Origin of the sequence: Halomonas sp. DP5N14-9 (genome assembly GCF_019802175.1) — a bacterium.
GTDB classification, from domain to species: domain Bacteria; phylum Pseudomonadota; class Gammaproteobacteria; order Pseudomonadales; family Halomonadaceae; genus Halomonas; species Halomonas litopenaei.
The window spans coordinates 344516-400872 of sequence record NZ_JAHVHR010000035.1 but is presented as its reverse complement, the minus strand read 5'-3'; the positions used below and the strand labels follow the sequence as shown (position 1 = coordinate 400872).

Here is a 56357-nt window from a genome sequence, read left to right as displayed (position 1 = left end):
TGGGGCTTCGGCTACGCTCTGATCGGTACCCTGTCGGCCTCCTGCCTGACCTGGTGGGTCGGTCGCAAGCTTGGCCGCGATGCGTTGTTGCGCTACGGGGGAAAGCGCTTGAACGGCCTGTCACGCTACCTGTCGGGACGCGGCATCCGCACCATGACGCTGGTCAACCTGCTGCCGCTGGCCCCCTTTACCCTGACCAACATGATGGCCGGGGCCTTCCATCTGCGCTTTCGCGACTACCTGATCGGTTCCACCCTGGGCATCGCCCCGGGCCTGGCCGGGGTCACCCTGCTCGGCAGCCAGTTGGGCGAGTTGATCACCGCTGACAGTCGCAGCGAGATCTTCTATGCGCTGGGTGGCCTGGCGCTGGGTGTCGGCCTGCTGGTCGGACTCAAGCGCTGGGCCGACGGGAGAAAGGCCGATCGGGGATCATCCAGACAAGTGGAAAGCAAGTAGCACCGCCACGGCTGACCTACTGCGTCACGTGCACGAACTCGACTCGGTTTCGACCATTGGTCTTGGCCTTGTACATCGCCTGATCGGCCTGGTTGACCAGGCTGTCGAGGTCGGTCCCATCGCTGTCGATCAGCAACGCACCGATACTGGCGGTGACGCGTATCACGCTGTCGGCGACGGGTATCTCCAGCTCGGACAGGGCAAGGTTGAAACGCTCGAGGGCAGACATCAAGGCGGGCTTGTCGACGCCCGCCATGACCACGCAGAACTCCTCTCCCCCCATGCGGGCGATAAGGTCCGACTTGCGAAAGCTTGCGTCGAGCGCCTTGGCCACGGCGACCAGCACCCGGTCTCCGGATTCATGGCCGTAGGTATCGTTGATCGACTTGAAGTGATCGAGATCGACCAGCGCGACGCCCAGCGCTCCCTTGCCGCGCTGCCAGCGCTTGGCCAGGGTGGCAAAACGGGTAGCAAAGGCGCGACGATTGCATACCCCGGTCAGGGGGTCGGTCTCGGACAGCACTTCCATCTCTTCGATCTGATGATGGATGCGTATGCTGGCGGCGACCCAGTGGGCCATGGCCTGCAGGCGCTCACGATCTTCATCGGTGAAGGCATTCGGGCTTTCGTGGGCGATGTTCATGGTGCCCACGCAGCGACTGCCGCTGATCATCGGGACATCGAGACAGCACCCCAGCCCCTTGGCACTGAGCATCTGGCAGTCGAGATCGGGACTCCCGTCAAAACGCTCGGCGTACTCCGCCTGGCGAGTGCGATAGACACGTCCGACCATGGTGCCGTAGATCGGCACAGGCTGATCCATCGGGATGGCGTTGTTACCTTCCATGGCGATCAGGGTCAGCTCGGTCTCGGACTGCGCCAGAGTGATGGAAGCGCGGTTGGCGCCAAACACCGTACTTGACCAGCGTGCCACCGTATCCAGCACGTCCTGGAGCGATTCGGCCGCGGACAGCTCATGCACGAAGCGTATCGGTAACTCGATGGTCAGATCCGCGCGCAGGGACACGGCGTCGTCATCACGCTGCGCCGACGATGATCGCTTGCTGTCCTGCCGTGTCTGTTCCAACGTCATACCCTCACCGAGCGCTGGTCGCTCTATCCAACCGAAGAAACGAAGCCTTTGGAGATTCTATCGTGCTCTCCTGGGGAAGCACGAGTCACATGAGCATAAAATGAATAAACGCACTATTCGGAAAATCTTGTGCGTTTAAACCTAGGTGTCTCGAATCACCAAGCGGCGTCACCTCGACGGCAGTTCGGGTTCGTCTTCGTGTTGGCCGGGCCACCAGGATGGCCGCTCCTCACGCCACTCTTCACGCCACTCCTCCTGGACCAGGTGGCGTAGCACCCTCCCTCGGTAGCGTAGCATCTGCCACTCCGCGCCCAGTCGGCTGCGTACACGCTCCCAGCCGCCGTCATCGGCGTGGGTGAAGGGGCCGCCGCGGGCGATCGCCAGGCGGTAGACCCGCAGGCAGCGCTCGGCGCAGCGAGCCTCGTCGTAGGCCTGGGCAGTGCTCAGGGCGGCCTCGTGCAGGGCCGGCCAGTATCGTGCGTCGGTACATTCGGCCAGGGCCAGGGCGAAGGCCTGCTCATCCTCATGCGCCAGCAGCCGTCCATTCTCCCCATTTCGCACGACTTCGCGAACGCCAGGGGCATCGAGGGCCACCACCGGCAGCCCCGCTGCCATTGCTTCGGCCACCACCATGCCCTGGGTCTCGCTGTGTGATGCAAAGGCAAAGACGTCCATGGCGTGGTAGGCGTCGATCAGCGCCTGCCCGTGCAGGCAGCCGGTAAAACAGACACGCTCGCTCACCCCATGACGATCGGCGGCCGCTTCCACCGCTTCTCGGGCATCACCGTCGCCTACCACCAGCCACCAGGCCTCGGCATCCTCGACCAGCGCCTGGCACACCGCGCCCGCCAGAAATGCCAGATTCTTCTCCTTGGCCAGCCGACCGAGATGCCCGATCACCCGGGCATCTGCGGGAATCGCGAAGTGATCCCGCCAGCGATCACGCTTGCCCGTCGCAAAGCGTGAAGTGTCCACTCCGCTGGGCACCACCGTCATGTCCGGGTTGCCGGCGCGCTGGACCAGCAGTTGCTTGACGCTCTCGCTGGGAGCAATCACCTCGTCGCACAGCCAGGTGTACTGGGTCGCCAGCGCCACCGCAAAGCGCTGCATCCGCGAGGAATCCCCCGGCACGTAGTGGGTGTAGTGCTCGTACAGCGTGTGGTGGGTGAACACCAGCGGCAGGCCATAGGTTTCCGCCGCACGTGCCGCGGTGTCGCCCAGCAGGAAGGGATGGTGGGAATGCACGATGTCCGGCTCGAAGGCCTCGATGGCGTCGAACAGTTGTCCGGGAATCGGCACCGGCAGCGAGAAGTCGCTGCCATTGAAGTGCTGCACCGCGACGACACGCACCGCGTCCGACTCGTGTTGCGGCTGCCCTTCCAGCCGAGGCGCCACCACCAGTACACGATGCCCCGCCCGCTGCAACTGGTGCTTCAGGCGCTGCACGGACTCGCTGACACCACCGACGATCGGCGCATAGGTGTTGGTGAACATCAGCACATTCACGGTGGCAGCAGTCTCCTGAAACAGATCATGGGCCGCACCCCGGCGACGCAAATCCCGGGGTGCGATGCAGACGAAGGCCGGATGGCGCCCTCCCTCTCAATTCTATGCTCTGACGAGCGCCTACGCCCGTAAACAATAGCGCCCGTTCAGCGACCACGATCATACCGACTCGATCGGTTCAGCCCCAGTCCGTCTGGAACAAAGTGCCGAGGCCTGACCTCTTGCCGACAAAGTTGTCACGATGGCCCAGGCGCTACTTCGCCCGCCAGCCAGCGCCATAGCCGTTCGCTTTCGACGCTGCCCGGTTCGTTGTGCGGCCGACATAACCAGAATCCTTCGCGAGAGGGCACCTCGATGTCGAACGGGGTAACCAGACCCTGGGGATCTTCCAGCAGGCAGCGGTGCACCAGCGCCACCCCCGCCCCTTGCCTGGCCAGCGCCATCACCATGGACAGGTTGTCGCAGATCAGACTGTGACAGTGGCTCGACAGGTCCTTGCACCCGGCGTGCTCGAGCCAGGCTGGCCAACCGACCGCGAAGCCCGCCGCGTGGAGCAGGGTCTGCCCGGCCAGGGCATCCGGCGAGACGAGCCGCTCTGCCAGCGGCGGCGTACAGACCGGCAACAACGACGACGCCCCCAGGGAGATCGACTCCATGCCGCGCCACTCCCCCTGGCCGTAGCGCAGTTCGATATCGGCCCCTTCGGCACCGAAATCCGAACTCCAGACGGCGCTGACCACACGCACGGTCACCTCGGGGTGGGTAAAGTGAAATCGTGCCAGACGAGGCGCCAGCCATTGGCTCTGAAGCGCCGGAGTGGTGCGCAGCGTCACCGAACGATCCGGGGTCACGCCGAACACCTCCAGGGTGCCCTCATCGAGCCGCGCAAAGGCTTCCTGGACGCTCGGCAACCAGGCCTGGCCCGCCGGCGTCAGCGTCAGGCTGCGCGGGTGGCGCACGAACAGCGGTTGCCCCAGGCGGTCCTCCAGTAGCCGAATACGTTGACTGATGGCGGCCTGGGTTACCGACAGTTCCTGGCCCGCTGCGGTAAAGCTCAGGGTTCTTGCCGAGGCCTCGAAGGCCTGCAGCCAATGCAGAGGAGGAAGTCGGTGCATGTCGTTTCGCGCTCTGTGGTTTCTGGCCCTGTGGTTTCGCGACCATGAAAAAGCCAGTCATAAGCTCAGCTTGGCCTCAGGCGTCATATTAGTCGTTTGTCGCCATCGCCTCGAGCCCCCACCATCGGCGTCAAACCTCGTCATCTACTTCGTCAACACTCGTCACCCTGGAGCCGATCCATGAGCACCGCCTCGTTGACCTCGACCGCTGGCGTCGACCACATCGATATGCACGAACTGGCCCCCTGGCCCCAGCACCTGACGCTGACCGACGTGGTTGCTGAAGGCTTGCGTCTCTCGCTGGTCTGGAACAACGGCGACCGAGGACAATTTCCTCTGTTGTGGCTGCACGATCACTGCGCCTGTGATCAGTGCCGCCACCCGCTGACCCGGGAACGCCTGGTCACACCGATGGCCGCCGTTCCAGGGCTCGACGAGGCCCGCATCGAGCACGGTCAGCTCCACCTTGACTGGCAGGACGGACACCACAGCCGCTTCGCCGCCGGCTGGCTGCACCAGCGTCGCCCCGGCGAGGCCGCCATCGACAGCCTGCCGCGGCCTGTCGCCTGGCAGACACCGTTTTCCCCCCAGCATGTGCGGCATGCCGATCTGGTAGCCGGTGGCAACGGCGAAAAAGCCTGGATCACGGCGTTGCTGCGCGACGGCCTGGTGCTGCTCGACGAGGGGCCGCTGGAACTCGAGGAGGTCAGTCGCCTGGCACGGCGCATTGGCCCGCTCAAGGCCACCAACTTCGGGGCTCGCTTCGACGTCATTTCAAAGCCCAACCCCAACAACGCGGCCTACACCTCGATTGCCCTGGCGCTGCACACGGACCTGCCAAACTGGCGCCAACCGCCGGACATGCAGTTGCTGTATTGCCTGAAGAACGATGCCGAAGGCGGCGGCTCGATCTTCGCCGACGGCATCCAGGTCGCCGAGGCGCTGCGCGCGGCCAACCCCGATCACTTTCAGCTTCTGGCCGAGACCGCCATCGACTTTCGTTTCCAGGACGAGGAACACGATATCGGCGTCCGCGAGCCGGTCATCGACGTCGGCACGGATGGGCGCATCCGCGAGATTCGCTTCAACAACTGGATTCGTGACACCCTGCACCTGCCTGCCGACCTGATCACCCCCTGGTACGAGGCCTACCACCACTTCTGGACCCTGCTGCATGCACCACAGCATCAGATTGCCCTCGACCTGCGTCCCGGGCAGATGGTGGCCTTCGACAACCGCCGGGTACTGCATGGACGTGAGGCCTTCGATCCCTCCACCGGGGAGCGTCACCTCCAGGGCACCTACCTGGACCGCGACATGCTGGAATCCCGGCTGCGAGTGCTGGCACGCAAGGGCTGACGGGGCCGGCAGTCGTTCAATCGAGTGACGGGATCCTGGCCGCCAGGCGCCGAGCGAGGAAGTCGACCAGCGCACGCAAGCGCGCGGGGACGTGCCGGCGCTGGGCGTAGACCGCGAAGAAGTCGGCACGCACCCCCTCCCAGCCCGGCAGCAGGCTGACAAGGCGCCCCTCCTTCAATTCATCGTGAACGTCCCACCAGGAGCGCAGCATCACCCCGTGACCATCGAGCGCCAGTCGCTTGATGACCTCACCGTCATTGCTGGTAAGACGCCCGCCGACCTTGACCGACGTCTCGACACCGTCGGCGTCGACGAATCGCCACAGCGCAAAATCGCTGTCATTCTCCCGCAGTACCAGACAGGCGTGGCGCTGCAGCGCCTGGGGAGTCTCGGCCCGACCACAGCGCTCGATATAGTCGGGAGAGGCGCAGGCAACACGTCGGCTGGCCACCAGACGGCGGGCCACCAGGCGCGAGTCGGGGGGCTCGCCAATACGGATGCCCAGATCCACGCCCTCCACCAATGGTGCGGGAAAGTTGGAGAGTTCCAGTGACGCCTCGATGCCCGGATGCAAGGCACAGAACTCGGACAGCAAGGGCGCCACATGGCGGCGACCGAAACCAAACGTCGCGTTGAGCCGCAGCGGTCCCGCCAGCGCCTCGCGATCCTCGCCCAGGCTCTCTTCCAGTTCGGCCAGCTCATCCAGTAGCGCGACTCCCCTTGCCAGGTAACGCTCACCTTCGGCGGTCAGGGTAAGCCGCCGGGTGGTGCGCGTGGCGAGTTCCACCCCGAGCCGCGCCTCCAGCTGCTTCAGACGCTTGCTGACCGCCGACAGCGACAGTCCCAGCTCGCGTGCGGTGGCGGTCAGATTGCCGGCCTGGGCCAGTTGACGAAAGAACGCCAGATCATCGAGTGATGCCACCCTTTTCTCCACTTGAGGTCAACAATGAATTGCCATCGAGCCCCATTATCGCCTCTCTGTAAAGAGCTAGACTGACCTTACACCTTGCCGCCGCCACCCTTCACACCAAGCACAATCGTGGCCGCTGCGCGAGGCACCCTCTACACGCCAGCAGACAGGATCAAGGAGCTTTCATGGCCCATCGCATCGCCATCATCGCCGGTGACGGTATCGGCACCGAAGTCATGCCCGAGGGCGTGCGCGCCCTCGAGGCTGCCGCCAAGCGCTTCGCTATCGACCTGGATACCCAGACCTTCGACTTCGCCTGCTGCGACTACTACCTCGAGCACGGCAAGATGCTGCCGGACGACTGGCGCGAGACGCTGATCGACTTCGATGCGATCTTCTACGGCGCCATCGGCTGGCCCGAAAAGGTACCGGATCACATCTCGCTGTGGGGCTCGCTGCTCAAGTTCCGCCGCGAGTTCGACCAGTACGTCAACCTGCGCCCCTGCCGCCTGCTGCCGGGTATCAAGAGCCCGCTGGCCGGTCGCGAGCCCGGCGACATCGACTTCTACGTGGTCCGCGAGAACACCGAAGGCGAATACTCGAGCGTCGGTGGCACCATGTTCGAGGGCACCGACCGGGAGGTGGTGATCCAGGAAACGGTGATGACCCGCCACGGCGTCGACCGGGTGCTCAAGTACGCCTTCGACCTGGCCCAGAGCCGCCCGCGCAAGAAGCTGACCTCGGCCACCAAGTCCAACGGCATCGCTATCACCATGCCCTGGTGGGACAGCCGTGTGGCCGAGATGGCCAAGCAGTACGGCGACGTCGAGGTGGACAAGTTCCACATCGATATCCTGACCGCCAACTTCGTCATGCATCCGGACTGGTTCGACGTGGTGGTGGCCTCCAACCTGTTCGGCGATATTCTTTCCGACCTGGGGCCCGCCTGCACCGGCACCATCGGCGTGGCGCCCTCGGCCAACATCAATCCCGAAGGCACCTTCCCAAGCCTGTTCGAGCCGGTTCACGGCAGCGCCCCGGATATCGCCGGCAAGGGCATCGCCAACCCCATCGGCCAGATCTGGTCCGGCGCCATGATGCTCGAACACCTGGGTCACAAGGACGCCGGTGACGCCATCCTGGCCGCCATCGAGGCGGTGCTGGAAGACGGCGACAGCGAAGTGCTGACCCCGGACCTGGGCGGCAACGGCACCACCGAGCGTCTGGGCGCCGCGATCAGCGAGCGTATCGCCCAGGGCTGAGCCTGAACCTGAGCCTGAAACAGCGCCCACCCGCCCGGTATCGATCGCTACCGGGCGGATAGCGTCCCGCTAACGCCGCCACACCCCCTGGACCACCCTAACCCGGTCGTCGCCGAGGTTATCGAGCAGGTTACGGCCCATCTCCACGAAGACCTCACCAAAGATCAGCGCAGGACCGGGCAAGCGGGGACGAATGGGAGGACGGTCAGCAGGCCCTGACGCCTGAGGTGACGACTCTCCCCCCTCCTGCCTGGGCGGCTGCGCCTGGTCCGTGTTGGTGCCACCATGGGCTCGGCGGTCAGCCCCGCCCTGCTCGCGACGCCGGTGATGGCTACGCCAGGCCAGCGCCTCGGCGCTGACATCCTCCAGTGCCTGGCGCTGAAACCCGGCGGCCTGGAGGTGTTGCTCGAGATCCTTCAGGGACAACAGTCGGCTATGCTCGGGCGTTCTCGCCCAGGGCACCGGCAGCGATAACGGCGCAGGATTGTCGCCTCGAACCACCTCGTGGAGCAGCAACCTGCCGCCCGGAGCGAGCACCCTGCGACACTCGCTCAACACAGCGGCGAGGTCCGGCATATTGAGCAGGGCATGCTGGCACCACACCGCCTCGACACTGGCATCCCCCAGCGGCAACTCGGCACCATCGGCGCACACGAAACGGGTAGTGTCCTCCAGTCCACAGGCCCGACTCAGCCAGGTCGCGACCTCGATGAAGCCCGGCGTGATATCCACCCCCACCACTTCGTAGCCAAGCTCACGGGCCAGCAGACGACTGGCGCCGCCGGTACCGCAGCCCAGATCGAGCAGGCGCGCTGCGCCGCTGGAACCCGTGCCCGCACCCGCGAACGCGTCCAAGCGAGGACCGTCCCCCTTGTTCGGGGGCTGGCCGGCATCCCTCCCCGCCAGGGCCATCAATCGCCGGCTGGCCGCCCTGCCCCCCAGATGCAGTTGATCGATACCGGCCATCTCGTCATGACTCAGATGGTCGGGGTCGCATCCCGCCTCGACAAAGGCACGTTCGAGCCGAGCCAGCAGGCTTCCTTTGGCATCATAGTGCTGGCCCAGCTGGCTACCTGCCGTTCCCTGCGCGGCCTCTCCTGGTGCCCCCTTTAGCGTCATGCGGCGCTCCTTGCACGTTTATGGCTGCTCGATCTCAAGCAGGAAGCCCTCTTGGACAACAGCAGCAAAAAAGACATACACTTCTTGTACGAAAATTATGCAACACATCCAGCGGTGACTCGTCTTCCACCCGCCTGCCACCCTTCAGGAGCCCTCATGGACACGCAAGGACGCCGGCCTTCGTCGGCCCCGGCTCGAAAGCCGACGCGCCTCTCCACCCTGCTCGCAGCCGTTGGCGCCCCGCTGGCGCTGTCGGCCTGCACAGGCCTGCCCTCTGGCACCCAGCCCATCGAGGACTTCGCCCTGGAGGACTATCTGGGTCGCTGGTACGAGATTGCGCGCTTCGATCACAGCTTCGAGGAAGGGCTCGACTGCGTCACCGCCGACTACGCCACCCGGGATGACGGTGGCGTCCAGGTGATCAACCGTGGCGTCGACCTGTCCAAGGGCGAGCCCGACGTGGCCGAAGGCAAGGCCTACCTGCTGGAGGAAGACAACGTCGGCCGCCTGAAGGTGAGCTTCTTCGGCCCCTTCTATGCAAGCTACAACATTCTGGCGCTGGATGACGCCGGACAATGGTCGCTGGTCACCGGACCGGACCGCGACTATCTGTGGATCCTAGCCAGAAGTCCCCAGCTCGACGATGCGACCTACCGCTCGCTGGTCCAGCGCGCACAGGATCTGGACTACCCGGTCGAGGAGCTGATAGAGGTCGAACAGGGCGAGGAGTGCGAGCCCTATCGCCAGGGCTGAGCAATAATCAGGCGCTGCCACAGGCCGCCTGACCTCGTCAGAATGTATAACATACAGACCAGTGAACACCTCATACGCTGAAAGGGCGACCACCTCGGTCGCCCTTTCACTGCATGGAGGTCAAGCAATGTCACTGGGAAGACGAGAGTTTCTTGCCGCCACTGCGGCCATCGGCGCCACCGCTGCGGCGCCGTCGCTATTTGCCCATGCCGCCACGCCCGAGCGTTATCCGATCGACGCCTGGCAGGTGGTGGATGATCGTTTCAAGCAGTACATGCTGTTCAACGCCCCGCTGGAACGGGAATGGACGGGCGGACTCTGGCTCGAGGGGCCTGCCTGGAACGCCGTGGGTCGCTACGCCGTGTTCAGCGACATCCCCAGGGCCCGGCAGATGCGCTGGGACGAGGCCAGCGGCCAGGTCAGCGTGCTGCGTGATCATATCGGCCATTCCAACGGCAACGCTTTCGACGATCGTGGTCGCCTGGTCGCCTGCGAACACTCACCGGCCCAGGTGGTTCGCTACGAGTGGGACGGCAGTCGCCATGTGCTGACCAGCACCTTCGACGGCAAGCCACTCAATGCCCCCAACGATCTGGTCACCCTGCCCGGCGGCGCCATCATCTTCACCGACCCCGGCTACGGCGCGCACTCCGACTACGAGGGCAAGCAGCGCTCGCTCGAACTCGAGACCGCCATCTACTACTGGGAGGACGGCATGCAGGAGCCGACCCGTCTGACCACAGAGCTCTACAAGCCCAATGGTATCGCCCTGGGGCCGGACGGCAGCTCGCTGTATGTCACCGATACCGCCCCTTCGCACCATCCCGATCAGCCCGCTACCATCACGCGATTCACCTTCAGCGCCGAGAACAGGACGCTGGCTGGTGCCGAGAGGTTGGTGGAAAGCACCAGCGAGGGCTATGACGGCATGTGCTGTGATGAGGACGGCAACCTCTGGGTCGGCACCTCAGGGGGCGAGGGCAAGGATGGGGTCAGCGTGTTTGCTCCGGATGGCACCCTGATCGGTCGCGTCCTGCTGCCGGAAGTCTGCGCCAACGTCTGCTTCGTCGGAGAAAAGCGCAACCGCCTGCTGATGGCCGCCAGTCAATCGCTGTATACCCTCTATACCGGCGCTCGCGGTCTCTAGGCGCCTGCCGCTGTGGCCGTTCATCTCCGGCCCGGCGGCGAATGCTGTCGGGCCTTTCATTATCGCACCCCCGGTTTTCACCAGATCGACGCTCGCTCTTGCGAGGTCCCGCGCTGCCTAAGAAGGTGAAGCGGCATCCGCGCCTCCAGCGATGATCGAATGCCCGGCCATCGGCCGCTGACAGGCCACGCCCTGCCCTGTTTCCGTTCGCCCCCGCTCGGCTGGCGAGTCGGCCCGGAGGGTCGCTAGTGGGTAGGTAGTGGGCCAGCTCTGGGCCGATAAGAGGCAACGGGGCCCTCCTGGGGGCTCGCTATGATGCGGCGACAAGAATTCGATAAATGCCTTGGCAACAAGAAGACTCCCGATGACGTTTGTTCTGACACCCGACTCAGGTTCCCTTTGTTCCTCGCCTCTGGCGGGAGGTCGCCATGCTGGCTGAGTGGCTGACGGCAAGTCTTGAGGCCGATGCGTCGTCCCCCGACCGGCCGATCAAGGGCCGGGAAGGCTCGCTAAAAGGCGGCCGCTATCGGATCGAGGGGCCGGGCCTGCTGCGCCTGATCCCGGACACCGTCGGCACAGATGCACGCGCCTGCGTGCTGTCCGTCGGCATCCACGGCAACGAGACCGCGCCGATCGAGCTGCTGGGTGATTGCCTGGCGCGCCTGGAGGCAGGGCTTGCCTCTGTCGGTGCTCCGGTGCTGGTGATCCTCGGCAACCTCGAGGCGATTCGTCGCAACACCCGCTTCGTCGAGACCAACCTCAATCGACTGTTCCGGCGGGAACTCGACCAGCCAGGTGACGAGGCCGACCGCGCGCGTGAGCTGATGGCCGCGGTGGATGCCTTCTTCGCCGACCACAGCCAGCTGCCAAGGCTGCACTACGACCTGCACACCGCGATCCGCGACAGCCACTACCCACGCTTCGTGGTGGATCCTTTCGCCGAGACTCGTACCGATAGCGAGCAGTGGCACTGGATGGCCGGCGCGGGCATCCAGGCGGCGCTCAAGCAGCATCAGCATAGCTGGACCTTCTCCCACTACAGCAAGCACTACCACGGCGCCCAGGCGTTTACCCTGGAACTCGGCAAGGCGTTGCCGTTCGGCCACAATGATCTCGAGCCGCTTAAACCCATGGGCCGGCTGATTCAGTCGCTGATCGCCGGACAATTGCCCGAGTCGGGCGAGATTCAGCAGCTGGATGGCTTTGCGGTGGCTGTCGAAGTGTTCCGTGAAAGCGAGGACTTCGCGCTGTGCTTTGCCGATGACATTCCCAACTTCACCGAGTTCGCCCCCGGTACCGTGGTGGCGCGTGACGCCCAGGCCGGCGATACCCGTATCGGTGACGAGCCGCTCAAGGTGGTGTTCCCCAACGCCAGGGTAGAACTCGGCGCTCGAGCGGCGCTGCTGGTGCGCCCGGTGAGGCTGACATCAGCGTGAGACCGCACCTCTTTTACTTACAATAAATATATACATAACAACAACCTGGAGATAGACGCATGACAACTCCCGCCCCTATACTCGACGAAGGTCTATACCCCCTCGGATCAGCTTCGTCTGCTGCGCCGTTCCAAGCCTGTTAGAATCCCCCGTTTTTTTCGCGCCAGCCCGCGCCATCCGGCCGGCCCACCCGGCACGGCCGATTCTATCTGGAGCCCGATTCATGGCTGATACACCAATTCCGCTGGAAGTGCGCAATATCAAGAAGCGCTTTGGCAACACCGAAGTGCTCAAGGGGCTGTCTCTCGAGGCCCGCAAGGGGGACGTCATCACCCTGATCGGCGCCTCCGGCTCCGGCAAGAGCACCTTCCTGCGCTGCATGAACCTGCTTGAACAGCCCAACGAGGGCGAGCTGTTTGTCCACGGCGAACAGATCCGCTTCAAGGAAACCAAGCACGGCCGCGAGCCTGCCGACTGGAACCAGGTGGTACAGATGCGCGCCAAGCTGTCGATGGTGTTCCAGAGCTTCAACCTCTGGGCCCACATGACGCTTTTGGAGAACGTCATCGAAGCGCCTGTCCACGTGCTCAAGAAGTCGAAGAAGGAGGCCATCGAACACGCCCGCGCCCTGCTAAAGCGGGTCGGCCTGGCCGAACGCGCCGACTACTATCCTGCCCAGCTTTCCGGTGGCCAGCAGCAGCGTGGCGCCATCGCCCGGGCACTCGCCATGGACCCGGAGGTCATGCTGTTCGACGAGCCGACCTCGGCGCTGGACCCGGAGCTTGTCGGCGACGTGCTCAAGGTCATGCGTGACCTGGCCGAAGAAGGTCGCACCATGATCGTGGTAACCCACGAAATGGCCTTCGCCCGCGACGTCTCCAGTCAGGTGATCTACCTGCACCAGGGTCAGGTCGAGGAAGCGGGTCCGCCCGACCAGGTGCTGGGCAACCCCAGCTCCGAGCGACTCAAGCAATTCCTTGCACCCAAGCGCTGAGGCGGCCAGGAGAGACCCATGATTGACCTTCACGGTTACGGGCCACGCCTTCTCGAGGGGGCGCTGGTCACCATCGAACTGGCGGTGCTGTCACTGATCCTGGCCATCGGGCTTGGCCTTGTCACCGCCAGCGCCAAGATGTCGCGCAACTGGGTGGCCCACCGCCTGGGCACCCTCTATACCACCATCATCCGCGGCGTACCGGACCTGGTGCTGATGATGCTGCTGTTCTTCGGCGGCCAGATCGGCATCAACATGGTCACCGACTGGCTGTACGCCCGCTTCGGTATCGACATCTTCATCAACGTCAACGAGTTCGTCGCCGGCGTCCTGACCATCGGCCTGATCTTCGGTGCCTATATGGGCGAGACCTTCCGTGGCGCCTTTCTGGCGGTGGACAGCGGCCAGATCGAGGCAGGCCGCGCCTACGGCATGAGCCACGCCCTGGTGTTCCGCCGTATTCGCTTCCCGCAGATGATGCGCCATGCCCTGCCGGGCCTGTCCAACAACTGGATGGTGCTGTTGAAGACCACCGCCCTGGTCTCGGTGATCGGCCTGTCCGACATGGTGCGGGTCGCCGCGGAGGCCTCCAAGGCCACCCGCGAGCCCTTCCTGTTCATGATCATCGTGGCGGTCATCTATCTGCTGATCGCCAGCGTCTCGGAGTGGTTCTTCGCCAGACTGCAGAAGCGCTACGACGTCGGCTTCGGAGGGCATGACTGATGGATTCCCTGCTTGCCTCAATCGAAGCACTGCTGGCCGACAACACCATCTTCACCCTCGACACCCTGTCGTACTACGGTGAGGGCCTGACCACCACGGTCCAGCTGGTGTTCCTGTCATTGATCGTCGGCCTGATCGCCGCGGTGCCACTGGCCATCGGCCGGGGTTCCAAGCGCCGCTGGATCAAGATGCCGATCTTCTTCTACACCTATGTATTCCGCGGCACGCCGCTGCTGGTGCAGCTCTACCTGATCTACTACGGCGTGGTGTTCGTCGAGGGCATCCAGGACACCTGGCTATGGGTACTGCTGGAGAAGCCGTTCTTCCCGGCGCTGGTGGCGTTCTCGTTGAACACCGCGGCCTACACCACCGAGATCTTCCATGGTGCGATCAAGGCCACCCCGCGTGGCGAGATCGAGGCGGCCAGGGCCTACGGCATGCGCTACTCGCTGATGATGCGCCGCATCGTGCTGCCCAGCGCCTTCCGCCGGGCGCTGCCGGCCTACGGCAACGAGGTGATCTTCATGCTCCACGCCAGCGCCATCGCCAGCGTCGTGACCATCATGGACCTGACCGGTGCGGCTCGCTTCGTCTATGCCCGCTACTACGCGCCCTTCGACGCCTTCCTGTTCGTGGCGGCGATCTACCTGTGCCTGACCTTCGCCATCCTGTACCTGTTCCGCTATCTGGAAAAGCGCCTGCTGGCCCACTTGAAGCCGGCCTCCGGTTAAGCCGTCGTGACGCCGGAGGCCACCGCCTCCGGCGCCGTCGCGCTATCGTCAAACAAGCGTTGGGAACTGGCGTTTCATTTCTGCCGCCCTGCCCTTCCTGAGAGGGCCCCGATTCGCTAAGGTGATGGTATGCGTCCACAAGACGCCCTCCCATCGCATCAACACCCGCTTATCAATAACAAGGGTTTACCTATATGACACTGCGCAAGCTCTTTACCGCTGGCCTGATCGGCACCGCGGTTCTCGCTTCTACCGCCCAGGCCGAGGTTCGTGACATCCGCATCGGCGTCGATGTGCCCTACGAGCCGATGGAATACCGCACCCCCGACGGCGAGCTGACCGGCTTCGACATCGATCTGGGTAACGCTCTTTGTGCTGAAGTCGGCATCCAGTGCGAGTGGGTGGTTCAGGGCTGGGACGGCATCATCCCCGGCCTGATGGCGCGCAAGTACGACGCCATCATGTCCTCCATGACCATCAACGACGAGCGTCGTGAGCAGGTGCTGTTCTCCGACCCCTACTTCACCCCGCCGTCCGCCTGGTTCGCCCCGACCGACCTGGAGATGGGCAACCCTGACGTCGAGTCCCTCGAGGGTCTGACCATCGGCGTGCAGCGTGGCACCCTCCAGGACAACTACGTCACCGACCTGTACGGCGACGTGGCCGATGTCAGCCGCTACGCCACCGCCGACGACCTGGTGCTGGACATGGACTCCGGCCGCGTCGACATCGGCTTCCTCGACTATCCGGTCGGCAAGTCGACCCTGCTGGACAGCGAGGCAGGCGACTACAAGGTGGTCGGTGAGCAGATCACCGAGCCCAAGGAGTACTTCGGTGACGGCTTCGGCATCGCCTTCCGTCAGCGTGACGAGGACCTGGCCAAGGCCTTCAACGAGGCGCTCGCCACCCTGAAGGACAACGGCACCTACGAAGAGATTCATGCCAAGTACTTTGCTGAATAAGTCTTTGCCGAATAAGCTTTCGCTGAATAAGTATCTTGCTGAAAAACCAAGTCCTGCTCGAGCCAACGCCTCGAGCAGGCACCGCACCGGACCCTCTCGGGTCCGGTGTCACCACCGGCACTCGCTGGAACACTTGCTGGCAATCTTGCTGTAGCACTCGCTAGAACACTCGCTAGAACACTCGATAGCACCTTGACGCGACAGGACATCTTCGTGCCCCTGACCTGGCTCCCCATCTTCGCAGAGTCCCTTCCCCGGCCGCCCTGGCTGGATGGCTTTGCCCTGAGCGAATGGTTCGACGAATAGCGTCCCCTGCGCATACTCCAATGCCTTGAAAGTTCTGCTTGTTCGCCCTCCCCTGGCGACATTGCCCTGTGTGTAGGCAGCTCCCTGCTGATGCATCGTTGCAGGGGTCCTACTCTGTGGTTATTCACTCTTGTCCAAGGAAATCCCCATGAATCGTTCTCCCCTGCTGCTGGCCTCCGCCCTGTCCGCGCTGATGATCGGCGCAGGCCCATCACTCGCCGACGAGCCGCTTCGCCTGGCCGTCGATGTGCCCTACGAACCCTTCGAGTACAAGACCGCCGACGGTACCCTGACCGGCTTCGAGATCGACCTGGGCAACGCCGTCTGCGAGCGCCTCGAGATCCAGTGCACCTGGGTCGAGCAGCCCTGGGACGGCATGATCCCGGCGCTGATGGCGCGCAAGTTCGACGCCATCATGTCGTCCATGGCGATCACCGAGGAACGCAGCCGCCAGGTGCTGTTTTCCGAGCCCTACTACACCACCCCGAGCGCCTGGATCACGCCGCGCGGCCGCGACATCGACATCGCCGACAAGGCCAGCCTCGAAGGCCTGAGCGTCGGCGTGCAGCGCGCCACCCTGCAGGATCGCTACGTCACCGACCTGTACGGCGATGTGCTCGAAGTACGCCGCTACGCCAGTGCCGACGACGTGGTCGCCGACCTGCGTGCCGGCCGCCTGGACCTGACCTTCATGGACTACCCGATCGCCGAGGCGATGATCGACATCGATACCGAGCAGAGCGACTTCGTGCGCATCAGCGACTTCATCAAGGAGCCCGAGACCTACTTCGGCCAGGGCGTCGGCGTGGCCTTCCGCAAGCGCGACCGTGAACTCGCCGAGCGTTTCAACGAGGCCCTGGCCGAGCTCAAGTCAGACGGCACCTACGACGAGATCATGAACGAGTACTTCAGCTACGACGTCAAACTGTGAACGTTGCCCTTTATCGTTCAGGCCGGCCTGCCCCAGGGCCGGCCCTGTCTCGGGAGCCGCCATGCTGACCCTTCTGAAGAATGCCCGCCTCTACGCCCCTGCCGCGATGGGCCTGAAGCACCTGCTGATCACCGACCGCCGCATCGCGGCGGTGCTGGAGCCCGAGGCCAGCGTCGATGAACACTTTCCCGGCCTCGAGGTACACGACCTCGAGGGCCGGCGGGTCATCCCTGGCCTGGTCGATCCGCTGGTGCACATTACCGGCGGTGGTGGCGAAGGCGGCTTTGGCACCCGCACCCCCGAGCTCCGCCTCGAGGATGCCATCGCCTCCGGCGTCACCACCCTGGTGGGGGCGCTCGGCACCGACGCTCTGACCCGCACGCCGGCCAACCTGCTCGGCAAGGTACGCGAGCTCGCCGCCGGCGGCCTGAGCTGCTACGCCTACACCGGCTCCTACCAGCTGCCGCCGGTGACCCTGACCGGCTCGGTGGCCGAGGATATCGTCCATATCCCCGAGTTCATCGGCGTCGGTGAGGTCGCCATCAGCGACCATCGCGGCTCCCAGCCCAGCGCCCATGAGCTTGCTCGGCTGGCCTCCGAGAGCCGCACCGCAGGAATGCTCGCCGGCAAGTCCGGGATCGTCTTCATCCACACCGGCGACGCCGAAGGTGGCCTGGAGATCCTGCGTGAGGTAGCACGCACCACGGCCTTGCCCATCGCCCAGTTCATGCCGACCCACATCAACCGCACCGCTGCGCTGTTCGAGGATGGCCTGCGCTTCGCCCGGGACGGCGGGCGGATCGACTTCACCACCAGCACCACGGCGGAGCTTCTGGCCGACGGCGAGGTGCCGGCCTCAGAGGCCGCCGCCAGGGCGCTCAAGGCCCGCGTCGACCCTTCGCGCATCAGCCTGTCCTCCGACGCCAACGCTTCCCTGCCCCGCTTTGACGCCGAGGGGCGATTCGTCGGCCTCGAGGCTGGCCGCCTGGACAGCCTGTTCGAGGTACTGGGCGAGTGCGTCAACGACCACGGCATCGCCCTGGAGGTCGCCGTGGGCCTCGCCAGCACCCACGCCGCAGACGCCCTCGGGCTCAAGCGCAAGGGACGTCTGGCGGTCGGTCAGGACGCCGACCTGCTGGTGCTCGGCGACGATGACTGGGCCATCGACCAGGTCTGGGCGCTGGGCCAATGCCTGCATCGGCGTGACACGAATCGTTAGGCGTGTAAGGATCTCTCCATCACCACGACTGATTACGGTCCCGCAAGCTGGCGTGTAACCTTGAGGGCAAGCCATCGCGCCGAGCCTGCGTCTCCCCCACCCACGAGGAGAGCCCATGAAAACCTATGAAAAGTCACCCGAGGCCATCGCCCGACTGAACCGCGAGCAGTATCGGGTCACCCAGGAAAGCGGCACCGAGCGTCCCGGCACCGGGGAGCACCTGCACAACCAGGAGCCCGGCATCTACGTGGACATCGTCTCTGGCGAGCCGCTGTTCGCCTCGTCGGACAAGTACGAGTCCGGCTGTGGCTGGCCCAGCTTCACTAAGCCGATCGAGCCGGCCTACGTCAACGAGCTGGTGGATTCGTCCCATGGCATGATCCGCACCGAGGTGCGCTCATCCCACGGTGACAGCCACTTGGGTCACGTCTTCAACGACGGCCCCAGGGACAAGGGCGGCATGCGCTACTGCATCAACTCGGCGTCGCTCAGGTTCATCCATCGCGATGACATGGAAGCCGAGGGCTACGGCGAATATCTGAATCAAGTCGAGGAGGTCTGAACATGGCACAACAACGCGCAGTTCTCGCAGGCGGGTGCTTCTGGGGCATGCAGGATCTGATTCGCCAGTTGCCAGGGGTCGAGTACACCCGGGTCGGCTACACCGGTGGCGACGTGCAGAACGCCACCTATCGTAACCACGGCACCCACGCCGAGGGTATCGAGATCCTGTTCGATCCCGACGTGATCAGCTATCGCAAGCTGCTGGAGTACTTCTTCCAGATCCATGATCCGACCACGCCCAATCGTCAGGGCAACGACCGTGGCATGTCCTACCGCTCGGCCATCTACTACGTGGATGAAGAGCAGAAGCGTGAAGCGCTCGACACCATCGCCGACGTGGAAGCCTCGGGTCTGTGGCCCGGCAAGGTGGTCACCGAGGTCGAGCCGGTGGGGGATTTCTGGGAGGCCGAACCCGAGCACCAGGACTACCTGCAGCGCATTCCCCACGGCTACACCTGCCACTTCCCGCGCAAGGACTGGGTACTGCCCAGGCGCACCGAAGAGGCCTGATGCGCGTCGTCTGACAACGTCAACCAGGCCATCGCATCACGGCACCCACCAGCGCCGCCCCTCGGGGCGGCGCTGTCGTGTCCGGCTCCTGGTGTCCTGTCCGGGCTCTCTGCAAGGGGAGACGCGGGCTTGCGCCAGCCGGGCTCAACGCCGCGGATGGACGCCACCGACGTGGGCATGCTCCAGCGTCTCGGGGGGATCGACCGGCTGGGACAGTTCATTGAGGATGCCGCACTCGCCGACCTTGCCCTGACCTGCGCAGCGACGACGCAGGCCTTCCAGTTCGACCTTGAGCCTGGAGAGCTGAGCGATCCTCTGCTCGACGTGCCCCAGGTGCGCCTCGATCAGGGCGTCGGCCTCATCGCAGGGCTGCTCGGGATCGTCCTGACAGACCAGCAGCGCGCGGATCTCGTCCAGCGTCATGTCCAGGGCGCGGCAGTGACGGATAAAGTCCAGGCGCTCGGCGTGGGCCTCACGATAGAGTCGATAGTTGCCCTCGCTGCGCGCAGGCTCGGGCAGCAGTCCTTCGCGCTCGTAGTAGCGCACCGTCTCCACCTTGACCCCGCTGCGTCTTGCCAGCTCGCCGATCTTCATGGGTTTTCCTCTCGCCAAACGTCCGTCCATTCTGGCCAGGCATCGACTGTCTCATGCCAGCCCTTGACCCTATAGTGACTACAGGGTGTCAACTCTGACTCAGAGACCCGAGTGGAGTTCCCAGGATGGTAGATTCCCCCAAGATGGCAGATTCCCCCAAGATGGCAGATTCCCCTGAAGAGCGCAGCGCGAAAAGTACGAGCAAGGCCGGCTGCTGCGCCTCCAGTGCCACGCCCCGCACTGAAACCAAGACCGAAACTAGAGACGAAACAACAAGCGAAACCAGGCCGGCGGGAACCAGTACCTGCTGCGGGGCAGCCGAGACTGCCGACACCCCACAGAGCAGCGAAGCGTCCCCTTCGGCCAGTCGTCTTGCGCTGACCATCGACGAGATGTGCTGCCCCACCGAAGAAGGCGTGCTCAGAAAGGCGCTGGCCGATCTTCCCGGGGTCGAGGCACTGAGCTTCCAGCTGATGCAGCGTCGTCTGGTCGTCCATCACCACGGTGTCGATCGAGACGCCCTGACCGCCCGTGTCCGCGACACCGGCATGACGCCTCGCTTCGAGGATGACCAAGGCGCCGACGCCGCCGATGATTCCCGCAGCACCACGACGACGCCCTGGGGGCGCCTCGCGCTGGCCGGCATTCTGGCCCTGGGCGCCGAGGCCATCGGCTGGCTAGGGCTGACCGCTGGCTGGCTTACGCCGCTGCTGGCCATCGTCGCCATCGCCCTGGTCGGCATTCCCACCTGGAAAAAGGGCCTTGTGGCGCTGCGCCACGGCACCCTCAACATCAATGCGCTGATGAGCGTGGCGGTAACCGGCGCCATGCTGATCGGCCACTGGGCCGAGGCGGCCATGGTGATCGTGCTGTTCACCCTGGCCGAGCACCTCGAGGCCGGGTCGCTTGCACGCGCGCGCCAGGCCATCTCAGGACTGCTCGACCTGGCCCCACCCAGGGCACGGGTGCTTGATGAAGGAGAGTCTGGCAGCGGCGAGTGGCGCGAGATCGACGCTGACGACGTCGCCATCGGTGATCTGGTCAGGGTACACGCCGGCGAGCGTCTGGCGCTGGACGGCGAGATCGTGCGCGGTGACCCTAGCCTGGATGAGGCGCCGATCACCGGCGAGAGCCTGCCGCGTGATCGCTCCCTCGGCGAGAGCGTCTACGCCGGCTCCATCAACCTGGCCGGCGACTTCGACTACCGCGTCACCCGGCGGGCCAATGACACCACCCTGGCGCGCATCATCCACGCGGTGGAAGAAGCCCAGTCCCGTCGTGCGCCTACGCAGCGCATCATCGATCGCTTCGCGGCCATCTACACCCCGGTGGTGTTCGTGCTGGCCGGGCTGGTCGCGCTGGGCTGGCCACTGCTCGGCCTCGGCCCCTGGCTCGACGGGGTCTACCGCGCCCTGGTGCTGCTGGTCATCGCCTGCCCCTGCGCGCTGGTGATCTCCACCCCGGTAACGGTGGTCAGCGGCCTCGGTGCCGCCGCACGCCAGGGTATCCTGATCAAGGGCGGGGTCTTTCTCGAGCAGGCCACCCGACTCACCCACCTGGCGCTGGACAAGACCGGCACCCTGACCGAGGGCAAGCCACGGCTGGTGCGCTCAGCTGCGCTCGGTGACAGCAGCGACGCCGAGGGACAGCGCCTGGCCCTCGCCCTGGCGGAGCGCTCCAACCATCCGGTGTCCCGCGCCCTGGTGCAGGGGCTGGGCTCTCAGCCTACGGTGTCACTGGAAGGTGTCGAGGAGCGCGGCGGTCGTGGTCTGGTGGCAAGCGAGGCCGATAGCGGTGCGAGGGTGTGGCTCGGCAACGCCCGCCTGGCCGGCGAGATGGGGGTCAGCCAGGCCCAGCTGACCAGTAGTGACGCCGACAACGACGACGCCGGTATCGTCTGGCTGGGGCGCGACGATCGGCTGCTGGCCTACTTCGCGGTCAGGGACGCCCTGCGCAGCACCAGCCGCCAAGCCATCAAGCGCCTGCATCGCCAGGGGGTGAGCGTCAGCATGCTCAGCGGCGACGCCCAGGCCAGGGTCGATGCCATCGCTCGTGAGGCCGGCATCGACGAGGCCTACGGTGAGCTGTTGCCGGAGGACAAGCTGTCGCGCCTGGACGCGCTGTCCCGCCGCGGTGTGTGCGCCATGGTCGGCGACGGTATCAACGACGCCCCGGCGCTGGCCCGGGCCGACATCGGCATCGCCATGGGCGCGGCAGGCAGCGACGTGGCCATCGAAACCGCCGATATCGCGCTGATGAACGACGACCCGGCCAGCCTGCCACGGCTGATCGACCTGGCCCGCCGCACCCGCCGCCTGCTGGTGCAGAACATCGCCCTGGCGCTCGGCATCAAGGCGGTGTTCCTGGCCCTGGCGCTGACCGGCCACGCCACCCTGTGGATGGCGGTGTTCGCCGACCTGGGCTCGAGCCTGCTGGTCGTGGGCAACGGACTGAGGATACTCAGACAGCGGTTTGATTGAAGCGCAGTCTCCACTTTGCCATCACGCCGTCGTCGATGCGTCCGGCTAGCGAGGCCTGGCCTGGCGTGTCCGCCAGCTATTTGGCGGCCAGACCTCAATCGCTACCATGTTCTCGAATATACTGTTTCAGGGCCTGGTCGATGCGGCGCTGCCAGCCATCGCCGCCCTGCTTGAAGTGGTCAATGACGTCCCGAGACAGACGGATCGACGTCTTCACCTTAGTCGGCGTTCGTTGCGCCCCCCGCTGCCCGATGGCCCGCTTGAGGTTTGCAGGCAACACCTCATCCATGGGGCGCATACGTTCGATATCCTCATCGGTGAGTTCCCGGACCTCACCTGTCCTGTCCGTGAGTCGCCTTGTCATAGCGCCGCACCTCCCGAGCGTTGGCCTTTCTCAAGCTGATGACGCGAATTCCACCTTCAATCGGCGTGAAACACACCACGTGGACCCGCTGACCGATCATCCCGATGGCAACAAACCGACGCTCCGGGTAATCGTTGCGCTAGTCCTCGGTCAGTAGCGCCCCTTCCCAATCGAAAAGAGACACCTCGCTGAAGGGCAGGCCGCGCTCTCTGGCATTCCAAGCGCTCTTCCCCGTATCGAAGTCGATGATCATGCTTTAAATGTATGGACAAAAAAGGACAAGAAGGTTCGTTCACCCACAACGCACTCGTTGCCGAAACTAATGCTTGCCAGGTGCCTTGGCTGCCACCACCAAATAATGGCCTCCATCTTGCGTCTCGTCACCCCTCCCTGACCGCCATCGCCTCGCGCATGAAACGCAGTATCCACTCGGCCATCACGCCGTCGTCGATACGTCCGGCCAGCGAGGCCTGGCCCTGGCGTACCCGTTCTTCCCCGACCAGGCCCTGGCGCAGGTGCATCAGGTCGCGGGAGTAGTCGGGGCGAAACTCGGGGTGGCCCTGGACGCCGAGAAAGCAGCGGCCGACGCGGATCAGGTAGTGGGGGCAGAAGCCGCTGCCGCCCAGGGTCGAGGCGCCTTCGGGCAGCGTCTCGACCTGATCCTGGTGGCTGACCAGCAGGTCGAGGTCATGCTGCCAGGGGGTCATCCAGGGCTCGCGCTCGCCGACCCGATTGTTGGAAAGCCCCACGCCCCAGCCCTTGGGACTCTTGATCACCTCGCCGCCCAACGCCTTGACGATCAACTGATGACCGAAGCACACCCCCACCAGCGGCTTCTCGGCGCGATAGAGCGCGCGCACGAAGTCCTCAAGCCGGGCGATCCAGGCGTGGCCGTCGTTGACCCCGAACTTCGAGCCGGTGGTCAGCCAGGCGTCCACTGCCTCGACGTCATCGGGAATCTCGCCGTCCAGGCAACGGTAGACCTGCCACTCGAGGCTGACCCCCAGGGAAAAGGCCGCCGGCGCCAGCAGCGCCTCGAACATGGCCGGATAGTTGCCGTGGGCGTCGATCAGCTCCGGCGCCACGTCGTCGCACTGCAGTAGACCGATTCGCATGATGTTCTCCATCACCAGTACTCCCTTGACGCTGGCCGGCCACCTTGCCAGAGACGACCCGGGCGCCGCCAGGGCTAAGTCATCGGGCGGGGCCGGGCGCTATACCAACGCGATACCAAGCGCTATAGCCGGCCCTGCTGGGCCGCCAGGAAGATGCGTTGATAATCCTCGGCCGTAAAGGCGATGGGATTGCTGGCCGCGGACGGGTCGACCACCGCCATTTCGCCGATCTTCACCGCCTCGGCGTCATCGATGCCGATGGCCGCCAGGTCGTGGGGGATCGCGAGCCGCTCGCGCAGCTCGAGCACCCAGTCGATGGCACTTGAGGTGCCCGGCTGGCGAATATCGAGATAGCGACACAGGCGCACCATGGGCTCACCGATGACGCGCTCGTTGGCCTTGAGCACATAGGGCATCAGGATGGCGTTCAAGGTGCCATGGTGGGCGTCGTACAGCGCCCCCAGTGGATGGGCCAGGGCATGCATGGCGCCGAGCCCCCGCTGGAAGGCGGTGGCGCCCATGCTCGATGCCACCAGCATGTTGAGCCGGGCCTCAAGGTCGTCGCCGTGGGCGTAGGCCCGGGGCAGATAGTCGCGGACCCGGCGCATGCCCTCCACCGCGATGCCCTCGGCCATGGGGTGATAGCCCGGCGCGCACCAGGCCTCCAGACAGTGGGACAGGGCATCCATACCGGTAGCGGCGGTAACCGCAGGGGGCAGGCCCACGGTCAGGGTCGGGTCCAGGATCACCCGAACCGGCACCATGCCGGGGTGGAAGATGATGCGCTTGACCCGCTCGGCCTCGTCGGTGATCACCGAGGCGCGTCCCACCTCCGAGCCGGTACCGGCGGTGGTCGGCACCGCCACCAGCGGCACGATGGCGTCGCCGTCGGCGTTCTTCCAGTTGTCGCCGACGTCCTCCAGCGACCACAGCGACAGGCCGTCGCGCTGATTGGCCATCAGCGCCACCGCCTTGGCCGCGTCGAGTCCGGAGCCTCCGCCGAAGGCGATCACGCCGTCGTGTTCCCCCTGGCGGAAGGCGTCGACGCCGGCGATGACGTTGGCACCGGTGGGATTGCCCTTGATCTCGGCAAACAGCCCCGCCCTGAGTCCTTCGCCGGCGCAGTGATCGAGCACTTCGCGCACCATCGGCAGCGCCGCGAGCCCCGGATCGGTGATCAACAACGGCGCCGTCATGCCAAGCTCTCGGCACTGCGCCGGCAGATCACGAATTCGACCGGCGCCGGTGAGGATGGCCGAGGGGTAGTTCCAGCTGGTGGTGTAGCGGCTGATATCGCTCATGGTTGCCTCAGGCGTGTTTCAGATGGAAAGACTTGGGCCGGGTCAGGCTGTCGAAGCCGAGCCGCGACAGCGAGCAGCCGCGCCCCGAATGCTTGACGCCGGTCCAGGCCAGCTCCGGGTCCAGATAGTCGCAGCGATTGACGAAGGCGGTGCCCACCTGAAGCCGCGCGGCCAGCGCTTCGCCGGCGACCAGGTCGCGGGTGAAGATCGCCCCGGTCAGGCCGAACTCGGAGTCATCCATCAAGGCGATGGCCTCGTCGTCGCCCTCCACCGCCATCACCCCGACCACCGGGCCGAAGCTCTCCTCGCGCATCACCGCCATGCTGTGGTCGACCCCGGTCAACAGCTGTGGCGCCAGATAGGCGCTGCCGGGGCGCGACAGCGGATAGTCGCCGGGGTCGATCCAGGCGCGGGCGCCGGCGGCCACCGCGGCCTCCACCTGGCCCCGCACGAAGTCGGCGGCGGCGGGCTTGACCACCGGTCCAAGGCTGGTAGACGGGTCGCAGGGGTTGCCGAGCCTGAGCTGCTTGAGCCAGGCCACCGCCCGTTCGACGAAGTCATCGAAGATGGCGCGCTCGACGTAGATCCGCTCGATGCCACAGCAGCTCTGGCCCGAGTTGAAGAAGGCGCCATCCATCACCCCTTCCACCGCGCTGTCCAGGTCGACGTCGGCGCGCACATAGGCGGCGTCCTTGCCGCCGAGTTCCAGCGCCGTGGCGATAAAGCGCCCGGCGGTGGCGGCTTCGACGGTGCGACCACCGCCCACCGAGCCGGTGAAGGACACATGGTCGATGCGAGGGTCCCCCATCAGGGTCTCGGTGGCCTGGTGGCTCAGGTGCAGGTACTGGAACACCCCCTCGGGGATACCCGCCTCTCGGGCGGCCTCGACCATGCGCTCGGCACACAGCGGGGTCTGGGCGGAGTGCTTGAGGATCACCGCATTGCCGGCGAGGATCGCCGGCACCACGGCGTTCACCGCGGTCATGTAGGGGAAGTTCCAGGGCGCGACGATCAGCGAGACGCCCAGCGGTTCGCGGCGAATATAGCGGGTAAAGCCGGGCTTGTCGGCCAGGCGCAGGGGCGAGAGCGCCTCAGGCGCCATGGCGATCATCGCCCGGGCGCGCTCCTCGAAGCCGCCGATTTCCCCGCCGCCCTGAGAAATGGGCCGGCCCATCTGCCAGCACAGCTCCTCGGCGTGCTGATCGCGCCGGGCGACGAAGGCGTCCACCATCGCACTGCACAGGCGGCAGCGCTCGGCGACGTCACGTTCGCGCCAGTCCTGCTGGGCCTCGACCGCGCGGGCCAGGGCCGTTTCGATCTCGGCCGCGCCGGCCTGCTCGCGCTCCACGTACACCGAGCCGTCCACCGGCGATATCGTCTGTTGAATGGCCATGCAGTTCTCTCGTCTGTCGGTTGGCGGGATGCCGGGATGCCGGGCATCCGCGTCAGATGATCTCGATGCCGTTCTATCGTCCGTCGATCGGCATGATGCCGGGCATCCGCGTCAGATGATCTCGAAGTAGCGATCGAGCTCCCAGTCAGTGATATGCCGGCGGAATTCGCGTTCCTCCCACTCCCGGGTGGCGGCAAAGTGCTCGACGAAGTCGTCGCCGAAGAGCCCGCGCGCAGGCGTCGATGCCTTGAGCCGCTGTGCCGCCTCCCACAGGGTTCGCGGCAGCGCCTGGTGCTCGGGGTGATCGAGTTCGTAGGCGTTGCCGGTGACCGCGGTATCGGGCTCGAGCCCCTGCTCGATACCATAAAGGCCGGCACCGATGGCGGCGGCCAGCGCCAGGTAGGGATTGGCGTCGGCGCTGCCGAGCCGGTATTCGACCCGCTGGGACTTGGCGCTGCCGGGGATCACGCGCAGGGCGGTGGTGCGATTCTCGACGCCCCAGGTGGCGTCCGTCGGCGCCCAGAAGCCGGGAATCAGCCGGGTGTAGCTGTTGATGGTGGGGGCGAACATGGCCAGAAACTCCGGCATCAGCCGCTGCTGGCCGGCGACGAAGTGACGCTGGATGGCGCTCATGGAGTGCTCGGCGTCGGCGTCGTAGAAGGCCGACTCGCCGCTCTCGAGGTGCTTCATCGACAGGTGGATATGGCCGCTCTGGCCGGGATAGTCCGGCGACCACTTGGCCATGAAGGTGGCCATCAGGCCGCGTCGCTGGGCCCACACCTTGGTGAAGGTCTTGAACAGCGCCGCCTTGTCGCCGGCGGCCAGCGCCTCGTCGACGCCGATGGCGGCCTCGAGCACGCCTGGCCCGGTCTCGGTGTGCAGCCCCTCGATGGGGAAGTCCATGCGCTGGGACAGCTCCAGCAGCTCGTGGTAGAGCTCGGCATGTACCGAACTCCTGAGCATGGAGTAGCCCATCATGTCCGGGGTCAGCGGGCGCAGGTTGCGAAAGCCCTTCTCGCGCACCGATTCCGGCGTCTCCTGGAACATGAAGAATTCATACTCCAGCGAGCCGTGTACCGAGAAGCCCATCTCGGCGGCCCGGCCCAGCACTCGCCGCAGCAGGCCACGCGGACAGATCGCCTCGGCCCGCTCGGTGAATTCGGCCATGAACAGCAGCATGTCGCCTTCAAAGGGTACCTCGCGACAGCTCTCCGGCAGCACGCGCAACTGGGCGTCGGGATAGCCGGTGTGCCAGCCGGTGTAGCGCGTGTTGTCGTACAGCTCGTCCTTGCTGTCCCAGCCCAGCACCACGTCGCAGAAGGCGAAGCCGCCGTCGAGGGCGGCAAAGAACTTGTCGCGGTGCATGTACTTGCCGACCATCACCCCGTCCAGATCGAGGAAACCGATCTTGACGTGGGAGAGGTTGCGCGCCTCGACCACCCGGCGGGCGTCATCCGCCGTGCGCACGTCCCTGGGATTGAGTCCTGACATCGATCACCCTCCTCATGGGCGAAGGAACAAGGGCGAAGAAACAAAGGGCCGACCTTGATTGCCGAGCCGGCCCGCAACGCCCGATATCTACCGAGAGTGTCAGCTGTAGCGGTAGGGAGGTCCCGCCTGCTGCATGGTCTGACGATAGTCCTTGAGGATCTGCACCACCTTGGCGTTGCGCTCGCTCTGGCCTGCGATCTCGTCCCAGAAGCTCAGCGCCTCGTCCTCGATAGTCTGCCACTCGCTTTCCGGGATCGAGGTCAGCTCCAGCTTGCCGCCCTGGGTGCGGTAGTGGGCCTCGCCCCACCAGTACCAGTGCTGACGATAGTAGTGAGAGCTGTCCATGCACATTCTGAACAGCGTCTTCAGGTGATCCGGCAGCTCGTTCCAGCGCTCGCTGTTGGCGAAGTAGGAGCCGGCCCAGGCGCCGGAAATATTGTTGGTCAGGTAGTAGCTGGAGACGTCCGCCCAGCCCACGGTGTAGGCCTCGGTGATGCCGGCCCAGGCGATGCCGTCGAGTTCACGAGTCTGCATGGCGACCTCGATGTCCTCCCAGGGCAGGGTCACCGGCACCACCCCGAAGCGGGTCAGGAAGCGCCCGGCGGTGGGGAAGGTGAAGACCCGTTTGCCCTCCAGGTCCTTGATGCTGCGGATCGGCTCCCGGGTGACAAAGTTGCAGGGGTCCCAGCTGCCGGAGCCGAGCCAGGTCACTCCCTCGATCTCGCCGTAGGCCTCCTCCCAGATTTCCTTGAGGCCGTAGTGGTTGAACAGGGTCGGCACGTCCAGGCTATAGCGCGAGGCGAACGGGAAGTAGCCGCCGAACACCGAGACATCGACCGGGGCGTTGATCGAGTCGTCGTCGCTCTGCACCGCGTCGATGGTGCCCCGCTGCATCGCTCGGAACAGCTCGCCGGTGGGCACCAGCTGGTCGGAGAAGTACAGCTCGATCTCCATCTCGCCGTTGGCGGCCTTGTTGAAGGCCTCGATGGAGGGCTTGATCACGTGCTCCGCCAGGGCTGGCCCTGCGTAGGTCTGCAGTCGCCAGCGGATCGGTGTCTTCGACTGGGCGTGGACGTAGGGGGCGGCCAGGGTGCCCGCCCCCACGGTGGCGGCGGTGGCGACACCGGCCTTCTTGAGGAAGTCGCGACGATTGGTCATCCGTTCTCTCCCGTTTTCGTTGTTGTTGCCTGACGTTGCGTCCGTAAAGGACGCCTGTGGTCGTCTTCTCCTGCCTTCTTTAAAGCTCCTTGCTTCACATCCCTGCCTGCCGGGCCAAGACCGCGACAGTCCTGCCTCAGTAGTCCCTGAACAGACCCGGCAGCCATAGCGCCAGCTCGGGAAATGCGGTGATCAGCGCAAGCCCCGCCAGCATGATGGCGACGAATGGCCAGACGCTGCGGTAGATGTCGCCGAGACTGATCTCCGGCGGGGCCATGGCGCGCATCAGAAAGAGGTTGTAGCCAAACGGTGGGGTCATGTAGGCGATCTGCACGGTGATGGTGTAGAGCACTCCGTACCAGATCGGGTCGAAGCCCAGGGTGATCACCAGCGGCACGTACAGCGGCGCCACGATCACCAGCATGGCGGTGTCGTCGAGGAACATGCCGAGCAGAATGTAGGACAGCTGCATCATCACCAGGATCTGCCAGGGGGTGAGGCCGAACTGGTCGAGGAATACTGACTCGATGGCGCGCACCGCGCCGAGACCGTCGAACACCGCGCCAAAGCACAGCGCCGCCAGGATGATCCACATGAACATGCAGGTGATGCCGAGCGAGCGGCGCACCGTGGTTTCGATTACCGCCAGCGTCAGACGGCGCTTGAACGCCGCCGCCAGGGTCGCCGACAGCGCCCCCACCGCGGCGCTCTCGACCAGGCTGGTGACGCCCATCACGAACAGCCCGGTCATGAAGAAGAAGATTGCCAGCGGCATGATGCCCGCGCGCAGAAGCTTCAGCTTGTCGGCGGTGGACAGGTTGCGCTCCTCCGGCGGCAGCGCCGGCCCCAGGCTCGGCTGCAGGCGACAACGCACCACGATGTAGATGACGAACATCGCAGCCAGGATCAACCCGGGGATGGCGCCGGCAAGCCACAGCTGGCTGACCGGCTGTCGCGCGATCATGCCGTAGAGCACCAGCACCACGCTGGGCGGCACCAGGATGCCAAGCGAGCTTCCGGCCTGGATCACCCCAGTGACCATGATCTTGTCGTAGCCCCGGCGCAGCAGTTCCGGCAGGGCGATGGTGGCACCGATGGCCATGCCGGCCACACTCAGTCCATTCATCGCCGAGACCACCACCATCAGGCCGATGGTACCGACGGCGAGCCCGCCCTTGAGCCCGCCCATCCATACGTGGAACATCTCGTAGAGTTCGGAGGCGATGCCCGACTCCGAGAGCATGTAACCCATGAAGATGAACAAAGGCAGGGTCAACAGCGGATACCAGTTCATCAACTGGATGGCAGCGCTGAACGGCATCTCCATGCCGCCATCGCCCCACAGCAAGAGCGCCGCCGCCGCGCCGACGAAGCCGATGACGCCGAACACCCGCTGTCCGGTCAACAGCAGCAACATCATCGAAGAGAACATCGTCAGCGCGATCATTTCATAGCTCATCGATCGCCCTCCGTCCCTGGCTCTGGCTTAGAAACAGCAACATCATCGACGCTCTCGACAAGGGCAGCATAAGCGCGATCATTTCATAGCTCATCGATCGCCCTCCGTCCCTGGCTCTGGCTCTGGCTCTGGCTTAGAAACAGCAACATCATCGACGCTCTCGACAAGAGCAGCGTAAGCGCGATCATTTCATAGCTCATCGATCGCCCTCCCCGTCCTTCCGGTCCTGCTCTTCCCTGCCGTCCTTATCCCCCTCGGTCTGCTCGAGCGGGTGTCCTCTCAGCACGGCGATATCCTTGAACAGGGTCGAGAGGCACTGGGCTAGCATCAGCGCTACCCCCAGGGTCATGATGATCTTGATCGGCGCCAGCGGCGGCGCCCAGGAGCTGTAGTTGGTCTCGCCGTACTTGATCGCGTAGCTGGTGCTGGAGATGCCGCCGGCCAGCAGGGTGGCGAGGAACACCAGCAACAGCAGCATGGTCAGGACGTCGCTCATGGCCTTGGCCCGTGGCGATAGTCGGGTATAGAAGAGGTCCATGCGCACATGGTCGTCGAGCTGCATGGAGTAGGCGCCGCCCAGCAGAAAGTAGGCGACCATCAGGAACTGAGAGACCTCGACGCCCCAGATCAACGGCCGATCAAACAGGGTGCGCGAGAGCGAGGCGTAGAGCAGGACCCCGATCATCACGAAGATCAGGTACATGACGATACGACCGATACGCCGATTGAATCGGTCCACGTAGCGGACGTAGAGACGAATGGCTGCCGGCATGGGCGCTCCCGGACACAAGAGGAATCTCCTGAGTCTTGGCCCAGCCTGGCCGGACGTGCCAGTTGCATCGACTTCAACGACGTGATGACTATCGAAGCTTTCGATACTGCTCAAGCAAAGTGCAGAGAAAAGCAGCCACTGCACCGAAACCGGCCATGCAACTGGCCATCGCCGGGAAGATTCTCAGACGGAAGTGACGATCTGCTCCTCGACCCAGGGCAGCTCCTCGGTGAGCGTGGCACGAAAGTCGCCGTCCAGCAGGCGGCGGGCGTCCCGCGCCAGCTGCCCAGGCAAGCCACCGAGTTCGTCGCGCCTGGCGACCAGCGTCAACGAGCGCTTGAGCGGCGCCAGCGGCAGCGCTTCGATACGCACCCTGAGCTGATCGAGCCCCGCCTGATACAGGCACAGCGGGGTCGTCACGGTAAAGCCGACGCCGTCGCTCACCGCCTTGAGCAAGGCGCAGGTGTTGTCCAGGTGCAGCCGCGCCGGCAGCTCCACACCGGCCAGGCGCAGGTGGCGCTCGATACTCTGGCCGATCAGCGACTGTGGCACGTAGCGCACGAAGTCGAGCTGACGCGATAGCCAGCGCAGATTGTCAGCAGGCCCCGTCCAACTCGCCGGCAACACCAGCACAAAGGGCTCGTCCAGCACCCTGTGACGCTCCAGGCCGTCGTAGTTTTCCAGCCGATCGTCGGAGATGATCACGTCCACATGCCGCGTCAGCAACGAGTGGCCGTGCATGTGCGAAAGCCCGGTGGTCAGGGTGTAGTCACGGGTGTGGCGGCGGATGACATCGATCAGCGGCTTGCCCACGGCGGTGGCCAGCGAATCCACCAGCGCCAGGCGCATCTGATGCAATTGACCGAAGGCGCCGGTGATCAGTTCGCGGCGGGTATCCCGGGCCTCGCCCAGCAGACGGCGGGCACGGTCATAAAAGAAGCGCCCGGCGCTGGTGGGCTCCAGCGGCCGCGAGCGGCGCTCGAACAGCGCCAGCCCCAGGCTCTCTTCGAGGGTCGCCAGGCAATGCGACACCGACGACTGGGTCAGGCCGAGCGCCTCGGCGGCGGCGCTCTGGCTACCGCGTTCCAGGGTCTCGACGAAGATTTCCATACTGCGCAGGTCGAAGCCGAAGCCATTCTTCATGGCGTCTCCTCGGTGGTGATGTTGTTATTGTCTCGGCGCTGTTGTCGGCTCTTGCAGGGGCTGTCGCAGAGATCCTTGACCCGGTGCTGATCCTGGTCGGTGTCGAAGCTCTACTCTGACTCCTGCGGAACTTGTCGGCCCGGCACAAGTCTACCCTGGCAAGCCGAACAACAGGGAAGTCCGATGACCTACGTCGCCAGCGCCAGCTACCACGAACGACCGTCCTCCCACTGGACCGGCTGGGGCCAGTGGATCGCGCTTGTCACCATGACCCTGGACCACCTGGCACGCTACCTGGCCACCGACGCCTGGCACCTTGGCTGGGTCGATTCGAGCGTGGGCCGTATCGCCTTTCCACTGTTCGCCGGCATGGTCGCCTGGCACGGGCTGTTCAATACCCGTGATCCGCTGCGCTACGCGCGCCGGGTGATGATCATCGGTCTGCTGGCCCAGTTACCCTACCAACTGATGCCCCGCGAGGCGCTGTTTCAGCTCAACATCTGCTTTACCCTGGCGCTCGGGCTGATGGCCGGACACTGGCTTGAGCAACTGACCCGGCGACAGGAGGCCGGAGAGCTGGGCCATGTACGCCTGGCGCTGGAGACCCTCGGCGTGGCAACCGGCTGGTACTTTGCCGGCTTCTGGGTCGAATACGGCCACCATGGCCTGTTGCTGGTGCCGTTTTTCATGCTTGGCATGGGCCAGCTCCATCGTACCGACGACGCCCTGCTCTCGCGCCTGCTGGCGGTGGTCGGCTGCCTGCCGCTGCTGCTGGTGGCAGGCATGATGAACAGCTCCGACATGGCCAAGTCGGTGACCGTGGCCACGGTCCTGGCGGTGCTGCTGCTGGCCGCTGGTGCTCACCGGCTATGCCGCGCGCCCGGCATCGTCATGCCGCGGCGGATGTGGCTCGCGTGGTATCCCGCCCACTTCGCGGTGATCGCCGCCATCCTGCTGTGGACCGGCAACGCCCAGATAATGTGAACCCACCAAGGTGGCTCGCCTGCTCTTGATACCCCCAGGCCCACTTCGCGGTGATCGCCGCCATCCTGCTGTGGACCGGCAACGCCCAGATAATGTGAACCCGAAAGCGCGGTGATCGCCGCCATTCTGCTGTGGACCGGCAACGCTCAGATAATGTAACGGCACCGGCAACGGTCAAAGAACCCGCCAAGGTGGCTCGCCTGCTCTTGATACCCCCAGGCCCACTTCGCGGTGATCGCCGCCATCCTGCTGTGGACCGGCAACGTCCAGATCCTCTAGGCGTCCTGCACCGGCTGCGCGAAGCGGCTTCTCTGTTCCATCAAGAAGACCTTGAAGGCCTGCCAGGCCGGGCTGCGGTAGCGGTCCGGATGCCACACCAGCGAGAAGTGGCGGGTCAGCGGCAGGTCATGTGACAGCGCCAGCAACTCCCCTCGCTCGAGCTCTCCCCGCACGCTCAGGTGCGACAGGCAACCCAGTCCCAGGCCCGCCGCCACAGCCTGCTTGATCGCCTCGTGCTGCCCCAGCTCCATGCGTACCTTGAGCCTCGGCACCCGGGGCAGCACCGCCGCCTCGAGCACCTCCCGGCTGCCGGAGCCGATCTCGCGCAGGATCCACGACTGCTCGACCAGATCAGCGTCCTCGACCCGGCCCTTGGCCACCAGCGGATGTCCGGGCGCGCAGACAATCACCATATGATCTTCGCACCACACTTCGCTGGCGAGTCCCGGCTCGTGACAGCGCCCCTCGATCATCCCCAGGTCGGCGTCGAAGCGCTGTACCTCGGAGATCACCTCGCCGGTATTGCGAAGCCTCAGGCGCAGGTCGACCCCCGGATGCAGTCCGCCGAACTCCCCGGCCAGCGGCGGCAACAGATAGGTGCCGATGGTGGCGCTGGCGGAGATCGCCAGGCTGCCGTGGAGCTCGTCTCCCGGTTCCTCGGCGGCGGCGATCAGCTCGCCCAGATCATCCAGCAGCTGTTCGGCGCGCGGCAGCAGTCGATGGCCCATGTCGTTCAGGCCAAGCCGCCGTCCCGGGCGTTCGAACAGGGTGACACCAAGTTGACGCTCCAGGTCCGCCAGCGCCTGGCTGGTCGCCGACTGGGACAGGCTCAGTTGTCTGGCCGCGGCGCTGACGGTTCCCAGCCGGGCCACCGCCACGAAGACCTCGAGCTGGCGCAGGGTGATATGGGAGCGGGTGGGACTGTCTGGCGAGAAACTCATCACGGTGCTCGACGGTTGCAGGGAAGATGGCGGGGAAACGACAACGGCTCCTATATCGGCTCAGCTTATAACAGGTTTCGTTATTACACGATAATCATCTGGCATATCCACGCCTAGAATCTCCCTATCGAACCGACGCCTCAGGCTCCACCCAGACGAGCCGGTAGCGGCGATACCCTGACACGAAGAGGAGATCCGCTCATGTGGCAAGGACTTGCGCTATGCGCACTATTGACGCTGGCCGGGCAGGCCATCAGCCGACTGCCCGGTATCGCCGACGCAGGCGTGAGTCCGCTGGTGTTCGCCCTGCTGCTGGGCATCGTGGTCGGCAATCTGCCGCTCAAGCGCACCGTCGAGGGCGCCCAGCCGGGGCTCGCCTTCGCTACCCGCTGGCTGCTGCGCGGCGGCATCGTGCTGTTCGGCCTGTCGCTGACCTTCGCTCAGGTGGTCGGACTCGGGCCCAAGGTGCTGCTGCTGGACGCGCTGATCATCACCGCGGTACTGCTGGTCGGCTACCAGATCGGCACCCGGGGGCTCGGCATGGATCGCGAGACCACCCTGCTGACCAGTGCCGGCAGCGCCATCTGCGGCGCCGCTGCGGTGCTCGCCACCGAGTCGACCATTCGCTCGAAGCCGGCAGCGGCGTCCATGGCGGTGGCCACGGTGGTGCTGTTCGGCTCCCTGGCCATGCTGACCTACCCGCTGCTGTATCCGTGGCTGGGCATGGACGAGGGACTGTTCGGGGTCTATATCGGCGCTACCGTGCATGAGGTGGCCCAGGTGGTCGCCGCCGGCGACGCCGTCGGCCCGGATGCCCTGGCCAACGCGGTCATCGTCAAGCTGGTGCGGGTGATGCTGCTGGTGCCCTTCCTGCTGGTGGTCGGCCAATGGTGGCTGCGTCAGCCGACCCAGGAAGGCGCCGAGGCCGGCGCTCAGGGCGCACACAAGGCCAAGCTGGTGATCCCCTGGTTTGCCCTCGGCTTTATCGCCATGGTCGGCGTCAACAGCGTCGTCACCCTGCCCGCGCCGCTGCACTCGGGTCTGGTGCTGGCCGGCCAGATCGCCCTGACCATGGCCATGGCCGCGCTTGGCATCAACACCCGGATGTCTCGCCTCAAGGCGCTCGGCGTGAAGCCCTTTCTGCTCGCCCTGATCCTGTTTGTGCTGCTGGTGGTTGGTGGCGGGATGGCCAGTGCCCTGCTGATGGGCTGACCGGATCGATGGACCGGGCAGGAACCCGATACACAGCGAAGAAGGCGGCCTTGCGGCCGCCTTCTTGCGTGGTGCTGATCCACTATTGAGCAGCGAGAGACTTGCTCCCTCGACATGCCCCCTGCTACAGGGAGAATTCCTCGCCGTCGTAGGACGTCTGTACCTCGATGCTTCCTTCGACGATCTCGGCGGCGAGGCGATCGAGTTCGGCGACGATGTCGTCCTCGACCCAGGGCGCCAGCGACAGACGCACCGCCTCCGGGTTCTCCAGGCCGATACGCACCACCTCACCCGAGCTCCAGCTGCCCTGCTTGACCGCCTCGGCAGCTACAAAACCTGCCATGGACACGTTGGCGATGGCGGAGCCGGCGAACACCTCCGGGTAGTCCTCATGCCACTCGCGCACATTGCCGAACTGCCAAACGCCTTCGGCCTCGTGCATCGCGTCGATGGCCCCTTGGCGACCCGCATTCAACATGGTGAAGATGATATCGGCACCGGCCTCGATCTGGGCGCTGGCCACGTCATGGGCCAGTGACACATCGTCCTGATCGCCGGCGAAGATGGTGAGGAAGTCGGCGTCCGGCCGGGTATGCTGCAGACCGTGGTAGAAGCCCCCGCGACCCTTGAGACCCGGAGTGACGCGAATCCCCGAGATATGGCCCACCACGCCGCTTTGAGTCAGCAGACCCGCCGCTGCACCGGCGAGCCAGGCGGACTGCTCCTGAAGGACTTCATAGCTCGACACATTGTCGCCGGTGACATCCCCCTGGGTGACGGAGAACAGCACCTCGGGATAGTCCGCGGCCACCGTCATCACCGCCTCGGAATTCTGACCGCCGTGGGCGATGATCAGGTCCGGCCCGGCATCCGCCAATCGCCGCAGGGCGGCCTCAAGCGCGTCGGGCTCCGGCGCTTATCCCATCCTCGTAGCTGATCCCGGCGCCAAGTTCGGCCTCGATGCGCTCGAGTCCACGGTAACCCGCCTCCATGAAGCCGCCGTCATCCTTCTGCCCCGGCAATAGCATGGCCACCTCGAAGGCATCCGCCACGGCCAGGGAAGGCGAAAGCGAGAGACCACACAGCGCCGCCATGTATCCAACTTTACGAATCATCGAACACCTCATTACTTATTTTTGTATACAGAGCGCATCAACTACTCTAGCGCCGCGGTGGCGTCATCGCCACCCCGAAACAACGACGGGCCCCGTGTTGGGGCCCGTCGTGGAGGGAGCGAAACAGCGCCTGGCTCAGTCTTCGAAGCTGAAGCGCACTTCGGGGGCGTCCGGCACCAGGGCGGCGCATTCGCGCACCCGCTTGAGCAGGCTCGCGTGATCGTCGGCGACCAGGTTGATGTGACCAAGCTTGCGACCGGCGCGCTCGCTCTTGTCGTAGCGATGCAGGTGGGCGTCGCGCATGGCCAGCACCTGGCTCGGCTCGGGCTCGCGTCCGATCACGTTGACCATGCAGGTCGGCGCCCGGGCACTGGTGTCCCCGAGCGGCAGGCCCTGGATGGCACGCAGATGATTTTCGAACTGGCTGGTCACCGCACCATCCATGGTCCAGTGGCCGGAGTTGTGCACTCGCGGTGCCATCTCGTTGGCCAGCAGGCTGCCGTCGGCGCACTGGAACAGCTCCAGGGTCAGCACACCGACATAGTCCAGCTCATCCAGCAGCGCCCGGATGTATTCATCGGCGGTGTGCTGGACGCTATCGTCGAGATCCGGCATCGGCGCCAGCGAGTAACGCAGGATGCCATCGACATGGACGTTTTCCGCCATGGGATAGAACACCACCTCACCGTCGCGTCCGCGCACGGCGATGATCGACACCTCGCGCACGAAGTCGACGAAGGACTCGACGATCAACCGCGGGTGATTGATGCGCTTCCAGGCATCGGCAGCTTCCGCCGGGTCCTTCAGCACCGCCTGCCCCTTGCCGTCATAGCCCTCGGTGATCGACTTGGCCACCACCGGCGTGCCCAGCTCACGAGCGGCGGCTTCCAGCGACTCGGCGCTGTCCACCAGGCGATAGGCCGGCGTCGGAATACCCAGTCGATCGAACAGCGCCTTCTCCTCGGCACGATTCTGACACACCCGGATCGCCTCACTGCCGGGGTAGACCGGTTTCTCGGCTTCGATCGCCTGGACCAACGACACCGGCAGGTGCTCAAACTCGTAGGTGACCAGGTCGACGTCTTCGAGGAAGCTCTGGACGTGCTTCTGGTCGGTGTCGATCATCACCTCGCCGATCCCGGCGCTGGGGTGGCCGGTGGTATCGAGAAAGCGGAACCGGTTGGCCAGCGGATAGCCGGCCAGCGCCAGCATACGGCCGAGCTGTCCGGCCCCGAGAACGCCAATCTTCATGACTTGCTCCTGTTTTCCTGCGGGTACACGACGCCGTTCAGCCCTGGCGAGACTCGGGCGGACGAGGATCGGGATTGTCGAGCACGGTCTGGGTCTGCTCGGCGCGGAAGGCCTCGACGGCCTCGCGAACCTGGCTGTCCCCGAGCCCCACGATCTGGGCTGCCAGCAGGCCAGCATTGGTAGCGCCGGCCTTGCCGATGGCCAGGGTGCCGACGGCGACGCCGCCCGGCATCTGGGCGATCGACAGCAGTGAATCCAGCCCCTTGAGCGCCTTGGACTCCACCGGCACGCCGAGCACCGGCAGCGCGGTCTGGGAGGCGACCATGCCGGGCAGGTGCGCTGCACCGCCGGCCCCGGCGATGATCACCTGAATACCACGCTCGGCGGCACCCTTGGCGTAGTCGAACAGCAGATCCGGGGTGCGGTGGGCGGAGACCACCTGGGTCTCGTAGCTCACGCCGAGGCGCTCGAGCATGGTCACGGCGTGTTCCATGACCGGCCAGTCGGACTTGGAACCCATGATCACGCCGACCCGGGGCGCTGGGGAAGTGGATGACATCGGCAACTCCTCGAAGAAACGACGGCGCCGCGGCAAAGAAATCGCCACGACAAGGGAACAATCGGGAAGCGGCATAGTCTAGCAGAGCCGGGGGAGCAGTACCTCTCCCTATGCGGAGACGTCGCCAGCCAGCGACAGCGCCTTTCACCCTGACTGCGCATTGGCCTGCTAGGGTAACGCTGCTGTCGCGGCCATCGCCGACACTCCACGCCGCCTGACAGGACGACCCGCTCACCCAAGGAGAGAGCCATGAAACCGACCCTGCTGCTTATTGCCGCCCTGACCTCCGGCCTGGCGCTGGCCGGTTGCGATGAGGGACAGAGCACCGCCAGCACCGCGCAGGAGGGCTCGAACGCCAGCCAGCAGAGCACCACCGAACAGGCACAGAACATGACGCTTGACGGTACCCTGAGCTTCGCCGAGGCCGGCCAGAGCCTGCCCGACAACGCCGAGGTCACGGTGTTGCTCAACGACGTTGCCCTCGCCGACGCCCCGGCCCGGACCATCGCCGAAACCACGGTGACCATCGAGCGCCAGGCACCGACCGACTTCTCGCTGAGCTACGCAAGCGACGCGGTGAACCCGCGCCACACCCACAGCCTGCGTGGCGAGATCCGCAACGACGAAGGTCAGTTGGTGTGGACCAGTACCGAAGCCACTCCGGTGGAAGTCGGTGCCGACGCCGACCAGCCGCCGGTGTCGGTGGTGCTGCGCCCGGTGGGTGCCGACGGCAATGCCCAGAGCGACAGCATGCAGAAGGCCCAGGAGGCGCTGCTGTCCAGCGGTGATGAACCCACCGCCGCCGAGAAGCAGGCCGTGGAAGAGGCCGACGCCGTGGCCGAACAGGCCGCCGGCATGCAGGAGCCCAGCCAGGGCGCCGCCGCGGCGAGCGGCGAAAATGCCGACACCGGTGCCAATACCGAGACGTCGTCCAGCCAGCCGCAGTAAGCGAGCGCCCTCGACGGACCGGCTCCTCCCGATACGACAACGCCGTGCCCAAGGGCACGGCGTTGTCGCTGCTGGCGGCTGCCCTGGCGCCGCTACGCTGTTGCCGGCGAGCGGCGGGCCTGCCAGAAGTTGAGGCTGATGATCGCCAGCATGACGGCGGCACCGGCGACGTCGAACACCAGCGACGGCAGGAACACCCCGACGATCGCCGGCAGCAGCAGCACGCGCTGCCAGATCGCCATGCGGGTGAACAGATAGCCTTCCAGGGTGGCGGCGAAGGCGCCCAACGCCAGAAGCCCGGTGAAGCCCTTCCAGATCAGCAGCCAGACCGGCCCGCCGACGATGATCTCGGGGTTGTAGACCATGAACAGCGGCACCAGGTAGAGGCCCTTGGCAAACTTCCACGACTGGAAGCTGGTCTCCATGGGCTTGGCCCCGGCGATGGCGGCCCCGGCGAAGCCGGCCAGCGCGATCGGCGGCGTCACGTTGGAGTCCTGGGAATACCAGAACACCACCAGGTGGGCGATCAGCAACGGCACCCCGAACTCATTGGCCAGCGCCGGCCCCACCAGCACGATCAGCACGATATAGCTGGCCGTCACCGGCAGCCCCATGCCCAGCACGAGACTCGCCAGCAGCACCATGATCAGCGCCAGCAGCAGGTTACCGCCCGAGAAAGCCAGCATCATGGCCGAGAACTTGAGGCCGAGACCGGTCAGCCCCACTACCCCGACGATGATCCCTGCCACCGCACAGGCCATGGTCACCGCCACGGCGTTGCGCGCACCGAGTTCGAGGCCTTCAATCAGCTTGAGCAGACCGTTGCGACAGGCCAGCCCCAGACGCTCGGCGGTCACCGGCTGCCCCTCGCCTGGCGCCACGAACAAGAACCACACCGCAAAACGCAGCACCGCCACCAGCAGCATGCAGACGATGGCGTAGTAGCCCACTCGCATCGGCGACATGTTCATCATCAACAGCCACACCAGCACCGCCAGCGGCAGCAGGAAGTGCCAGCCGTGCTTGAGCACGTCGCTCATCTGCGGCAGCTCGTCCTTGGCCATGCCCTGCATGCCCTCCTTGAGGGCGATGATATGCACGAACAGATAGACGGTGGCGAAGTACATGAAGGCCGGCAGGATGCTGACCTTGACCACCTCGAGATACGGCAGCCGGGTGTACTCGGCGATCAGGAAGGCACCGGCCCCCATCAGCGGAGGCATGATCTGGCCACCGGTCGACGCCGCCGCCTCGATGCCACCGGCCTGGTGGGGCTTGTAGCCCAGGCGCTTCATCAGCGGGATGGTAAAGGCGCCGGTGGTGACCACGTTGGCGATGGCGCTGCCGGAGATCGAGCCCATGCCGGCGGAAGCGATGACCGCGGCCTTGGCGGGCCCGCCACGCTGGCGTCCGGTGGCGGCGTAGGCCAGATCGATAAAGAACTTGCCCGCCCCGGTGATCTCGAGAAAGGCACCGAACAACACAAAGATGAAGATATAGGTCGCGGCCACCCCCATGGGCAGGCCGAAGATGCCTTCCTGCCCCAGGTAAAGCTGGCCCACCAGGCGATCAAGATTGTAGCCGCGATGCTCGAGGATGCCAGGCAGGAACTGGCCGAGCCAGGGTAGCTCGCCACGGGGCCCGGCAAAGGCGTAGAGGATGGCGATCAGGCCGATGATGGTCATGCCCAGACCCACCGCGCGACGGCTGGCCTCCAGCACCGTGATGGTGGCGATGATGCCGACGGTGATGTCGGTCTGGCTCCAGAAACCGGCGCGATTGATGATCTCGTCCAGAAACAGCGCCATGTAGCCGCCGGTGATCATCGCTCCGGTAAAGAACACAAGGTCGATCGCCCCACCCAGCACGCCCCTGTCACGCTTGGGACCGAACACCGGAAACATCAGGAACGCCAGCATCATCACCAGCGCAAGGTGGATGCTGCGCTGATAGAACAGCCCCAGCGGCTGAATCCCCGCCGAGTAGAGCTGGAACAGCGACAGGCCGACCGCCACCAGGGTGATCAGCCATAGTATGGTCTTGGGGTGGTTGGCCTGGCTGCCAGGCACCACCGGTGAAGCTGCCGTTTCGCTCATTGTCGTGATTCTCGTCAGGCCTTGCCGGCGCTTGGCCGGTCGGCATAATTCGGAATGCAGTCGCAGGTCGCCGGCCCTCGAGGGGCCGAAGTGCCCACGCGGTTGGTGGCGTTATTCGATAGCCTGGGCCAACGACAGGCTAGTCGCGCCGCTCGAGTCCAACGCTGACCAAACGCCCCGCCGCCAGATCGCTCAGGCTGATGGGCGTGGAGGCCGCCGGCACGGCCAGGGAGTCCCCGTCCGGACAGTCGGCCCGAGCCTTGATCAACGTCTCCAGGGTCGGCTCACCACGGCTGACCAGGCGATGATCGACGCGCTTGGCGCCGACCCTCAGCCGATAGCGATTGCCGGGGACGGGCTCGTCGATGCCCTCGATCCAGTAGCCGCCCTGACCGTCGCTGACCTGGCGTCCGCGCCCGGGCACGTGGTCGAGGCCCGCGGCAAAGTCCGGCAGGTGACTGCGTTCAAGCACCATGGCACCGCCGAGGTTGCGATAGCAGTCGAGCACCTCGAAGCCTTCTACCGAGTGGTTCCAGGCCAGGCACCAGCCGGCACCATCGGGCATCGGCAGTTCCACCAGAGCTGCACCCTCGGCGTCGCGCACGCTCAAGGTAAATAGAGCATCGCAGTCGGCATCACTTGCCTGGCCAGCGCCCGCCACAGTCATCAGCGTGACCAGCCCAAGCGCAGGCAGGGCGAGCCCGGAGGCCCGCCCTGCCATGAATCGACGCCCCGCCATCAGGGACGCTGCTTGTCCTGCACCTCGGCACCGACTTCCTCGTAGTAGCGCAGTGCGCCCGGGTGGAAGGCGATGGGTGTGGAGTTCACCGAGAACTCGACGGTGGTGTCATTGGCCGCCGGATGGATGGCGATCAGCTCGTCGGTCTGCTCGAACAGGGTCTTGGTGATCTGGTAGGCCAGCTCCTCGTCCATCTCGCTGCTGGCGATCAGCACGTTGGGTACGCCAAGGGTCTGCACCGCTTCTTCCATGCCTTCGTAGAGACCGGCCTTGAGCTCATAGGGTGCAAACACCGGTTCGTCCTTGCGCGCCTTGGCGACTTCCTCGTCGCTGAGGCCGATCAGCCGAACATCGCTGGTGGTGGCCAGATTCAGAATCGAGCTGGTGGGCGGTCCCACGCTCCAGAAACCGGCATCGATATCGCCATCACGCAGGGCGTCGGCGGTCTCGTTGAAGTTCAAGCGACGCGGGTCGAAGTCGTCGTAGCTGATGCCGTTGGCTTCGAGGATGGCGCGGGCGTTGAGCTCGGTGCCGCTGCCGGGCGCACCCACGGACACGACCTTGCCTTCCAGGTCCTCCAGCGAGTCGATGTCGGAGTCGGCCATGGTCACGATCTGCACCGCATTGGGATAGATGGAGGCGATGGCGCGAATGTTCTCGAGCTTGCGCCCCTCGAAGTCACCGGTACCGGTAGCGCCCTGGTGGACGGTGTCGGCCAGCGCCAGCGCCAGATCGGAGTCACCACGCCAGACCAGTCCCATGTTCTCCACCGAGGCGCCGGTCACTTCAGCCACGGCGTCGTAGCCGTCGACGTGCTTCTTGATCAGCTCGGCCAGGCCTCCACCGTAGGGGTAGTAGGTGCCGCCGGTTCCACCGGTGGCGATCGACAGCTGGCTCTGGGCCACGGCGCTGTGGCTGGCAACCAGCAGGGATGCCGTCAGGGCAAGGGTCAGTGCTCGCATGGTCTTCCTCCGTTCCTCGTGGGAACCGCTTAGAATTTATTGTGCGGAATTGAAGTGTCGATACAGCAATCGCCTAGGCAAGCTAGCAAGAGCCGGCCTCGCTTGCCACTGCAGACATTTCGACGTTTTTTATCTTTGTCTGCAATTCTCACAAGGTCTTAGAGACACTGGCCCGCCATCCTGCCCGTCGAACCCCCGAAGGGCGCGCTTCTCAGGGAGCTGGCGTCGCGCCGGCTTTTCACGCCTCAGCGTTGACTGTCGACCTGCTCGCGTACCTTGGCGACGATATGGGCACCGATCGGCAACGCCGAGGTCGCCGCCGGCGATGGCGCATTGCCTACGTTGATGGTGCGCGGCGTGTTGACGAACAGGAAGTCGTCAACCAGCTTGCCGTCTCGTGTCACCGCCTGGGCACGCACCCCGGCCGGGTAGGGCTTCAGGTCATCGAGGGTGAGACTCGGGCAGTACTTGCGCACCTCTTCCAGATAGCCACGCCGTGACAGCGAGTTCTTCATCTCGCGCATGCCAGGGCCCAGATGACGCCACAGCACCTTGAGAATACCCGGATGGCTGACCATGCCGACCAGATCCGCTGCCGAGACATCACGCTTGCGATAGCCCTCGCGGGCCAGTGCCAGCACGGCGTTGGGCCCCACCGTCACGCTGCCATCGATCATGCGGGTAAGGTGGACGCCGAGAAACGGCATGCTGGGGTCCGGAATGGGGTAGATCAGATGATTGACGATGGCATTGCGGTGCTCGGGCAACTGAAAGTACTCCCCGCGGAAGGGACAGATGGTGAAGCTCGGGGTCTGCCCCAGCATGCGCACCACCCGGTCGGCCATCAGCCCCGAGCAACTTACCAGGTAGCGACTGCTGAAGGTCTCGGTGGTGGTGGTCACCACCACTTCCTGGCGACGTTCGTCGAGCCCGGTGACCTCCCGTGAGTAGCGGATCTCGCCACCGCGTCGCTCGAACTCGGCGGCCATGGCGCGAGTGACCTCGGCATAGTCGACAATACCGCTGGACGGCACGAAGATGCCGCCGACGCCGGTGATGTTGGGCTCACGCTCTGCAAGGGCACCGGCGTCGAGCCATTCACGCTCGAGCCCATTGGCTTCGGTGCGTTCCCACAGGGCCTTCATCCGCCCCAACTCCACCTCGTTGGTGGCGACCAGCAGCTTGCCGCAGCTGTCGTAGGCGATGCCGTGGGTCTCGCAGAACGCCTTGGTGGCACGGTTGCCTTCCAGACAGAAGCGCGCCTTGAGGCTGCCCGGTGTGTAGTAGACCCCGGCGTGTATCACGCCACTGTTGTGACCGGTCTGATGGCGAGCCGGACCGTCCTCCTTTTCCAGCAACAGCATGCGCTTTTCAGGATAGGCGTCCTTGAGCTGCATGGCGGTGGACATGCCCAGAATGCCACCGCCGATGATGATGAAGTCGTACATGGGGGTCTCGTTGTCCTTGGTCTTGCCCCGCCGCCGGGACGGGACCGGATACATCGTGGGCAGCCGGGTATCGCGGGGCCCATCACCCTAGAGTACCGCGTCGGGCCGTGCCCCGCTGCACCCCTCTTCCCCGGAGGACACCTCAACCCTGGCGCGCTCGCAGGGTGCTGCCACAGGTGAAGACACCGCGCTGGCGCATCAGCTCGCGCCTGAGCTGCGGGTGAGCCTCGAACTTGTCGCGACCGTGCAGCCAGAAGTGGTTGTTGATCAGCAGGAAGCTGCCGACCGGGTTGGGCAGGGAAATGACGCCGTCGCTCGACTCCAGCGAGTCGGACAGCTCGCAAAGCCAGTTGCCCTCCTCCAGATCACGTGGCTGGACGAACTGATCGATGTAGGCCATCACCGGGCGGCCATCACGGTCGACGTCGAATACCGGGTGAAAGACGTCGCGCACCACCTTCTTGCTGGGCGGAGCCGACCAGCGCATCTCACTGAACGCCAGCGGGTGACGGCAGAACCGCTCCAGCTCGTGCCAGTCGTCCAGATGGAGCAGCCGCGAGTTGCCGCCTTCCATGTGCTGCTCGTCGATCTTCATCATCAGCACGTAGTCGGTGACCTGTTCGACGAAGGTGCCGTCGTTGTGAAGCTCCATCACCCGATGCGGCGCCCGCAGATAGCTGTCGGAGGAGTCGACATTCTCGACCACGAAGCGGGCATAGTACTGACCACTCATGGCATCGAAGTTGGATCGTCCGATCAGGTGGGCAACGGCGGTGGCAAACTTGACCATGTCCTCGGCCTGCTCGACCCGGTCCAGCCCTTCCGGCACGACCTGCAGTGCTCCCTGGCGACGGTCCAGCAGGATATTCGCCAGCCGCGGCCTGAGCGTCCCCTCGCACAGCTCATCGAGTATTCCCGCGACACGAAAACGCAGCATCGACTTGTACTCCAGCGCCTGAATCGGCCATTCGGCACAGGCGTCGAGGAAGGCAGCGACGACCGACCGCTCGACACGCAGCTCCTGCAGACGCTCGGAAGAGGTCGACGGGACCAGGGTGAACCCGCGTGGATCGCGTGCGCCAGGGGCGGTGGTCTGATCATCACGATCCTGAAGCTGGGCAGAGGCAAGGATGGACATGGCAGGGCTCCGTATTGTTTTGACGTTTTGTAAAAATATCTACATTTTCATTTTTGGTCAACAAAAAACCGGCTGCCGCCGGGTGCTGATTTTCGGAACAAGGTCCAGAGTTCTTGAAGCGTCCGCCGGCCGGCAAAGCCGCCGACCGGCGTTGCGGTCAAGGCGTCAGGTGCCTTCCAGCTCACGACGCATCTGTCGCTGGCTGTAGGCCGTGCCATAGCGGCGGCGGGACCACAGGTACAGGCAAAGCCCGGCGCCCATCCAGCCGGCGAACAGTCCCCACTCGATGGGTGACAGCGCCGAGGGGCTGCCGGGCAGGTAGAGCCCGATCAGTCCCAGCGACAGCACCACCGCCAGCCAACCGACCAGGCGAGGATGGCTGACCTTGAACGGCCTTTCGAGTTCCGGCTCCTTGCGCCGAAGCACCAGAAACGAAATGGATACGAACAGGTAGGCGATGACGATGCCGAGACCACCGGCCACCACCAGCCACACCATGGCCTGGCGGCCCAGCAGAGGCGCCAGGCTCGACAAGGCTCCCATCAACAGGATGGCGTTGACCGGCGTCCTGTGACGAGGATGCAGCTTGGCCAGAAAGGCCGGCAGCATGCCGCAGTGGGCCAGTGCATAGATGGCGCGAGAGCCACCGACGTAGAAGGCGTTCCAGCTGGTCAGGATGCCGGCGATACCCGCCAGTACCATCAGGTTGGCCGCCCAGGGGGTATTGAACACCGCCCCCATGGCGTCAGGTACCGCCAGGGAGCTGTTCTCGAGCTCCGCCTTGGGCAGCATCAATGCCGTTCCCAGCACGATGAAGGCGTACCAGAACACCGCCAGGACCACCGACAGCATCAAAACCCGACCGATCTCGCGAAACGGCAGGTCGATCTCTTCCGCCGCCTGCGGGATGACGTCGAAGCCGACAAACAGGAAGGGAACCATGATCAGCACCATGGTGATCCCGCCCAGCACACCCTCTTCGGTGTTGAACAACGGTGTCAACGAAGCACTGGTACCCTCGAACAGTGCGCCGGTGATGAACATCACACCGACGGCCAGAATCAGCAGCGTCACCACCTTCTGCACCAGCGCCGCGGTGCGCACGCCAACATAGTTGATGGCCATCATGACCACCGAGCCGGCCACACCGACGGCAACCCAGGTGGCCTTGACGTCCCAGCCCGCCGGGGTCCACAGGTGACCGACGGCGTAGCCGGGGAACAGATGCTCGACCACGGTGGGCAGCGCTACCGCCTCGAAGGCCACCACGCTGAGATAACCCAGCACGATCGCCCAGGTACACAGGAAGGAGGCAAAATGGCCCAGGGCACGGTAGCTGTAGACGTGCTCACCACCGACCTGGGGCATCGCCGAAGCGAGCTCAGAGTAGGTCAGCCCCACCAGCACGATCACCATGCCGCCCAGCACGAATGCCAGTATGGCGCCAAGGCTTCCTGCCGAGGTGATGAAGCCCCCCGTCAATACGATCCAGCCCCAGCCGACCATGGCACCGAAGGCCAGCGCCAGGACGTCCTTGCGGGCCAGCACTCGGCTCAGCTGGGCTCCGCCATTGCTGTTATTGTCCATGAGATAAACCTCTCGCCGCAGTGGTGCGTTCCCGCAGAACAGTGATTGTTGACCGGGGACAGGACGCACCGTTGAATTTATCAATCGCGCGTGCAACTTATCATGAGGATGTTTGCCGTCCGCAGCCTTCGTTTATACCTCTTTGGTCTAAGTTTGTAGGGCCTGCAGATGGCGCCATCGCCGTTAGCCGCAGTCTCCCGCGGCGTCTGCGGAATGAGGAGTTTTCGTCGCTGCGCCACGCCCAGAACGGACACCAAATTGGACTGGCAAGAGGGCAAAAAAGGTTGCATGCTGTAGGGGTCGAAAACGCCCATTGGAGTACCATGAGCACCGCAGATTCCTTGTCTCGAGCAGACGCTTCCGAACCGCCTCCTCGACGATGCCCTGACCTCGATGTCAGGGACCTGGAACAGCGCACACGACTGATGCGCATTGTTACGCGGCTTATCGCCGTATCTGATCTCGGAAGCCGCGAGATCGCACGCCGCGCGGGTCTCCCCATGCAGAAGATCAGTGATCTGCTGTCGGGACGACTGGAACACTTCACCTGCGACGAGCTGCAGGCCATTCGCCGCATCATCGACGATGGCCATCTGTCACTCTCCTGATTGGCCCGTGCTGGACGGCGCCCCGGAAGGCAATGCTGCCAGGGCGCCGCGTCTTGTTGGCGCGAGCCATTGCCCCACCCTTCCCCTTTATCTTCATGCCATGAGGAATCATCGATGCGCCGTCTGCTAGCGGCTTGTCTGCTATGTGTGTCTGCAAGCGCCCTGGCCGATGGCCAGGCCACCCTGGTCGATGGCAGTGGCGACCCCGAGAGCGCCGTCACCGCACGCTGGATCGGTGATCAACTGCGCCTGGACTTTCCCCGCCACGCGGCCAAGGGCTATCTGCTGTTGAGAGACGGCAAGGGCCACGTTGTCACCAACTTCGGTGGTCAGACGGTGGTGCTGGGCATCCGCGATGTTCAATCCATCGCCGGGCAACTCGGTGGCCAGGACCTGTCCGACCTCGGCAGTTACCAGGCCCAGCAGGTGCTGTCGCTGGAGCCTGTCGGCACGCGGGAAAGCGTCGCCGGCATCGAGGGCGAGGTCTATCGTCTTGACTGGATTACCCAGGAGGGCGATCGCCGAGAGGATGAACTGGTACTCAGCCAGCGACCGGAGGTCATCGAACTTTTACGGGTCGTCGACCGCTATCAGAGCATTCTGTCGGGGCAACCGGACCCGGTGGCGGCAAGGCTCGAGCAACAGGGGCTCGGACTTCTGCGTTTTGGCGACAAGTTTCAGGTGGCCAGCCTGACGGCGACGTCGCCCGATCCTGCCCTGCTGGCATTGCCGTCCCAGAGTGGCAACGTTGGTGAGCTGTTGCGTTCGGTCATTCAATAGACTTAGGGCCAGGCGCCAACTTTCCCCCTCTCCAGCACTAGATCCACAGCATACCTAGGATGGTGTACTTGATCGCGCACCGCGTGGAATAGGTGTGTGTCAATTGCGTGTAAAACCGCGAAAATGCGATGCAGGAGTCTCCAATCCACGATATATCTTGAAGGTAGCCTTCAAGACATGGTGCGGCCGCACGGCTCGATGTCGTTCCGCAGTGGTCGCACCCATCCAGTGAGAGTTGCCATGAGGCCAATCGACAAGTCCCTGCTGGAACAGATGCACATCAGCGAGGTCGAGATCCAGCGTCGCAAGGAATTCCTGAGCCTCGACGAAGCCGACCTGGCCGATCTGGCAGCGCTCAAACCCCTCATCAACGAGCATATCGAGATCATCGTCGAAGAGTTCTACGAGCGGCAGACCGAGATCGACGAGATCAGCCTGCTGATCGGCGACTCCGAGACCCTGCAGCGACTGCGCTCGGCCCAGCGCCAGTACGTCCTCGACATCTTCACCGGCTACTACGACGCGGAATACGTCAACAGTCGGCTGCGCATCGGTCTGGTGCACAAGCGTATCGGCGTCGAACCCAAGCTGTTTCTGGCCGCCATGCGCACGCTCAAGGAAATCCTGTTTCGCGTCATCGACGAGAACCTCGAGGACGTGCAGGCGACCAAGTCGGCGAAGAACAACCTCGACAAATTGATGTACTTCGATATCACCCTGGTCTTCGATACCTATATCGATACCCTGCTCAACGAGGTCCACAGCGCCAAGCGCCGGATGGAGCTCTACGCTCGCAACCTGGAAGAGAAGACCAAGGAGCTGGCCGCCTACGCAGAAAAGGACGCCCTCACCGGGCTGTTCAACAAGCGAGGCATGAGCGAGGCCCTGAACAGGGAGATCCGCATGGCCGAGCGACGTCACTCGCTGGTCAGCCTGATCTACTGCGATATCGATGACTTCAAGCAGATCAACGATACCCACGGCCACCACAAGGGTGATGAAATCCTCGTCACCTTCGGCCAGATCATGCGTGAAACGGTCCGCAGCAGCGACATCTGCTGCCGCCTCGGGGGGGATGAATTCTGCTGTATCCTGCCAGACTGTGACGCCAAGAGCGCCAAGACCATCGGCAGCAAGATTGAACTGGCCTTCCAGAGCAAGTACCCGAACTTCTCGATCAGCCTGGGCGTCGCCGAGACCGGGGATCGAGACTACCTGCGCGAGGAAGAACTGCTGCGCGCCGCCGACGCCATGATGTATCGCAACAAGGAAGCCAGAAAGCGCAGTGCCGCAGAGGCCGCCTCGAAGACCTCAGCCAGGACGTTGCCAGCCCCCGCCCAGGCAGCAGAGAAGACAACCAGCTCAACGGCCGCCCAGAGTGACGATCACTGACTTCCACTCGCCTGGCTCGGCATTGTCTCGATAAAAATTTAAATTTCTGCTAATAAAGTTGGATCTAAAATAAAAAGCCTCGATCAGGGCATGCGGGAAGCTCGGCAGACGCTCCTGCTTCGACCAGGTCCTGATGGTGGCATGTGCTGGTTGTCGTACGGTCTCGAGGAAAATGCCCCATGTCCTACCATGAAGCCAAGGAACACGCGCCCGGTCGCCTGCATCGGCTATTCAGTTCGCCCTATACCGCCTTCGACAACCAGACCAGCGAGCGACGCCTGCATCTACTGCTGGCCCTCAATCTGCTGGTCTTCGCGCCGATGCGCCAGGGCCGACTGACGTTACGACTGCTCGATGGCTGGGAAAACGGCGACTGCGAACAGCACACCCTGAACTTCCGGGACGCCGACATCCACCGCCCCCATGACCTCATCAACGCCGCACCACACACCCAGTCACGCCCACTGCTCGCCCCGGCCCTGGAAGAGGCGTTGTCCAGCGCCGAGGCCAATGCCATGGCGCTGGATAGCGATATTCGCCTTCACCCGGCGAAGTGGCCGGCCTTCCCCGGCGGACTCTCGCTCTACACACGCTACAAGGTCTGCCATCGCCTCATCTATGGCGAAGACGACAGCTACCGCTCGATTCGCTGCGAGACCCCGGTAGGCCTGCGCGAGATTCACGAGTTCCACCTGGAAGAAGGCGACTTCGCCGTCAGCCTGCCCCACGATGACTCCCCCGCCGACAGCGATGACACCGTGGGCCTGGTCCTTCATGCGGCCCAGCGCTCCGCCCTCACTCACTGGCTTGCCGATCTGGCAGAGCAACCACTGTCGAAGCTGATGGGCTGAGATCAGGCGTCCCTGGGCACCCTGCCCATCAAATAGAATTCCGGGTTGGGAGGCGTCCCGGTCAAGGTCACCAGGCGGTTGGACAGCCCAAAGAAGGCGCAGATCGCACCGATATCCCAGATATCGTCACGGCTGAACCCCACCGCCTGCAGACGTTGCTCCCACTCATCGGTCAGCTCGCCCAGATCGATTGCGCAGTGCAGCGCGAAGTCCAGCATGACGCGATGTCGCTCGCTCAAGCCTGCACTGCGATGGTTGACCGCCACCTGGTCGGCGAGCAGAGGATCCTTGCTGTAGATCCTGACCAGCGCACCATGGGCCACCACGCAGTAGAGGCAGTGGTTGCGGGCGCTGGTGGCGACCACGATCATCTCCTTCTCGGCCTTGGTCAGGCTATCGGACTCACGCTCCATCAGCGCATCATGATAGGCGAAGAAGGCGCGAAACTCCGCCGGTCGGTGGGCCAGCATCAAGAAGACATTTGGCACGAAGCCCGCCTTCTCCTGAACCGCCAGGATGCTGTCTCGGATATCGTCGGGCAGATCGTCGAGAGATTCAGGGACGGGAAAGCGGCTGAGAGATGGGCTGATCGAGGGGCTGATCGAGGGGCTCATGGGGGCTCCGGGCTGACGTGGGCATGGAAGAAGGGCCAGGCAATACATTGACGTTAACGTAAAGGTCAATCTGGCGCTCTGGTACTTTGATCGAATGCCGAGTCGCCGCTGCCGAAAACGACGATGCCCCCTTGACGGGGGCATCGCAGCCTGCAGCAGGGCCAGGCCGGAGAGCTCGAGTCAGGCAGGACCTGGCCGCTGCGCCAGCATGCCTGCTCGGCCCAGGATCAGCCGAGCGAGATGGTGCTGTTGATGCCGCTCGAGACGTTCTCCGGTTCGAACCAACGCGCGGTCACCGTCTTGGTCTGGGTCCAGAAGCTGATGGCCTGCTTGCCATTGGGGCCAAGGTCACCCAACTTGGAGGCGCGCGAGCCGGTAAAGCTGAAGTAGGCCACCGGCACCGGGATCGGCACATTGATGCCCACCTGACCGACATCGATATCGCTCTCGAAGCGACGCGCCACCCAGCCGGAATTGGTGAAGATGGAAGTACCATTGCCGTTGGGGTTGGCGTTGACGAAGGCGATGGCCTCGTCCAGCGTGTCCACCTCGACCACGCACAGCACCGGACCGAACACCTCTTCACGATAGATGCTCATGTCCGCCGTCACGCCGGCGAACAGGGTTGGGCCGACGAAGTTGCCGTCGGGGTAGCCCTCGACCTGGCAGCCACGTCCGTCGACCAGCAGCCGAGCGCCTTCCTGTTCGCCCTTGGCGATCAAGCCTTCGACACGATCCTTGGCCGCCGGTGACACCAGAGGCCCGAGATCCGCCTCGCGGTCGGTGCCCGGCCCCACCTTCATGTTGCGAGCCCCCTCGACGATATCCTCGAGCCACTCCCGGGCCTGGCCGACCAGCACCACCACCGAGTTGGCCATGCAGCGCTGGCCGGCGGCGCCGAAGGCCGACCCCAGCAGGTTGTTGATGGCCTGAGAGCGGTTGGCATCCGGCATCACGACACAGTGGTTCTTGGCGCCCATCATGGCTTGAGCGCGCTTGCCGGACTCGCTGGCACGGCGATAAAGCTGGGTGCCGACATGGGTGGACCCGATAAACGACATGGCCTTGATATCCGGGTGCTCGCACAGGTGATTGGCGACATCAGGCCCGCCATGCACCACGTTGAGCACACCGGCGGGGACACCGGCCTCGAGCGCCAGCTCGACCAGGCGCAGGGTGGAGCTCGGGTCCTGTTCGGAGGGCTTCAGCACGAAGGTGTTGCCGGTGGCGATGGCCAACGGGAACATGAAACAGGGCAACATGATGGGGAAGTTGAAGGCGGTGATGCCGGCACCTACCCCCAGCGGCTGGTTGAGGGTGTAGACGTCCACCTCGTTGGCGGCGTTCTCGGCAAGCTCCCCCAGTTGCAGCGAGGTGATCGAGCAGGCGTGTTCGACCACCTCGAGACCACGACCGACTTCACCTTCGGCGTCGGGCAGGGTCTTGCCGTGCTCCTCGGTGATCAGGGCGGCAAGCTCCGGGGTATGCTCGCGAATCAGCGCCTGCAGCTTGAGCATGATGCGCATGCGCTTGGCCAGCGGCACCTTGCGCCAGGTGGCAAAGGCCTGATGGGCGCTGGCAACGGCCCGGTCGACCTCCTCCAGGGTACAGAACGGCACCCGCGCGACCACTTGCTGGGTCGCCGGATTGATCACATCGCGCCATTCGCTGGACTGCGAGGGGACGGCCTGGCCATCGATGATCATGGGAATTTCGCGGACTGACATGGGCGTGCTCCGGCTGTTGTCGTTGTGCATGAGCGTGGCGTCGTAAGAGATGGACTGGGCGTACTGCCATGCCAGCAGCCGCCTTGATCGCTGTGGCGGTGTGCACCACGGCACGGCTATCCATGCTGACCAGTCTAGACACAGGTAGGATGGCCAAACAACGGCCAGCCAGGCACATTGCTTGTGCACTGATGCACAACCACAAACACATCGAAGTCCACGACGTCGTCGCTCAGCGGAGGTGATTTTGCTCGATTGGCAGGACCTTCAGGTCTTTCTCGAGGTGGCCAGGCATGCCCGCCTGTCCGACGCCGCCCGACGGCTGGGCGTTGACCACTCGACCCTGTCGCGGCGAACCCGCCGCTTCGAACAGCGACTCAACACCCAGTTGTTCGAACGCAGCACCCACGGCTACCGCCTGACTCCCGCCGGCGAACGTCTGAAGAGCCACGCGGAACAGATGGCTCGACACGCCGACGAGGCCGCCGACAGCCTGACCGATCAGAACCTGCGCCTGGAGGGCCAGATCCGACTTGGCGTGACCGAAGGCTTCGGGACCTGGGTGGTGGCCCCGCTGCTCAGCGCCTTCTGCCGGCGTCATCCCGGCCTCACCCTGGACCTGCTGGCGCTGCCTCGCGTAGTCAATCTCAGCCGCCATGAAGCAGACCTGGCGATCACCATCGAACGACCGGGCAACCCCGGTCTGGTCACCTCGCGACTGTGCGACTACCGGCTCAAGCTCTACGCGGCCAGGCACTACGTCGAGCGCCACGGGGCACCGCCGCAGCTTGCCCAGCTGGGCACACATCCGCTGATCGGCTACGTGGACGACCTGTTGTTCAGCGAGCAGCTCAGCTACCTGGATCCGCTACTGTCGCCGCAGGTGCAACAGGCGCAGCAGACCCACTTTGCGCTTCGCAGCACCAGCGTGACGACCCAGATGATGGCCACCGAGAGCGGCGCAGGCCTGGGCATTCTGCCGTGCTTCATGACGGCGGGAAGAGACGGGCTGATGCCGCTGCTGGAGGACGAAGTATCGGTGGTGCGTCAGTTCTGGATCACCGCCCGGCAGGAGCAGCGCCAGCTTGCCCGGGTGCGTCTGCTGTGGGACTTCCTGCGCGAGGCGCTGGCAATGAATCAGGATTTTCTGATGGGCCGCCATGACCGGCTGGTGCTGCCGGACGACGTCGAATGAACACCGGCTGGCTGCCACCAGGGCCGGCGCCAGCTTAGGACTGGGCCCCCGCTGGCGCGGCGGTGTCGCAAGCCCCAGAACCACGACACCCCGCCTGGGCGGGGTGTCGTCGATGCGCAAGCAACCGCGTCAGGATTCGACCTTGGGTGGCTCGACCTCGAGCTTCTGGGCGGCGATCACCGCCTGGGTGCGCGAGTGCACGCCCAGCTTTCTGAGGATGGCGGTCACGTGGGCCTTGATGGTGGCCTCGGAGACGTTCAGCTCGTAGGCGATCTGCTTGTTGAGCAGGCCTTCGGTCAACATGTTGAGTACGCGGAACTGCTGAGGCGTCAGCGAGGCGATGGCCTCGGCAAAGCGCGCCTCTTCCTCGTTGGCCTCACCCAGGGCGTCGGCCATCTCTTCCGGCAGCCACACTTCGCCGTCGAGGATCTCGCCCACCGCCTCGGCGATCAACGCCAGCGACGAGGACTTGGGAATGAACCCCGAGGCACCGTAGTCGATGGCGCGGCGCACGACGTGCACTTCATCGCTGCCGGATACCACCGCCACCGGCACATCCGGGGTCTGACCACGCAGCTGGATCAGCCCGGAGAAGCCGTGGGCTCCAGGCATGTGCAGATCGAGCAGGATCAGGTCCGCGTCGGGGTGGCGAATGACCACGTCCGAGGTGGCCTCCATGGTGTCGGCCTCGATGATTTCGGCCTGGGGCGCGAGCTGGCGAAGCGCCTGCGTCAGGGCGGCACGGAACAGCGGATGATCATCGGCTACGATGAATTTCTGGGCAAAGGCCATGGACTCTCCTCCGGATTCCGATGCAGCGTGTCAGGCCTGGACGCCGCAACGCAAGACGCTTGTTTGCACAGCATGTTACCCCATGGTTGCCGGCTTTCCCAAGCGCCCTGACGCAAGCATCCTCAACGGCTACCCGTGGTGCCGACTCTGCGGCCTCCGTCACTATGCAAAAACGGGCCGGCGCCGGAAGTTTCCGGCAGCCGGCCCGCGGGACCTGCTGTTACGCCATGAGCCTTACTTGGCGGCGCGGTGCTCGATCAGATCCTCGACCACCGAAGGATCGGCCAGGGTACTGGTGTCGCCGAGGCCATCACACTCATTGGCGGCAATCTTGCGCAGAATCCGGCGCATGATCTTGCCCGAGCGGGTCTTGGGCAGTCCCGGTGCCCACTGGATATGATCCGGCGAGGCGATCGGGCCGATGTCCTTGCGCACCCACTGGGTCAGTTCCTTCTTGAGCTCGTCGGTGGGTTCGGCCTCGTCGTTGAGGGTCACGTAGATATAGATACCCTGACCCTTGATGTCATGGGGGAAGCCCACCACGGCGGCCTCGGCCACCGCTGAGTGTGCCACCAGCGAGGACTCGATCTCGGCGGTGCCCATGCGGTGACCGGACACGTTGAGGACGTCGTCCACCCGGCCGGTGATCCAGTAGTAGCCGTCCTCGTCACGGCGACAGCCGTCACCGGTGAAGTAAGTCCCCTCGTAGGTGGAGAAGTAGGTCTGGATAAAGCGCTCGTGATTGTTCCAGATGGAGCGCGCCTGTCCCGGCC

Annotated in this window: 53 protein-coding genes and 1 pseudogene (2 of these 54 running past the window's edge); 23 read left to right on the top strand and 31 right to left on the bottom strand. The window is 64.7% G+C overall.

Annotated features, from left to right (window positions below; genetic code table 11):
* Nucleotides 1-456: the 3' portion of a TVP38/TMEM64 family protein gene (locus KUW00_RS21460; protein ID WP_108132413.1), read on the top strand. Its footprint begins 252 nt before the window's first position; 456 of the gene's 708 nt are visible here — the last part of the coding sequence; the start codon falls outside the window, past its left edge; the stop codon is at nucleotides 454-456.
* Nucleotides 457-472: 16 nt separating this feature from the next.
* On the opposite strand, the gene KUW00_RS21455 is transcribed toward KUW00_RS21460, so the two are convergent.
* From KUW00_RS21455 to KUW00_RS21445, 3 genes are all read right to left on the bottom strand, one after another.
* Nucleotides 473-1549 (bottom strand): sensor domain-containing diguanylate cyclase, encoded by a 1077-nt coding sequence (locus KUW00_RS21455; RefSeq protein WP_222570092.1) that lies wholly within the window; start codon nucleotides 1547-1549, stop codon nucleotides 473-475.
* A gap of 168 nt (nucleotides 1550-1717) precedes the next feature.
* Nucleotides 1718-3055 carry a glycosyltransferase gene (locus tag KUW00_RS21450; protein WP_222570091.1) on the bottom strand — a complete coding sequence of 446 codons (1338 nt, stop codon included), beginning with the start codon at nucleotides 3053-3055 and terminating at the stop codon, nucleotides 1718-1720.
* A gap of 236 nt (nucleotides 3056-3291) precedes the next feature.
* Nucleotides 3292-4170, bottom strand: coding sequence for a LysR substrate-binding domain-containing protein (locus KUW00_RS21445; protein WP_222570090.1), 879 nt, complete (start codon nucleotides 4168-4170; stop codon nucleotides 3292-3294).
* 180 nt (nucleotides 4171-4350) lie between these two features.
* Between KUW00_RS21445 and KUW00_RS21440 the strand changes: the two genes are divergently transcribed.
* Nucleotides 4351-5529: a TauD/TfdA family dioxygenase gene (locus tag KUW00_RS21440; RefSeq protein WP_261392303.1), complete on the top strand. Its 1179-nt coding sequence runs from the start codon at nucleotides 4351-4353 to the stop codon at nucleotides 5527-5529.
* Nucleotides 5530-5545: 16 nt separating this feature from the next.
* Here KUW00_RS21440 and KUW00_RS21435 read toward each other — a convergent pair whose 3' ends face one another.
* Nucleotides 5546-6451 carry a LysR family transcriptional regulator gene (locus tag KUW00_RS21435; protein WP_213229889.1) on the bottom strand — a complete coding sequence of 302 codons (906 nt, stop codon included), beginning with the start codon at nucleotides 6449-6451 and terminating at the stop codon, nucleotides 5546-5548.
* A gap of 173 nt (nucleotides 6452-6624) precedes the next feature.
* Between KUW00_RS21435 and KUW00_RS21430 the strand changes: the two genes are divergently transcribed.
* Complete coding sequence (locus tag KUW00_RS21430) at nucleotides 6625-7701, top strand: tartrate dehydrogenase (RefSeq protein WP_045991709.1); 1077 nt, start codon at nucleotides 6625-6627, stop codon at nucleotides 7699-7701.
* A 69-nt stretch (nucleotides 7702-7770) separates the two neighbouring features.
* Here the strand turns inward: KUW00_RS21430 and KUW00_RS21425 are convergent, their stop codons facing one another.
* Nucleotides 7771-8820, bottom strand: a complete 1050-nt coding sequence (locus KUW00_RS21425) for a class I SAM-dependent methyltransferase (protein ID WP_222570089.1) — start codon at nucleotides 8818-8820, stop codon at nucleotides 7771-7773.
* A 156-nt stretch (nucleotides 8821-8976) separates the two neighbouring features.
* On the opposite strand from KUW00_RS21425, the gene KUW00_RS21420 reads away from it, so the two are divergent.
* From KUW00_RS21420 to msrA, 11 genes are all read left to right on the top strand, one after another.
* The gene (locus KUW00_RS21420) at nucleotides 8977-9573 is read left to right on the top strand and encodes a lipocalin family protein (protein ID WP_045992789.1); all 597 of its coding nucleotides are present in this window, start codon (nucleotides 8977-8979) and stop codon (nucleotides 9571-9573) included.
* 127 nt (nucleotides 9574-9700) lie between these two features.
* Entirely contained in the window at nucleotides 9701-10720 is a 1020-nt protein-coding gene (locus KUW00_RS21415; RefSeq protein ID WP_222570088.1) for an SMP-30/gluconolactonase/LRE family protein, read from the top strand.
* Nucleotides 10721-11148: 428 nt separating this feature from the next.
* Nucleotides 11149-12156, top strand: coding sequence for a succinylglutamate desuccinylase (locus tag KUW00_RS21410; RefSeq protein WP_222570087.1), 1008 nt, complete (start codon nucleotides 11149-11151; stop codon nucleotides 12154-12156).
* A gap of 223 nt (nucleotides 12157-12379) precedes the next feature.
* On the top strand, nucleotides 12380-13150 hold the full coding sequence (locus KUW00_RS21405; RefSeq protein ID WP_045992792.1) for an ABC transporter ATP-binding protein: 771 nt from the start codon (nucleotides 12380-12382) through the stop codon (nucleotides 13148-13150).
* An 18-nt stretch (nucleotides 13151-13168) separates the two neighbouring features.
* Nucleotides 13169-13873 (top strand): ABC transporter permease, encoded by a 705-nt coding sequence (locus tag KUW00_RS21400; RefSeq protein ID WP_045992793.1) that lies wholly within the window; start codon nucleotides 13169-13171, stop codon nucleotides 13871-13873.
* Nucleotides 13873-14604 (top strand): ABC transporter permease, encoded by a 732-nt coding sequence (locus KUW00_RS21395; protein WP_108132404.1) that lies wholly within the window; start codon nucleotides 13873-13875, stop codon nucleotides 14602-14604. The genes KUW00_RS21400 and KUW00_RS21395 overlap by 1 nt, the downstream gene beginning before the upstream one ends.
* Before the next feature lie 194 nt (nucleotides 14605-14798).
* Nucleotides 14799-15566 carry a transporter substrate-binding domain-containing protein gene (locus KUW00_RS21390; protein WP_371931862.1) on the top strand — a complete coding sequence of 256 codons (768 nt, stop codon included), beginning with the start codon at nucleotides 14799-14801 and terminating at the stop codon, nucleotides 15564-15566.
* A 454-nt stretch (nucleotides 15567-16020) separates the two neighbouring features.
* Nucleotides 16021-16803, top strand: coding sequence for a transporter substrate-binding domain-containing protein (locus KUW00_RS21385; protein WP_213229893.1), 783 nt, complete (start codon nucleotides 16021-16023; stop codon nucleotides 16801-16803).
* Nucleotides 16804-16864: 61 nt separating this feature from the next.
* Entirely contained in the window at nucleotides 16865-18022 is a 1158-nt protein-coding gene (iadA, locus tag KUW00_RS21380) for a beta-aspartyl-peptidase (RefSeq protein WP_222570086.1), read from the top strand.
* 115 nt (nucleotides 18023-18137) lie between these two features.
* Nucleotides 18138-18584: a peptide-methionine (R)-S-oxide reductase MsrB gene (gene msrB / locus KUW00_RS21375; protein ID WP_045992796.1), complete on the top strand. Its 447-nt coding sequence runs from the start codon at nucleotides 18138-18140 to the stop codon at nucleotides 18582-18584.
* A 2-nt stretch (nucleotides 18585-18586) separates the two neighbouring features.
* Nucleotides 18587-19096 carry a peptide-methionine (S)-S-oxide reductase MsrA gene (gene msrA, locus KUW00_RS21370; RefSeq protein WP_045992797.1) on the top strand — a complete coding sequence of 170 codons (510 nt, stop codon included), beginning with the start codon at nucleotides 18587-18589 and terminating at the stop codon, nucleotides 19094-19096.
* A 144-nt stretch (nucleotides 19097-19240) separates the two neighbouring features.
* On the opposite strand, the gene cadR is transcribed toward msrA, so the two are convergent.
* On the bottom strand, nucleotides 19241-19690 hold the full coding sequence (cadR, locus tag KUW00_RS21365; RefSeq protein WP_124803318.1) for a Cd(II)/Pb(II)-responsive transcriptional regulator: 450 nt from the start codon (nucleotides 19688-19690) through the stop codon (nucleotides 19241-19243).
* 125 nt (nucleotides 19691-19815) lie between these two features.
* Between cadR and KUW00_RS21360 the strand changes: the two genes are divergently transcribed.
* Complete coding sequence (locus tag KUW00_RS21360) at nucleotides 19816-22170, top strand: heavy metal translocating P-type ATPase (RefSeq protein WP_261392301.1); 2355 nt, start codon at nucleotides 19816-19818, stop codon at nucleotides 22168-22170.
* 94 nt (nucleotides 22171-22264) lie between these two features.
* Here KUW00_RS21360 and KUW00_RS21355 read toward each other — a convergent pair whose 3' ends face one another.
* The 10 genes and pseudogenes from KUW00_RS21355 to KUW00_RS21310 all read right to left on the bottom strand — a co-directional run bounded on the left by KUW00_RS21355 (nucleotide 22265) and on the right by KUW00_RS21310 (nucleotide 32366).
* Nucleotides 22265-22534: a BrnA antitoxin family protein gene (locus KUW00_RS21355; protein WP_108132401.1), complete on the bottom strand. Its 270-nt coding sequence runs from the start codon at nucleotides 22532-22534 to the stop codon at nucleotides 22265-22267.
* Nucleotides 22503-22655 (bottom strand): annotated as a pseudogene (locus tag KUW00_RS22720) (BrnT family toxin); the annotation flags it as partial. The gene KUW00_RS21355 and the pseudogene KUW00_RS22720, both read right to left, overlap by 32 nt.
* 259 nt (nucleotides 22656-22914) lie before the next feature.
* A complete protein-coding gene (locus KUW00_RS21345; protein ID WP_108132551.1) occupies nucleotides 22915-23649 on the bottom strand; it encodes a glutamine amidotransferase-related protein in 735 nt (244 codons plus the stop codon).
* A 122-nt stretch (nucleotides 23650-23771) separates the two neighbouring features.
* A complete protein-coding gene (locus KUW00_RS21340) occupies nucleotides 23772-24950 on the bottom strand; it encodes an iron-containing alcohol dehydrogenase (RefSeq protein WP_222570084.1) in 1179 nt (392 codons plus the stop codon).
* A 7-nt stretch (nucleotides 24951-24957) separates the two neighbouring features.
* Complete coding sequence (locus tag KUW00_RS21335; RefSeq protein ID WP_222570083.1) at nucleotides 24958-26343, bottom strand: aldehyde dehydrogenase family protein; 1386 nt, start codon at nucleotides 26341-26343, stop codon at nucleotides 24958-24960.
* Nucleotides 26344-26454: 111 nt separating this feature from the next.
* Nucleotides 26455-27834: a glutamine synthetase family protein gene (locus KUW00_RS21330; protein ID WP_108448232.1), complete on the bottom strand. Its 1380-nt coding sequence runs from the start codon at nucleotides 27832-27834 to the stop codon at nucleotides 26455-26457.
* A gap of 99 nt (nucleotides 27835-27933) precedes the next feature.
* Complete coding sequence (locus tag KUW00_RS21325; RefSeq protein WP_045992803.1) at nucleotides 27934-28992, bottom strand: twin-arginine translocation signal domain-containing protein; 1059 nt, start codon at nucleotides 28990-28992, stop codon at nucleotides 27934-27936.
* A gap of 136 nt (nucleotides 28993-29128) precedes the next feature.
* Nucleotides 29129-30451: a TRAP transporter large permease subunit gene (locus KUW00_RS21320; RefSeq protein ID WP_045992804.1), complete on the bottom strand. Its 1323-nt coding sequence runs from the start codon at nucleotides 30449-30451 to the stop codon at nucleotides 29129-29131.
* Nucleotides 30452-30647: 196 nt separating this feature from the next.
* On the bottom strand, nucleotides 30648-31223 hold the full coding sequence (locus KUW00_RS21315; RefSeq protein ID WP_108132397.1) for a TRAP transporter small permease subunit: 576 nt from the start codon (nucleotides 31221-31223) through the stop codon (nucleotides 30648-30650).
* A 183-nt stretch (nucleotides 31224-31406) separates the two neighbouring features.
* Nucleotides 31407-32366 (bottom strand): LysR family transcriptional regulator, encoded by a 960-nt coding sequence (locus KUW00_RS21310; RefSeq protein WP_045992806.1) that lies wholly within the window; start codon nucleotides 32364-32366, stop codon nucleotides 31407-31409.
* 183 nt (nucleotides 32367-32549) lie between these two features.
* Between KUW00_RS21310 and KUW00_RS21305 the strand changes: the two genes are divergently transcribed.
* Complete coding sequence (locus KUW00_RS21305; protein ID WP_108132396.1) at nucleotides 32550-33350, top strand: TraX family protein; 801 nt, start codon at nucleotides 32550-32552, stop codon at nucleotides 33348-33350.
* A gap of 275 nt (nucleotides 33351-33625) precedes the next feature.
* Here the strand turns inward: KUW00_RS21305 and KUW00_RS21300 are convergent, their stop codons facing one another.
* Complete coding sequence (locus tag KUW00_RS21300; RefSeq protein ID WP_222570082.1) at nucleotides 33626-34570, bottom strand: LysR substrate-binding domain-containing protein; 945 nt, start codon at nucleotides 34568-34570, stop codon at nucleotides 33626-33628.
* Between the two features lie 201 nt (nucleotides 34571-34771).
* On the opposite strand from KUW00_RS21300, the gene KUW00_RS21295 reads away from it, so the two are divergent.
* Nucleotides 34772-35782: a YeiH family protein gene (locus KUW00_RS21295; RefSeq protein ID WP_222570081.1), complete on the top strand. Its 1011-nt coding sequence runs from the start codon at nucleotides 34772-34774 to the stop codon at nucleotides 35780-35782.
* A gap of 124 nt (nucleotides 35783-35906) precedes the next feature.
* Here KUW00_RS21295 and KUW00_RS21290 read toward each other — a convergent pair whose 3' ends face one another.
* The 4 genes from KUW00_RS21290 to purE form a co-directional block, all read right to left on the bottom strand.
* Nucleotides 35907-36668, bottom strand: coding sequence for a BMP family protein (locus KUW00_RS21290; RefSeq protein WP_261392336.1), 762 nt, complete (start codon nucleotides 36666-36668; stop codon nucleotides 35907-35909).
* Between the two features lie 7 nt (nucleotides 36669-36675).
* Nucleotides 36676-36897, bottom strand: coding sequence for a hypothetical protein (locus tag KUW00_RS21285; RefSeq protein ID WP_222570079.1), 222 nt, complete (start codon nucleotides 36895-36897; stop codon nucleotides 36676-36678).
* 135 nt (nucleotides 36898-37032) lie between these two features.
* Nucleotides 37033-38148 (bottom strand): 5-(carboxyamino)imidazole ribonucleotide synthase, encoded by a 1116-nt coding sequence (locus KUW00_RS21280; protein ID WP_045992810.1) that lies wholly within the window; start codon nucleotides 38146-38148, stop codon nucleotides 37033-37035.
* A gap of 37 nt (nucleotides 38149-38185) precedes the next feature.
* A complete protein-coding gene (purE, locus tag KUW00_RS21275; RefSeq protein WP_045992811.1) occupies nucleotides 38186-38707 on the bottom strand; it encodes a 5-(carboxyamino)imidazole ribonucleotide mutase in 522 nt (173 codons plus the stop codon).
* Nucleotides 38708-38956: 249 nt separating this feature from the next.
* Here purE and KUW00_RS21270 point away from each other — a divergent pair, with 249 nt between their 5' ends.
* A complete protein-coding gene (locus KUW00_RS21270; RefSeq protein ID WP_222570078.1) occupies nucleotides 38957-39655 on the top strand; it encodes a YbaY family lipoprotein in 699 nt (232 codons plus the stop codon).
* A 92-nt stretch (nucleotides 39656-39747) separates the two neighbouring features.
* Here KUW00_RS21270 and KUW00_RS21265 read toward each other — a convergent pair whose 3' ends face one another.
* From KUW00_RS21265 to KUW00_RS21240, 6 genes are all read right to left on the bottom strand, one after another.
* Nucleotides 39748-41751: a TRAP transporter permease gene (locus KUW00_RS21265; RefSeq protein WP_108448224.1), complete on the bottom strand. Its 2004-nt coding sequence runs from the start codon at nucleotides 41749-41751 to the stop codon at nucleotides 39748-39750.
* A 139-nt stretch (nucleotides 41752-41890) separates the two neighbouring features.
* On the bottom strand, nucleotides 41891-42490 hold the full coding sequence (locus tag KUW00_RS21260; RefSeq protein ID WP_222570077.1) for a DUF1850 domain-containing protein: 600 nt from the start codon (nucleotides 42488-42490) through the stop codon (nucleotides 41891-41893).
* Nucleotides 42490-43452 carry a TAXI family TRAP transporter solute-binding subunit gene (locus tag KUW00_RS21255; RefSeq protein ID WP_222570076.1) on the bottom strand — a complete coding sequence of 321 codons (963 nt, stop codon included), beginning with the start codon at nucleotides 43450-43452 and terminating at the stop codon, nucleotides 42490-42492. The genes KUW00_RS21260 and KUW00_RS21255 overlap by 1 nt, the downstream gene beginning before the upstream one ends.
* 245 nt (nucleotides 43453-43697) lie before the next feature.
* A complete protein-coding gene (gene lhgO / locus KUW00_RS21250) occupies nucleotides 43698-44900 on the bottom strand; it encodes an L-2-hydroxyglutarate oxidase (protein WP_108132390.1) in 1203 nt (400 codons plus the stop codon).
* Between the two features lie 142 nt (nucleotides 44901-45042).
* Nucleotides 45043-46038: a glutarate dioxygenase GlaH gene (gene glaH / locus KUW00_RS21245; protein ID WP_083970404.1), complete on the bottom strand. Its 996-nt coding sequence runs from the start codon at nucleotides 46036-46038 to the stop codon at nucleotides 45043-45045.
* A 165-nt stretch (nucleotides 46039-46203) separates the two neighbouring features.
* Nucleotides 46204-47625, bottom strand: coding sequence for an APC family permease (locus KUW00_RS21240; protein ID WP_222570075.1), 1422 nt, complete (start codon nucleotides 47623-47625; stop codon nucleotides 46204-46206).
* Nucleotides 47626-47948: 323 nt separating this feature from the next.
* Here KUW00_RS21240 and KUW00_RS21235 point away from each other — a divergent pair, with 323 nt between their 5' ends.
* From KUW00_RS21235 to KUW00_RS21220, 4 genes are all read left to right on the top strand, one after another.
* The gene (locus tag KUW00_RS21235; protein ID WP_071211119.1) at nucleotides 47949-48233 is read left to right on the top strand and encodes an XRE family transcriptional regulator; all 285 of its coding nucleotides are present in this window, start codon (nucleotides 47949-47951) and stop codon (nucleotides 48231-48233) included.
* A 114-nt stretch (nucleotides 48234-48347) separates the two neighbouring features.
* Nucleotides 48348-49013, top strand: coding sequence for a hypothetical protein (locus KUW00_RS21230; protein ID WP_045992818.1), 666 nt, complete (start codon nucleotides 48348-48350; stop codon nucleotides 49011-49013).
* 240 nt (nucleotides 49014-49253) lie between these two features.
* The gene (locus KUW00_RS21225) at nucleotides 49254-50405 is read left to right on the top strand and encodes a diguanylate cyclase (RefSeq protein WP_181248598.1); all 1152 of its coding nucleotides are present in this window, start codon (nucleotides 49254-49256) and stop codon (nucleotides 50403-50405) included.
* Nucleotides 50406-50584: 179 nt separating this feature from the next.
* Nucleotides 50585-51256 carry a hypothetical protein gene (locus KUW00_RS21220; RefSeq protein ID WP_222570074.1) on the top strand — a complete coding sequence of 224 codons (672 nt, stop codon included), beginning with the start codon at nucleotides 50585-50587 and terminating at the stop codon, nucleotides 51254-51256.
* Nucleotides 51257-51258: 2 nt separating this feature from the next.
* On the opposite strand, the gene KUW00_RS21215 is transcribed toward KUW00_RS21220, so the two are convergent.
* Complete coding sequence (locus tag KUW00_RS21215) at nucleotides 51259-51870, bottom strand: peroxidase-related enzyme (protein ID WP_261392296.1); 612 nt, start codon at nucleotides 51868-51870, stop codon at nucleotides 51259-51261.
* A gap of 227 nt (nucleotides 51871-52097) precedes the next feature.
* Nucleotides 52098-53597 carry a CoA-acylating methylmalonate-semialdehyde dehydrogenase gene (locus KUW00_RS21210; protein ID WP_045992821.1) on the bottom strand — a complete coding sequence of 500 codons (1500 nt, stop codon included), beginning with the start codon at nucleotides 53595-53597 and terminating at the stop codon, nucleotides 52098-52100.
* A gap of 247 nt (nucleotides 53598-53844) precedes the next feature.
* On the opposite strand from KUW00_RS21210, the gene KUW00_RS21205 reads away from it, so the two are divergent.
* A complete protein-coding gene (locus tag KUW00_RS21205; RefSeq protein WP_222570073.1) occupies nucleotides 53845-54792 on the top strand; it encodes a LysR family transcriptional regulator in 948 nt (315 codons plus the stop codon).
* Between the two features lie 129 nt (nucleotides 54793-54921).
* Here KUW00_RS21205 and KUW00_RS21200 read toward each other — a convergent pair whose 3' ends face one another.
* Complete coding sequence (locus KUW00_RS21200; RefSeq protein WP_045992823.1) at nucleotides 54922-55584, bottom strand: LuxR C-terminal-related transcriptional regulator; 663 nt, start codon at nucleotides 55582-55584, stop codon at nucleotides 54922-54924.
* Nucleotides 55585-55818: 234 nt separating this feature from the next.
* Nucleotides 55819-56357, bottom strand: partial view of an acetate--CoA ligase gene (acs, locus tag KUW00_RS21195; protein WP_222570072.1) — the 3' end only. 1411 nt of this gene lie beyond the right edge of the window; only the last 539 of its 1950 coding nucleotides appear in the window; the start codon falls outside the window, past its right edge; its stop codon occupies nucleotides 55819-55821.

Bases quoted from the DNA above. Each gene is read 5' to 3' on its own strand.
- KUW00_RS21455 (WP_222570092.1), bottom strand. From the start codon at position 1,549: ATGACGTTGGAACAGACACGGCAGGACAGCAAGCGATCATCGTCGGCG.
- KUW00_RS21445 (WP_222570090.1), bottom strand. From the start codon at position 4,170: ATGCACCGACTTCCTCCTCTGCATTGGCTGCAGGCCTTCGAGGCCTCG.
- KUW00_RS21440 (WP_261392303.1), top strand. From the start codon at position 4,351: ATGAGCACCGCCTCGTTGACCTCGACCGCTGGCGTCGACCACATCGAT.
- KUW00_RS21430 (WP_045991709.1), top strand. From the start codon at position 6,625: ATGGCCCATCGCATCGCCATCATCGCCGGTGACGGTATCGGCACCGAA.
- KUW00_RS21425 (WP_222570089.1), bottom strand. From the start codon at position 8,820: ATGACGCTAAAGGGGGCACCAGGAGAGGCCGCGCAGGGAACGGCAGGT.
- KUW00_RS21420 (WP_045992789.1), top strand. From the start codon at position 8,977: ATGGACACGCAAGGACGCCGGCCTTCGTCGGCCCCGGCTCGAAAGCCG.
- KUW00_RS21415 (WP_222570088.1), top strand. From the start codon at position 9,701: ATGTCACTGGGAAGACGAGAGTTTCTTGCCGCCACTGCGGCCATCGGC.
- KUW00_RS21410 (WP_222570087.1), top strand. From the start codon at position 11,149: ATGCTGGCTGAGTGGCTGACGGCAAGTCTTGAGGCCGATGCGTCGTCC.
- KUW00_RS21405 (WP_045992792.1), top strand. From the start codon at position 12,380: ATGGCTGATACACCAATTCCGCTGGAAGTGCGCAATATCAAGAAGCGC.
- KUW00_RS21400 (WP_045992793.1), top strand. From the start codon at position 13,169: ATGATTGACCTTCACGGTTACGGGCCACGCCTTCTCGAGGGGGCGCTG.
- KUW00_RS21395 (WP_108132404.1), top strand. From the start codon at position 13,873: ATGGATTCCCTGCTTGCCTCAATCGAAGCACTGCTGGCCGACAACACC.
- KUW00_RS21390 (WP_371931862.1), top strand. From the start codon at position 14,799: ATGACACTGCGCAAGCTCTTTACCGCTGGCCTGATCGGCACCGCGGTT.
- KUW00_RS21385 (WP_213229893.1), top strand. From the start codon at position 16,021: ATGAATCGTTCTCCCCTGCTGCTGGCCTCCGCCCTGTCCGCGCTGATG.
- iadA (WP_222570086.1), top strand. From the start codon at position 16,865: ATGCTGACCCTTCTGAAGAATGCCCGCCTCTACGCCCCTGCCGCGATG.
- msrB (WP_045992796.1), top strand. From the start codon at position 18,138: ATGAAAACCTATGAAAAGTCACCCGAGGCCATCGCCCGACTGAACCGC.
- msrA (WP_045992797.1), top strand. From the start codon at position 18,587: ATGGCACAACAACGCGCAGTTCTCGCAGGCGGGTGCTTCTGGGGCATG.
- cadR (WP_124803318.1), bottom strand. From the start codon at position 19,690: ATGAAGATCGGCGAGCTGGCAAGACGCAGCGGGGTCAAGGTGGAGACG.
- KUW00_RS21360 (WP_261392301.1), top strand. From the start codon at position 19,816: ATGGTAGATTCCCCCAAGATGGCAGATTCCCCCAAGATGGCAGATTCC.
- KUW00_RS21355 (WP_108132401.1), bottom strand. From the start codon at position 22,534: ATGACAAGGCGACTCACGGACAGGACAGGTGAGGTCCGGGAACTCACC.
- KUW00_RS21345 (WP_108132551.1), bottom strand. From the start codon at position 23,649: ATGCGAATCGGTCTACTGCAGTGCGACGACGTGGCGCCGGAGCTGATC.
- KUW00_RS21340 (WP_222570084.1), bottom strand. From the start codon at position 24,950: ATGAGCGATATCAGCCGCTACACCACCAGCTGGAACTACCCCTCGGCC.
- KUW00_RS21335 (WP_222570083.1), bottom strand. From the start codon at position 26,343: ATGGCCATTCAACAGACGATATCGCCGGTGGACGGCTCGGTGTACGTG.
- KUW00_RS21330 (WP_108448232.1), bottom strand. From the start codon at position 27,834: ATGTCAGGACTCAATCCCAGGGACGTGCGCACGGCGGATGACGCCCGC.
- KUW00_RS21325 (WP_045992803.1), bottom strand. From the start codon at position 28,992: ATGACCAATCGTCGCGACTTCCTCAAGAAGGCCGGTGTCGCCACCGCC.
- KUW00_RS21320 (WP_045992804.1), bottom strand. From the start codon at position 30,451: ATGAGCTATGAAATGATCGCGCTGACGATGTTCTCTTCGATGATGTTG.
- KUW00_RS21315 (WP_108132397.1), bottom strand. From the start codon at position 31,223: ATGCCGGCAGCCATTCGTCTCTACGTCCGCTACGTGGACCGATTCAAT.
- KUW00_RS21310 (WP_045992806.1), bottom strand. From the start codon at position 32,366: ATGAAGAATGGCTTCGGCTTCGACCTGCGCAGTATGGAAATCTTCGTC.
- KUW00_RS21305 (WP_108132396.1), top strand. From the start codon at position 32,550: ATGACCTACGTCGCCAGCGCCAGCTACCACGAACGACCGTCCTCCCAC.
- KUW00_RS21300 (WP_222570082.1), bottom strand. From the start codon at position 34,570: ATGAGTTTCTCGCCAGACAGTCCCACCCGCTCCCATATCACCCTGCGC.
- KUW00_RS21295 (WP_222570081.1), top strand. From the start codon at position 34,772: ATGTGGCAAGGACTTGCGCTATGCGCACTATTGACGCTGGCCGGGCAG.
- KUW00_RS21285 (WP_222570079.1), bottom strand. From the start codon at position 36,897: ATGATTCGTAAAGTTGGATACATGGCGGCGCTGTGTGGTCTCTCGCTT.
- KUW00_RS21280 (WP_045992810.1), bottom strand. From the start codon at position 38,148: ATGAAGATTGGCGTTCTCGGGGCCGGACAGCTCGGCCGTATGCTGGCG.
- purE (WP_045992811.1), bottom strand. From the start codon at position 38,707: ATGTCATCCACTTCCCCAGCGCCCCGGGTCGGCGTGATCATGGGTTCC.
- KUW00_RS21270 (WP_222570078.1), top strand. From the start codon at position 38,957: ATGAAACCGACCCTGCTGCTTATTGCCGCCCTGACCTCCGGCCTGGCG.
- KUW00_RS21265 (WP_108448224.1), bottom strand. From the start codon at position 41,751: ATGAGCGAAACGGCAGCTTCACCGGTGGTGCCTGGCAGCCAGGCCAAC.
- KUW00_RS21260 (WP_222570077.1), bottom strand. From the start codon at position 42,490: ATGGCGGGGCGTCGATTCATGGCAGGGCGGGCCTCCGGGCTCGCCCTG.
- KUW00_RS21255 (WP_222570076.1), bottom strand. From the start codon at position 43,452: ATGCGAGCACTGACCCTTGCCCTGACGGCATCCCTGCTGGTTGCCAGC.
- lhgO (WP_108132390.1), bottom strand. From the start codon at position 44,900: ATGTACGACTTCATCATCATCGGCGGTGGCATTCTGGGCATGTCCACC.
- glaH (WP_083970404.1), bottom strand. From the start codon at position 46,038: ATGTCCATCCTTGCCTCTGCCCAGCTTCAGGATCGTGATGATCAGACC.
- KUW00_RS21240 (WP_222570075.1), bottom strand. From the start codon at position 47,625: ATGGACAATAACAGCAATGGCGGAGCCCAGCTGAGCCGAGTGCTGGCC.
- KUW00_RS21235 (WP_071211119.1), top strand. From the start codon at position 47,949: ATGAGCACCGCAGATTCCTTGTCTCGAGCAGACGCTTCCGAACCGCCT.
- KUW00_RS21230 (WP_045992818.1), top strand. From the start codon at position 48,348: ATGCGCCGTCTGCTAGCGGCTTGTCTGCTATGTGTGTCTGCAAGCGCC.
- KUW00_RS21225 (WP_181248598.1), top strand. From the start codon at position 49,254: ATGAGGCCAATCGACAAGTCCCTGCTGGAACAGATGCACATCAGCGAG.
- KUW00_RS21220 (WP_222570074.1), top strand. From the start codon at position 50,585: ATGTCCTACCATGAAGCCAAGGAACACGCGCCCGGTCGCCTGCATCGG.
- KUW00_RS21215 (WP_261392296.1), bottom strand. From the start codon at position 51,870: ATGAGCCCCTCGATCAGCCCCTCGATCAGCCCATCTCTCAGCCGCTTT.
- KUW00_RS21210 (WP_045992821.1), bottom strand. From the start codon at position 53,597: ATGTCAGTCCGCGAAATTCCCATGATCATCGATGGCCAGGCCGTCCCC.
- KUW00_RS21200 (WP_045992823.1), bottom strand. From the start codon at position 55,584: ATGGCCTTTGCCCAGAAATTCATCGTAGCCGATGATCATCCGCTGTTC.